The organism is Pragia fontium DSM 5563 = ATCC 49100 (genome assembly GCF_900112475.1).
Taxonomy (GTDB): domain Bacteria; phylum Pseudomonadota; class Gammaproteobacteria; order Enterobacterales; family Enterobacteriaceae; genus Pragia; species Pragia fontium.
In genome coordinates this window covers 1-56,873 of sequence record NZ_FOLW01000015.1, presented here as the reverse complement: position 1 = coordinate 56,873, position 56,873 = coordinate 1, and the positions used below count along the sequence as shown (strand labels likewise).

Annotated in this window: 47 protein-coding genes; 20 read left to right on the top strand and 27 right to left on the bottom strand. The window is 45.9% G+C overall.

Going from position 1 to position 56,873, the window contains the following annotated elements:
* Positions 1-317: 317 nt before the first annotated feature.
* From cas6f to oxyR, 10 genes are all read right to left on the bottom strand, one after another.
* A complete protein-coding gene (cas6f, locus tag BMZ28_RS15860) occupies positions 318-956 on the bottom strand; it encodes a type I-F CRISPR-associated endoribonuclease Cas6/Csy4 (protein WP_074824693.1) in 639 nt (212 codons plus the stop codon).
* Between the two features lie 9 nt (positions 957-965).
* Positions 966-2,009 carry a type I-F CRISPR-associated protein Csy3 gene (gene csy3, locus BMZ28_RS15855; RefSeq protein WP_074824690.1) on the bottom strand — a complete coding sequence of 348 codons (1,044 nt, stop codon included), beginning with the start codon at positions 2,007-2,009 and terminating at the stop codon, positions 966-968.
* An 11-nt stretch (positions 2,010-2,020) separates the two neighbouring features.
* Positions 2,021-2,914 (bottom strand): type I-F CRISPR-associated protein Csy2, encoded by an 894-nt coding sequence (gene csy2 / locus BMZ28_RS15850; protein ID WP_047782207.1) that lies wholly within the window; start codon positions 2,912-2,914, stop codon positions 2,021-2,023.
* A complete protein-coding gene (locus BMZ28_RS15845) occupies positions 2,911-4,188 on the bottom strand; it encodes a type I-F CRISPR-associated protein Csy1 (protein WP_083399707.1) in 1,278 nt (425 codons plus the stop codon). The genes csy2 and BMZ28_RS15845 overlap by 4 nt, the downstream gene beginning before the upstream one ends.
* A complete protein-coding gene (gene cas3f / locus BMZ28_RS15840) occupies positions 4,188-7,562 on the bottom strand; it encodes a type I-F CRISPR-associated helicase Cas3f (protein WP_074824687.1) in 3,375 nt (1,124 codons plus the stop codon). The genes BMZ28_RS15845 and cas3f overlap by 1 nt, the downstream gene beginning before the upstream one ends.
* Complete coding sequence (gene cas1f, locus BMZ28_RS15835) at positions 7,559-8,548, bottom strand: type I-F CRISPR-associated endonuclease Cas1f (RefSeq protein WP_074824680.1); 990 nt, start codon at positions 8,546-8,548, stop codon at positions 7,559-7,561. Before cas1f ends, cas3f begins: the two co-directional genes overlap by 4 nt.
* A gap of 119 nt (positions 8,549-8,667) precedes the next feature.
* Positions 8,668-9,504: a BrxR family transcriptional regulator gene (locus BMZ28_RS15830; RefSeq protein ID WP_486813316.1), complete on the bottom strand. Its 837-nt coding sequence runs from the start codon at positions 9,502-9,504 to the stop codon at positions 8,668-8,670.
* A gap of 210 nt (positions 9,505-9,714) precedes the next feature.
* Positions 9,715-10,089 carry a YijD family membrane protein gene (locus BMZ28_RS15825; RefSeq protein ID WP_047782212.1) on the bottom strand — a complete coding sequence of 125 codons (375 nt, stop codon included), beginning with the start codon at positions 10,087-10,089 and terminating at the stop codon, positions 9,715-9,717.
* Positions 10,090-10,107: 18 nt separating this feature from the next.
* Positions 10,108-10,743, bottom strand: a complete 636-nt coding sequence (gene fabR / locus BMZ28_RS15820) for an HTH-type transcriptional repressor FabR (protein WP_047782810.1) — start codon at positions 10,741-10,743, stop codon at positions 10,108-10,110.
* Positions 10,744-10,895: 152 nt separating this feature from the next.
* Positions 10,896-11,813, bottom strand: a complete 918-nt coding sequence (oxyR, locus tag BMZ28_RS15815; protein ID WP_047782213.1) for a DNA-binding transcriptional regulator OxyR — start codon at positions 11,811-11,813, stop codon at positions 10,896-10,898.
* A 159-nt stretch (positions 11,814-11,972) separates the two neighbouring features.
* Between oxyR and BMZ28_RS15810 the strand changes: the two genes are divergently transcribed.
* The 4 genes from BMZ28_RS15810 to BMZ28_RS15795 all read left to right on the top strand — a co-directional run bounded on the left by BMZ28_RS15810 (position 11,973) and on the right by BMZ28_RS15795 (position 15,978).
* Positions 11,973-12,704: a glutathione peroxidase gene (locus BMZ28_RS15810; RefSeq protein ID WP_074824677.1), complete on the top strand. Its 732-nt coding sequence runs from the start codon at positions 11,973-11,975 to the stop codon at positions 12,702-12,704.
* A 110-nt stretch (positions 12,705-12,814) separates the two neighbouring features.
* Positions 12,815-14,263: a dihydrolipoyl dehydrogenase gene (locus tag BMZ28_RS15805; protein WP_074824675.1), complete on the top strand. Its 1,449-nt coding sequence runs from the start codon at positions 12,815-12,817 to the stop codon at positions 14,261-14,263.
* A 178-nt stretch (positions 14,264-14,441) separates the two neighbouring features.
* Positions 14,442-15,050: a hypothetical protein gene (locus BMZ28_RS15800; RefSeq protein WP_074824674.1), complete on the top strand. Its 609-nt coding sequence runs from the start codon at positions 14,442-14,444 to the stop codon at positions 15,048-15,050.
* 358 nt (positions 15,051-15,408) lie between these two features.
* Positions 15,409-15,978: an Ail/Lom family outer membrane beta-barrel protein gene (locus tag BMZ28_RS15795; protein WP_047782217.1), complete on the top strand. Its 570-nt coding sequence runs from the start codon at positions 15,409-15,411 to the stop codon at positions 15,976-15,978.
* Positions 15,979-16,062: 84 nt separating this feature from the next.
* On the opposite strand, the gene argH is transcribed toward BMZ28_RS15795, so the two are convergent.
* From argH to argC, 4 genes are all read right to left on the bottom strand, one after another.
* Positions 16,063-17,439, bottom strand: coding sequence for an argininosuccinate lyase (gene argH, locus BMZ28_RS15790; RefSeq protein WP_074824673.1), 1,377 nt, complete (start codon positions 17,437-17,439; stop codon positions 16,063-16,065).
* Between the two features lie 216 nt (positions 17,440-17,655).
* Positions 17,656-18,873, bottom strand: a complete 1,218-nt coding sequence (locus tag BMZ28_RS15785; protein ID WP_074824671.1) for an argininosuccinate synthase — start codon at positions 18,871-18,873, stop codon at positions 17,656-17,658.
* Between the two features lie 88 nt (positions 18,874-18,961).
* On the bottom strand, positions 18,962-19,735 hold the full coding sequence (argB, locus tag BMZ28_RS15780; protein WP_047782220.1) for an acetylglutamate kinase: 774 nt from the start codon (positions 19,733-19,735) through the stop codon (positions 18,962-18,964).
* 12 nt (positions 19,736-19,747) lie between these two features.
* Entirely contained in the window at positions 19,748-20,752 is a 1,005-nt protein-coding gene (argC, locus tag BMZ28_RS15775) for an N-acetyl-gamma-glutamyl-phosphate reductase (protein ID WP_074824669.1), read from the bottom strand.
* 175 nt (positions 20,753-20,927) lie between these two features.
* Here argC and argE point away from each other — a divergent pair, with 175 nt between their 5' ends.
* Complete coding sequence (gene argE, locus BMZ28_RS15770) at positions 20,928-22,082, top strand: acetylornithine deacetylase (RefSeq protein WP_074824666.1); 1,155 nt, start codon at positions 20,928-20,930, stop codon at positions 22,080-22,082.
* A 242-nt stretch (positions 22,083-22,324) separates the two neighbouring features.
* Complete coding sequence (gene ppc / locus BMZ28_RS15765) at positions 22,325-24,961, top strand: phosphoenolpyruvate carboxylase (protein WP_074824664.1); 2,637 nt, start codon at positions 22,325-22,327, stop codon at positions 24,959-24,961.
* A 367-nt stretch (positions 24,962-25,328) separates the two neighbouring features.
* Here the strand turns inward: ppc and metF are convergent, their stop codons facing one another.
* From metF to metB, 3 genes are all read right to left on the bottom strand, one after another.
* Positions 25,329-26,216: a methylenetetrahydrofolate reductase gene (gene metF / locus BMZ28_RS15760; protein ID WP_047782224.1), complete on the bottom strand. Its 888-nt coding sequence runs from the start codon at positions 26,214-26,216 to the stop codon at positions 25,329-25,331.
* 216 nt (positions 26,217-26,432) lie between these two features.
* Complete coding sequence (locus BMZ28_RS15755) at positions 26,433-28,868, bottom strand: bifunctional aspartate kinase/homoserine dehydrogenase II (protein WP_047782225.1); 2,436 nt, start codon at positions 28,866-28,868, stop codon at positions 26,433-26,435.
* Between the two features lie 2 nt (positions 28,869-28,870).
* Complete coding sequence (gene metB / locus BMZ28_RS15750; RefSeq protein ID WP_074824661.1) at positions 28,871-30,031, bottom strand: cystathionine gamma-synthase; 1,161 nt, start codon at positions 30,029-30,031, stop codon at positions 28,871-28,873.
* A gap of 253 nt (positions 30,032-30,284) precedes the next feature.
* Between metB and metJ the strand changes: the two genes are divergently transcribed.
* A complete protein-coding gene (metJ, locus tag BMZ28_RS15745) occupies positions 30,285-30,602 on the top strand; it encodes a met regulon transcriptional regulator MetJ (protein WP_047782227.1) in 318 nt (105 codons plus the stop codon).
* Positions 30,603-30,708: 106 nt separating this feature from the next.
* On the opposite strand, the gene rpmE is transcribed toward metJ, so the two are convergent.
* Positions 30,709-30,924, bottom strand: a complete 216-nt coding sequence (gene rpmE, locus BMZ28_RS15740) for a 50S ribosomal protein L31 (protein WP_047782228.1) — start codon at positions 30,922-30,924, stop codon at positions 30,709-30,711.
* Positions 30,925-31,155: 231 nt separating this feature from the next.
* Here rpmE and priA point away from each other — a divergent pair, with 231 nt between their 5' ends.
* From priA to rraA, 7 genes are all read left to right on the top strand, one after another.
* Entirely contained in the window at positions 31,156-33,351 is a 2,196-nt protein-coding gene (gene priA, locus BMZ28_RS15735) for a primosomal protein N' (RefSeq protein WP_074824658.1), read from the top strand.
* 283 nt (positions 33,352-33,634) lie between these two features.
* Positions 33,635-34,651 (top strand): DNA-binding transcriptional regulator CytR, encoded by a 1,017-nt coding sequence (gene cytR / locus BMZ28_RS15730; RefSeq protein WP_268794294.1) that lies wholly within the window; start codon positions 33,635-33,637, stop codon positions 34,649-34,651.
* Between the two features lie 77 nt (positions 34,652-34,728).
* Positions 34,729-35,526 (top strand): cell division protein FtsN, encoded by a 798-nt coding sequence (gene ftsN, locus BMZ28_RS15725; protein ID WP_047782230.1) that lies wholly within the window; start codon positions 34,729-34,731, stop codon positions 35,524-35,526.
* Between the two features lie 193 nt (positions 35,527-35,719).
* Positions 35,720-36,250, top strand: a complete 531-nt coding sequence (gene hslV / locus BMZ28_RS15720) for an ATP-dependent protease subunit HslV (RefSeq protein ID WP_047782231.1) — start codon at positions 35,720-35,722, stop codon at positions 36,248-36,250.
* Positions 36,251-36,261: 11 nt separating this feature from the next.
* Positions 36,262-37,593 carry an ATP-dependent protease ATPase subunit HslU gene (gene hslU, locus BMZ28_RS15715; RefSeq protein WP_047782232.1) on the top strand — a complete coding sequence of 444 codons (1,332 nt, stop codon included), beginning with the start codon at positions 36,262-36,264 and terminating at the stop codon, positions 37,591-37,593.
* A gap of 193 nt (positions 37,594-37,786) precedes the next feature.
* Positions 37,787-38,704: a 1,4-dihydroxy-2-naphthoate polyprenyltransferase gene (locus tag BMZ28_RS15710; RefSeq protein WP_047782233.1), complete on the top strand. Its 918-nt coding sequence runs from the start codon at positions 37,787-37,789 to the stop codon at positions 38,702-38,704.
* A gap of 136 nt (positions 38,705-38,840) precedes the next feature.
* Complete coding sequence (gene rraA, locus BMZ28_RS15705; RefSeq protein WP_047782234.1) at positions 38,841-39,326, top strand: ribonuclease E activity regulator RraA; 486 nt, start codon at positions 38,841-38,843, stop codon at positions 39,324-39,326.
* A gap of 85 nt (positions 39,327-39,411) precedes the next feature.
* Here the strand turns inward: rraA and zapB are convergent, their stop codons facing one another.
* Positions 39,412-39,654 carry a cell division protein ZapB gene (gene zapB, locus BMZ28_RS15700; protein WP_047782235.1) on the bottom strand — a complete coding sequence of 81 codons (243 nt, stop codon included), beginning with the start codon at positions 39,652-39,654 and terminating at the stop codon, positions 39,412-39,414.
* A 486-nt stretch (positions 39,655-40,140) separates the two neighbouring features.
* Between zapB and BMZ28_RS15695 the strand changes: the two genes are divergently transcribed.
* The 3 genes from BMZ28_RS15695 (at position 40,141) to glpX (ending at position 43,687) form a co-directional block, all read left to right on the top strand.
* A complete protein-coding gene (locus BMZ28_RS15695; RefSeq protein ID WP_047782236.1) occupies positions 40,141-40,962 on the top strand; it encodes an MIP/aquaporin family protein in 822 nt (273 codons plus the stop codon).
* A 49-nt stretch (positions 40,963-41,011) separates the two neighbouring features.
* Positions 41,012-42,523 (top strand): glycerol kinase GlpK, encoded by a 1,512-nt coding sequence (glpK, locus tag BMZ28_RS15690; protein ID WP_047782237.1) that lies wholly within the window; start codon positions 41,012-41,014, stop codon positions 42,521-42,523.
* A 153-nt stretch (positions 42,524-42,676) separates the two neighbouring features.
* Complete coding sequence (glpX, locus tag BMZ28_RS15685; RefSeq protein WP_047782238.1) at positions 42,677-43,687, top strand: class II fructose-bisphosphatase; 1,011 nt, start codon at positions 42,677-42,679, stop codon at positions 43,685-43,687.
* Positions 43,688-43,758: 71 nt separating this feature from the next.
* On the opposite strand, the gene pyrE is transcribed toward glpX, so the two are convergent.
* The 3 genes from pyrE to BMZ28_RS15670 form a co-directional block, all read right to left on the bottom strand.
* Positions 43,759-44,400, bottom strand: coding sequence for an orotate phosphoribosyltransferase (gene pyrE / locus BMZ28_RS15680; protein WP_047782239.1), 642 nt, complete (start codon positions 44,398-44,400; stop codon positions 43,759-43,761).
* 69 nt (positions 44,401-44,469) lie between these two features.
* Entirely contained in the window at positions 44,470-45,186 is a 717-nt protein-coding gene (gene rph / locus BMZ28_RS15675; RefSeq protein ID WP_047782240.1) for a ribonuclease PH, read from the bottom strand.
* Positions 45,187-45,437: 251 nt separating this feature from the next.
* Positions 45,438-45,797 carry a hypothetical protein gene (locus BMZ28_RS15670; RefSeq protein WP_074824655.1) on the bottom strand — a complete coding sequence of 120 codons (360 nt, stop codon included), beginning with the start codon at positions 45,795-45,797 and terminating at the stop codon, positions 45,438-45,440.
* 398 nt (positions 45,798-46,195) lie between these two features.
* Between BMZ28_RS15670 and deoR the strand changes: the two genes are divergently transcribed.
* Positions 46,196-46,960, top strand: a complete 765-nt coding sequence (gene deoR, locus BMZ28_RS15665; protein ID WP_047782242.1) for a DNA-binding transcriptional repressor DeoR — start codon at positions 46,196-46,198, stop codon at positions 46,958-46,960.
* Between the two features lie 143 nt (positions 46,961-47,103).
* Here deoR and BMZ28_RS15660 read toward each other — a convergent pair whose 3' ends face one another.
* From BMZ28_RS15660 to BMZ28_RS15640, 5 genes are all read right to left on the bottom strand, one after another.
* On the bottom strand, positions 47,104-48,453 hold the full coding sequence (locus BMZ28_RS15660) for an OprD family outer membrane porin (protein ID WP_082119004.1): 1,350 nt from the start codon (positions 48,451-48,453) through the stop codon (positions 47,104-47,106).
* A gap of 222 nt (positions 48,454-48,675) precedes the next feature.
* On the bottom strand, positions 48,676-49,977 hold the full coding sequence (locus BMZ28_RS15655; protein WP_047782243.1) for a pyrimidine-nucleoside phosphorylase: 1,302 nt from the start codon (positions 49,975-49,977) through the stop codon (positions 48,676-48,678).
* Between the two features lie 55 nt (positions 49,978-50,032).
* Positions 50,033-51,217: a phosphopentomutase gene (gene deoB / locus BMZ28_RS15650; protein WP_074824652.1), complete on the bottom strand. Its 1,185-nt coding sequence runs from the start codon at positions 51,215-51,217 to the stop codon at positions 50,033-50,035.
* Positions 51,218-51,228: 11 nt separating this feature from the next.
* The gene (locus BMZ28_RS15645) at positions 51,229-53,181 is read right to left on the bottom strand and encodes a bifunctional 2',3'-cyclic-nucleotide 2'-phosphodiesterase/3'-nucleotidase (protein ID WP_074824648.1); all 1,953 of its coding nucleotides are present in this window, start codon (positions 53,179-53,181) and stop codon (positions 51,229-51,231) included.
* Between the two features lie 79 nt (positions 53,182-53,260).
* Positions 53,261-54,439 (bottom strand): NupC/NupG family nucleoside CNT transporter, encoded by a 1,179-nt coding sequence (locus BMZ28_RS15640; RefSeq protein ID WP_047782246.1) that lies wholly within the window; start codon positions 54,437-54,439, stop codon positions 53,261-53,263.
* Positions 54,440-54,850: 411 nt separating this feature from the next.
* Here BMZ28_RS15640 and deoC point away from each other — a divergent pair, with 411 nt between their 5' ends.
* Together deoC and BMZ28_RS15630 are read left to right on the top strand one after the other, a co-directional pair.
* The gene (gene deoC / locus BMZ28_RS15635; protein WP_074824645.1) at positions 54,851-55,531 is read left to right on the top strand and encodes a deoxyribose-phosphate aldolase; all 681 of its coding nucleotides are present in this window, start codon (positions 54,851-54,853) and stop codon (positions 55,529-55,531) included.
* Positions 55,532-55,771: 240 nt separating this feature from the next.
* Entirely contained in the window at positions 55,772-56,635 is an 864-nt protein-coding gene (locus BMZ28_RS15630; RefSeq protein WP_074824642.1) for a YicC/YloC family endoribonuclease, read from the top strand.
* The last annotated feature ends 238 nt before the right edge of the window (positions 56,636-56,873 follow it).

The following is a 56,873-nucleotide window of genomic DNA, read 5'->3' as shown; positions in this document are numbered from 1 at the left end:
CGGGATACCAAGATTTCTAAGCTGCCTGTACGGCAGTGAACTAAAGCAGATACTTACTGTAGTGAATCCCTCTTTTCTAAGCTGCCTGTACGGCAGTGAACGGGAAACGCAGAAAGGATAAGGGAATATTATGTTTCTAAGCTGCCTGTACGGCAGTGAACAATAGAATAAATCAATAAAAATAAGTTACAACAAGCAGTTAGGATAAAAATCGCACTTTTACCTTGTTAAAAACCGCGCATTGCAACCCATTGTATTTAAATAATATTTTTAAAGAGCAAAAATAAAGGGTAAAAACTTACCCTTTATACCTGAGTTTAAAAGTGCGGCACGGTGGCAAATGCTGGCTTACCACTCGCCTTAGCACTCAAGCCATAACAATCAAACACCCCATCCAACGATGCACTTTGCGGATGCATCTCAATAAACAGCGGGAACTTGCTGTTTTTATCTGGCGAGCGCTGCTTGGTTTGCTGGCTATGCAAGTAAATAAACGGCAAGCGACATAGATCGGTCGGTTTACTTTTTTCAAGCTCAATTAAGCATTCTGCCAGCGATTTACCCGATTTAGCTGCCCACAATGCCGATTTTTGCTGCATATCGCGCTCAATCCGCTCTGGCGATTTCACCTGTTTACGCACAAAGCTCACGTAGGTGACATCACTGGGTACGGGTTTTATCCCTTTGATATGCACATAGTCTTTCAGGCGAGCCAGCCATTGGTTAATGGCTATTTTTTCCAGTGTCGCTTGCTCTTTAGCAAACAGCCGCAACTTACTGCCGAGTGGAAATTGCGCTTGGCGATAATCAGGAAAGCCAACCGCAACGGCAGACTGATTCGTATCCACTTTGTGCTCAACGAGGGCAATGTGTACTTGTTGAAAGACATTTTGCCAAAGAAAACCCAGCGAGATATCCGCATCCGGCAGTAAGGTAATTTCTTGGTAGTAGTTCATCACCGCCACCTACTTATCGCTTTCGCCAAATACCCCACCGCGCACTAGCACAGCCACCAAGTAATGTTCATCTTCTTCACGCGCTAAGGCTTCGCCACGCGCCCACTTGTCAAAGAAAGTGTAAAAATCCTGCTTGTCTTTCGGGGTACGGAACGCTTTACCTAAATTGGTGACCGCGCCATAAGGCTCAATAGCAATCGCTCCTGCACTTTGTTCTTCTGAAACGTATTCCGGGTACCAAGTATCAATCGAACGCAGCGCGTTACCGATTTTTTGTGAGTGCATCGCTGCATGTTCATTGACCGCATAGAGAATTTTACTTTTCTTGGTTTTACTATTGCCTTTATCCAGCACTAACTCTTCACTTGGATAGACTTCTTGCGCTTTACCGACTTTGGCATAGCAATCAATTTGTAGCATCAGGTGACCGGATTCACTGGCCAGCGCCTGAGCAATGCGATCCGCCAAGCTATTGATCTGTGCATCGTTATGCTCAAAGTGACGAGTGCTGAACTGTTTGGCATCAAACGTCCAAGTTTGCTCTGCCCCTTTGTTGAGCGCTTTGACTTGCACTTCAATTTCCTCAGCACCAACTCGGTTACGCCATAAGAAACGTGCATTCGCAAGGTTGGTGGCGTAACGTTTTGCCAGCTCCAGGCAGCCATGTTTGGCAATGTACTGCCCAACGGCGGCACTATAGCTCTGTTTAAACAGCGCATTATTGCAAGCCGAAGGCTGAGCTAAACCACCTAATACTTTTAGGGTGAAATGCAGTTTAAGAGTGTCTTGGTCTTGCCCTAACGCACAAGCATCAACACGTTGTAAATTTGGACTTTCAACTTTTGCATCGAGTTTTGCTGGGTCTTTTGTGAACTCCCCAACATCTTTCTTATTAAAACGATTGGAAATAGTGCCGCGTACCGATTTTTCTTGCAGTGCTAACGGCGTTGTTTGTTCTTTAGTCTCCCAGTTGGTACCAAATAGATAGCCATCCGATGGAACTAATTTTTTTTCAAATGCTAATACAGATGCGGTGTCGTTATTTTTAGCCATGAGGTTGTTCCTTATTGATGTTCGTTGATAGCGTTAACTTGCTGACAAAGGTAAAGATCGTTTTCTAAATCGTTGTGGTAGTGCCAAAGCATGTCGTCGAGATGCTGAATTTTGTGCGCCATGACAAATTCACCGAGTGTAACTACGCTTTCGGCAAAGCGGTGCGGCACAGAAGGATCGCGCTGATTTTTCGCCTCACCTAATGGCGAAATGCCCTGAAAACCAGTTGCGATCGGTACAATCCAGCCACTGGCTTTACGCTGGCTGCGCCAGATAACGCTTCCATCTTCAAGCTGCTCACAACGGTGGTTAACGGTGAGATAACTGAGAAGCGCATCTAATGCATCAGAACCTTGCGCCATCGCCTCAGTCATTAAATCGCGTCGTTCGATCAGCACATAACCGGGCATTAACTTGCGCAGCAATGCTCTGGTTTCTTGTGGGTTATCAATATCGACGGATTGATTAAGTGGTCGATGCATGCTCAGTACATCGCCCCCCGCTACTTTCATGGTGGCGATCACCGCTTGCAACTGCTCGGCAAAGTCCGCGTGCTGTACTTGATCCTCATTACCACCCCACTCAATCACTAATGAGACGTCTAAGTGACAGCGTGCTTCTTCTATAAATGCCGAGCGTGAGCCATCTTTGTCGAGTGGGTTCCCAGTACCAATAATCGAATGGACAAAATCCCCCTCACCTTTGTGAGTTTGTACATCACACCGATGGCTGACGACCGCTGCGCTGTGCAGCATTAACTCTGGCAAGCCTGCTTGGTTCAATTTGCGTTCTAAAGCATGGACAAAGCCTAACCATGCAGTCATGGCCGGAAAGCCAATGGTAAAAGAGCTCGACAGGGCATTGGCGTTGTGAATATTAATATGCGGCAAAATCAGCACATTCATCGTAAGTTCTCCTTATTGCTGGAAACAACTTTCTCGATTGCCAGTAGTTCTTGGTCGGCCAGCAAGACAGGATTGGCAATAACTTTGCTGCGGCTGTAATGGAGGATTAAGCTGCGTGCAATTTGCCGAGTGATTTTATCGAGCCACTCATCCTCTTGCTCTCGCTGCTGCTCAAACTCAGGGTAAAGCCAGATTTTTTGCTCTTGCAGTAATTCGTCTGGCAGTTCACCCTGATACTCGGCTAGAAACAGACGTACTTGCCACATTTTTTCAATCACCAGATCAACGTATTGCTGAATACGGTAGTCGCGCCCCTCACGAATATGGATATTGTTGTAATCGGTAATAAACAGACGATGTAGTGATTCCAACACCTCTTTGGATTGCCAAGCAGTAAAACTCTCTTTGAAAAAATCAGTTTTCGGTAGCCGGATATCTCTGGGTTTTAGATCTGGCGGAATGGAAGCGAGTAAATGCGCTTTCCCCGCATTTTGGTTGTTAAGTACGCTGATGTTTTGAGGCTTTGTACCACCGAACCCAATGGTGGTTAGACCGAATATTTCTTGGTAACCCGTCGGATGAAAGTGATTAGATTTTTTGCACTCTCTTACCTTTTTCACTTCTTCGCCAAATCGAAGTGCATCAAGCCGCTTACGCAGTTCAAAAAGATGGCCTGAATGCGTCAATAACGACAGTAAATGATATTCACCATCGGCTATCGGAAAATAAACCTGCTTAATCTTCGAGCTTGAAACAGAGTCTTGATCGGTATTGATCATTTTTAAAAAACCGTCGCGTAGAGTCTGGTAATCACAGGTTGGCACATTCAGTAACTGGCGCGCTAACTCACTCTCTTGCTCAATATGCACGAGTAAAGAACGTTGATCGCTCATCGCCAAACTCAGGAACTTGTACACATCTAAAGCCGCAGCGTTTCCGAGTGCATCTGGTTCCACGCTCACATTGCCGGAGTGAAGAAAGCCATCGGTTCGCGGTTTATTCTTGGCAATAATCGAGGAAACATAACCATTTTTATTTTTCCGAGCACTTGGATGGCTGAATGTACAGGGATGTGAGGCAACTGAGATTTGCCCGGCCCTTCTTGCTGCATCGGGGAGCCAATTGACTAACAAAAAGTTTTGCTCACATTCCTGTTGTTTTTCGTACACTTCTGATGCTTGCATTGCTGCACTAATGTTCTTCTTAAGCCAAGCCTCTTTGCGCTCAGCAAAAAAGGTGGCTATTGCTGGATCTAACACGCTAATCTCCTCCATTATTTCACCTTAACCAACCCTAGCTGGTCGTTGTAGCTATATTGCTGATTGCCTTCACGGTAGATAAAACTGATTTCTCCGTATCGCACTGACGTAGCAAACTCCTGCTCGGCACTTGAACTGTATTGTCCAATCAGCTCGCAGTAATCACGTTGTAACCAGAGTTTCTGCTGTTGCTCAGGCGCAAGCGGCTGATGCTGAATATTCAAAACTCGCTCAATCGGGCATAAACCGCCCTGCTCTTCTCGCAAACAAAACTCAATGCTGCGCGTTTTTTTGACTAAGTAGATCTGCACGGTTGGCTCACTTTTTCGAAAACGTTTGAAGTATTGCGGCAATGCAGTAAGCCACCAGTAGCCATGAAGATGACCGTGTAAATGCTCACTCCAATAAGGATGAGGCTGTCTGTCACGGCGGTTGCGGCTGTATCTCTCCTGACGGCTGGCAGTGGTTACCTCTGGTTTGCCAATCTGATCGGTACCGAGTGTTTTTGCAGTAGCAAAATGCTCTAAATCCGCCAATTTTTTTTGTGGCTCTAAAGTCGTTCGCTTTTGAATGCGGGCAATGGCATTGACCGATTGCAGTAGCGTTTTTTCATCGACCAACTGTGTTAAATCATGAGTGACTAGCTGGGTCGTTCGGTCCGTTTCATAGCCTGGGTGGTTAAATACACGCTCTTCCCCCCCTTTAAAGCCTTTGACGTTGTACTGCAATAACCCAATGTTGGGCGCAATAATTTCCCCGTCACGATGCCTGCGCACACGACCTGCCATTTGGATAATAGAACGGTAAGAAGATGGCTCAATCACAGCCCAATCAAAGTCATGATCACGCCCCACCTCTTCCACAGGCGTAGCCACCAGAATAAAAATCAGATTTTTCGCACCACAAGTATCCAAATGGCCGCGAATCGTAGGATGGGCAAAGGCAGCCGGTAATTCCCCCGCTTTTTCTTTGCGCTTGAGAACCTCGTCAAGATGCTTTTCTTGCTCATGGCGCAGCAGCAACACTTGCTGACTGTGATAAGCCATACAACGAACTTCCGTATCTTCTGGCCAGTCAGAACTGAGTAAATGCTTGGTTAATTCCACGCAGGGCTGAATGTTGGCCACCCGCACCACACCAAAAGAAACCTGCGTTTGGCTTTCGGGATCTAAGGTGAAATAGTGCTGGTGCTTATCCAAAACTGCTTGTTTTACCGTTTCAAAATACTGCTTCTCAAGTGGTAAACCTGGCTGTTTGAGGCAGGGAATAATCTCGGCTTTGCGTTTAGCGGTTTGCTGCTTAAGCTTCTCGACTCGCTTAATAATAAAGCCTTGTTGAAAGGCTTGGTAGGCGTCTAAGTTTTCATCGCTGCTGCCCACCAACTCGGTATGCGCAGTAAATTCATCGACATAAACACAATTAATGCTGGTGGTTCGGTCACGGCTAGCCGCAAAAACCGCCCAGCCTTGGCGATAAGCATTATACAAACCGAGCGCCAAATCCGGCGGAATGGTTGCAGAGGAAATCATCACTTTTCGCCCTAACATGCCGGCTAAGTGGACTAAGCGACCAATCGCAATCAGATCGTCTTCCGTAAAGTCATCGATTTCATCAATCACCAAGTCCGACGACATTAAGCGTAAACAAGGCAAAATATAACGCCCACCCCGTTTGGTTTCGGTGGCCGCCATAATATGATCAATGGTACAAGCCAATACCGGTGCATACAGCAGCTTGCGATCTTTTTCCTTGGTTAAAACTGTGGTGAGCTCTTCTTTGGGTAATTCACCTTGCCAGTGGAGTTCATCTGTCTCTTCTTGCAAACTTTCCATCGACTCGGAGCCAAGCTCCGCTTGATTCAGTTCAATTTCCTCTTTATCAACTTGCTTGCCCGACTGGTGCAACTCATAAATCGCTTTAGAGCCAATTAACACCGCAATATCGCTGTCTTGCAATTTAAGCCGCTGCTTATATTCATCGCCGGTTTGCAAGGTAAGAGTACGTAGACCAAGCGCGAGAATAAAACGCAGACTTTCACCATCCTCCGAGAGCGCTTGCATGATTTTGGCGTTAGCCATGGTTTTTCCGCAGCCGGTGCTCGCCATGTTCACCACAAAATAGCCTTGGCTTTTATCTTCGGTATGCTCGCGCCACTCGATAATTTTGCGCACCGCTTTGTCTTGCCAACGGAACGCTTTGGGTGTGCAGGCCTTCGGTGCTAGCTCGGTGAGTTCGGTCGCTTTAAGTGGCTCAGATTCAAAAAACGGCAGCAATTTCACTGTATTCACGGTCACTTTGGCGACATTGACTAAATGCTCATCCAGCTTTTGTTTGAGTGCTTTGGTACTGGGATCGGTGTTAGCGTATAACTCGCTGGAACTGTGCCACTGTGGATCATTGGCTTGTGAAGAGTAATAGTGATCGCCAAGCATCAAGCACAGCCGAGCATGGTGCAAAATCACGCGCCAGCTGCCATCATTCATCGCCTGCTCTAACAAAGGTAGATGATGCAATAAATCTTTCGCACGATGCTTAAGCTCAGCAAGCCAAGTTTGGGCGTTAGAAAGTAGTCCCAACGGAAATTCAAAGCATTTGGGAAGCAGCGAGTTGTACTCGTCGAAGCGGTTTTCATAACCCCAAGATGGAGTTATTTTAGCCAGTAAATCGGCAAGCGAGGCATTACTATTCTCTCGTTGAGCCTTACAGAGTTCTTGCTCTTTAGGCAAAGGCAGCCTGTGATGAGAAACAATCAGCCAAGCTATCAGCGCTGCTGCGGAAGGTAACTCGGCAAGCGCTTTCTCTCTTAATAAAGAGTTGGAGTTAAAGCTCGGCTCATCAATGCCTTGATTAATCAGCGAGTTCAACCAAGCTCGATCGTGATTTTCGTTAGTGTGGTTCGTAACAAACTGATGAAACAGCAGACAAGATACCCATTCATGGCGCAATGGATCACCTTTATACTTGGTTTTAATTTCTGGGTTTAATTTTGCCTGAAACAGTAAAGAAGATTTACCCCAATCGTGTAGCAAAGCAGCCATGGCGGCGAGGGCTTTAATCAGTGGCAAATATTTCCAGTCACTTTCATATTCGCTGTTGAGCAAATCTTTCTCGGTGCTATTCACCGGTACCACACCCTCCGCATTAAATTTCTTTTTGTTACCCACCACCCATAAAAACTGGCTGCGGGAGCGAGAGCGGATCCAGTGGCAACTAACGGCGGTGCTGCGGCTGGCGGTTTGACGCAGCATTTTTTTCACCGTTAACAATCCTTCTTCGGTGATCAGGGTTTGCCAAGTGTTATCGCCAATCCGATTGGCGAAAGCATCCAACACCCGACGGGTTTTCTTCAATGCGTTTTTCTCACATTGAGATATGAAAGTGACCATCATAACGGTCGATCCTCGCTCTCTTCTTCGCTTTGGCCTTGTAGCGCGACGCGTTTCACTGTGTCAAACATAAAGTCAAGTGCTTTATGTTCAATAAAGGCTTGCAGGATTTGCTGGCGGAACTCTTGTTCGCTGGCATTTTCTTTAGCACAAACAAAGGCCCACGGCAGCACGATAGCGTCTTTGATTAAGTCGGCCACATCAAACACCAAAGCACCGCGCCGGGTTTTACCGTGCATCACCGCCAAACCGTGCGGAATGCCCAATACCCATAAACAACTGGCGGCAAGGCCATAAGCTAAGTAGTTACCGTGGTTTAAAAAGCCGTTGGCTTTGTCAGTGCATTTTTTGTCGGGTTGATGCTGGCGAGAAAAGCCCTCTTTGCCTGTGTTGTTGGCCGCGTATTTGTATAAGGCTTTGGTCAGTTGTGCTTCTGTGAGTAGTAAATCGGATTGTTTGCTGGCTGCATCGGTGCGTTGGTGAAAGGTATCAAGTGATTGTTTGATGACCTCATCCTGAACATTGAACTTTTCCAGGGCGAGCTCACGGTCCGAGCTCCACACTTGTTGTAAGTACTCTATCCGCGCGTTTTGAAATTGTTTCGCGGCGGCTAAGCGTTTTTCATCATCAAACCAAAAAGAGAGCCAGCCTTGCAGGTATTCGGTCGGGCGATATTCGCTTTGCGGCGTGAACCATTCTACTTCGGTCGCCATGTGCAGTGGTGTTCCACCACCGCCACAAAAACCCACCAGCACACCCGCCTGTGAGAGCATGCGCATCGCCGCTTGAGTGATTGAGGTGCCATTACCCATCATAAGAACCGTGGTGTTAGCAATCGGGATATTGAAGTAGAGGTTTTCTTTGTCTGCTTCGGTTAAATACAGTACGCGGCCATCTTTTTGCATCACACGGCAATACTCGAGATAGTACATATTGGCGCGCTTTGAATGCAGGATCACTTTGAGATCTGAGGGGGATAAATCGTCCATTGCTTACTCCATTCCTGGCGGTGCGGTTATGCATCTACTTTATGTGCTTGTGTACAAAGCTCAATCCTGCACATTTATTCAGGTAAAATAACTTTACCTGAACGCGGTTTATCTTCGCATTAACGATCAAATAACCATGGTTTGACGTCACGTGGGTTGAGCAAAATCAGTTGCTGGGCTTCTGGGGTGCCTTCGAGATATTGGGTCTTGACTTGCATCTCTTTCAGTAGGTAATCAACTAAAGCAGCACGGGTGGTAATGTGCAGTTGCCCGTTATCCATTTGGTAGTCATGGACGATCACTTCCCTTTGCGCCTCATTCAAACGAGGATCGGGGGCAAAGATCAAATCCACCTGTGTATTCCAAACCTGATCATCGTCCTTGGTGTGCTCGGAAGCATCGAGCAATTCAGCTTCTCCACGACAACGGCTCAGCACCAAATCTCGGTAGTCCTGCGATTTTTCGCAGTAACCACGCATATGCCAACGTAAGCCCGTTTTGATAAAGGAGTGAGGGTGAAAAATTCGCCCTTGCCACTCGGGATTAGACAGTGAGACATACCCCAGTTCGACGCGTTTCTGCTGGCGAATAGCATCGGTTAAAACGGCAATGACTTGTGGAGAAACATAGCGCTGTGGGACGGAGCACTGCTCCCCCAATACAGAATTGAGTGCTGGCTGAGGCGCATAGAATTGACCTGTGCTCAACCATTGTAAGTAATGCTCTAGTGAGTGTTTTGGTGCTTGATATATATATTGAGCGCTAAATTGATATGGCCCTGAGGCCATTTTATTTAACCGTTCAGGATAACGCTCTTGGTAAGCTCGAATATCCTGATAAGCCTGTTGGCGAGTAATGACAAACTGATCGACGAGATCCTTGTTGCGGATATACCCTTGCCAAAGAGCAAGCATCTCTAGGAAAAGGTGTCGCTCTTGAAGGGTGTGAATGGTCAAATTCAATCCGCCTATCGATTAAAAATACGCCTAGATTAGCATAATCAATAAGATTGGTTCGTGATTGTGTCTACAATCCACTGCTCTCAAGAATGAATCTTTTTTGGGTATGGAATGACATGTAATTATCCCATATAAAAAGCCCCAATATTATTGGGGCTAATGACATTTTAATTATCTGACTATTGTTATTATTTTAGATCAACAACCTTAATCTGTTTGGCTGGCGACTTTGTGACGGGCAGTAATATTCAGCTTATAACCAATCCAGAACACCAGTGCGACACAAATCACGGTTAACAGGAAATTAGACCCCATCCCGGCATACTCTGCACGAATAACTGCACTGTACAGAAAGATCCCCAACAAGAAACAGGATGCCGCTAACATTGGCGTCCCTGCTGGCATTGGATGAGTAACATAACGCTGATGCAAACAATAAATAGAAAAACCCAGTGCGATTAATGGAAATATCGAAAACGCAATCACTGAGTCAAACAATGCATTAAACGATCCATTAACAGATAAACCGGCGATAAACGCCAATAACAGTATTCCATATTCTTTATTTACTTGTTCTGTCATTGATATTCCTCCTTTTATCTAGAGTGAAATGGGCACTACACCCTTCTCCTGTTCACGACGATACCAATAATATACGCCTTTGGAAATCATCCGTAGCTGTAAGACTAAACGTTCTTCCAACTGTTTACGTTGGGCTGCGTCAATATCCAGCGCTTCCGCACCGGCACTGAATACAATGGTTACCATGGCTTCAGCTTGCGCCTCAGAAAAGCTACGTGGCATCTGATTTGCCAGTTCGAGATAATCCGCCAGTTCCGCAATAAAGTGCTGAATCTCCCGAGCAACCGCGGCGCGAAATGCAGCGGAAGTACCTGAACGCTCCCGTAATAGCAGCCGAAACGCGTTGGGATTATCACCAATAAATTCCATAAATGTGGAGACGGAAGTACGAATAACACTCCCACCTTTGGCGATTCTCTGGCGAGCCTGACGCATCAGTTGACGTAGCATCAGACCACTTTCATCCACCATAGTTAAACCCAGCTCGTCAACATCACGAAAATGACGATAGAAAGAGGTAGGGGCAATACCCGCCTCACGAGCCACTTCTCTTAAGCTTAAGCTAGCAAAACTCCGCTCAGCACTTAACTGGCTGAAGGCCGCCTCTATCAATGAACGACGGGTACGCTCTTTCTGTTGGGCTCTGACGCCTATCACATCTTAATCCTTACCTATCAATCCACTGACCGAATATACATGACCAGCATTTAGAATGATTAATCATAAACTGCTTTAAAATTTGCTGACCAAGAAACAAATCAAGAACGTTTGCTTTAACCAATGTTTATCCGCTAACGGACGATAGATTAACTCGTTCTCTTTTGCTCAGAATCAATCACGCCCGGCATATGTCCGGCAATAGTGTCAGCTAGTTGCTCATAACGCGCTCGCAATGGTGACCCCGGACGATAAACTAAACCAATGGTTCTTTTTGGCTCTGGCTTATAGCAAGGCAGATAATAGATCCCATCCCGTTCACGTTCCGGTGGCGCAGCCAGTAAAGGCAGCAATGTAATACCGCTGGCAGCAGCAACCATGTTGCGTAACGTTTCCAGGCTGGTTGCCCGAAAATGCGAATCCTCATCAGCACCGGCCTGAAAACAGAAACCTAATGCCTGATCGCGTAAACAGTGGCCGTCTTCCAACATCAGCAACTTCTCACCGGCGAGTTCAGACATCATAATTTTGTCTCGGCCTGCCCAAGGGTGATCGGAATAAATCGCTAAACGCATTGGCTCATCATAAAGTGGAATTTCAATAAAAGACTCGGTCTCTTTTACCAGTGCCAAGATGGCACAATCCAGCTTTCCGCTGTCCAACTGCGCGAGTAGATCTTTCGTCTGAGCTTCATGAAGATACATTTCCAACTTAGGAAACTCTTGATGCAGCATAGGAATAATGTGGGGCAATAAATAGGGAGCAACCGTGGGAATCAAGCCAATATGCAATGGCCCAGACATGGTTTCACCCTGCTGGCTAGCCATCTCTTTTAATACTTTCACTTCTCGTAATACGGTTTTGGCCTGATCAACCAGCAGCATACCCGCCTGAGTGAACAAAACCTTACGGCTGGTTCGCTCAAGTAACATAACGCCTAATTCGTCTTCCAGTTTACGAATCTGTCCACTTAACGTTGGCTGGCTCACATGACACGAGTCCGCTGCACGTCGGAAGTGACAGTGTTCAGAGAGTGCAACAAGGTACTCCAAATCGCGAATATTCATAGCTCAATCCTTTAATTTAAGATAGTTCGTGTCAATAGATAAGATAGCGACTAACGATTATACCTATTAATCGGCTCAATGGATAATCATCAACAACAAAAATATGACGCTAGCAGTAAAAATTAGCACGCACACACAAATTGCATAAGAGGTTAAAACATGTTCAGTACTCAAGAAGGCCAGAAAGTACCTAATACCGTTTTCCATACCCGTCAGGGAGATCAGTGGATTGATATCAGTACTGAAGAATTATTCGCTAACAAAACCGTGATTGTGTTCTCCCTACCGGGCGCATTCACTCCGACCTGTTCTTCCAGCCATCTGCCTCGTTACAACGAGCTGGCGCCGGTATTCAAACAATACGGTGTTGATAGTGTGTTATGCGTTTCCGTCAACGATACCTTCGTGATGAATGCCTGGAAATCAGAACAACACGCCGAAAACATTACCTTTATTCCTGACGGTAATGGTGAGTTCACCAAAGGCATGAATATGTTGGTTGAGAAAGCCGATTTAGGATTTGGCCCTCGCTCATGGCGCTATTCCATGCTGATACGTAATGGCGTGATTGAAAAAATGTTTGTTGAGCCAAACAAGCCAGGCGACCCGTTTGAAGTCTCTGATGCCGACACCATGCTGAAATATTTGGCACCGGACTGCAAACTACAAGAATCGATTTCCCTGATGACTAAACCTGGCTGTCCATACTGTGCTAAAGCCAAACAAATGCTGCAAGAGCGTGGCCTACAGTATGAAGAGATCATTTTAGGCACCGATGCAACCACTGTTAGCCTGCGTGCGATTACTGGCCGTTCAACGGTTCCACAAATCTATATCGGCGGACAGCATATTGGCGGCAGCGATGATTTAGAAAAATATTTCGCCGCCTAATAAGACCAACAGAACGTATTTTGATTTTTTAAGCCACCATAATTTTAAAGTTAGCCAATGGTAAGTTTTGGCGGACTCCGGTCCGCCTTTTTTTATTCAGGAGTCAAAGGATGAAAGTATTACAGGTTGATGTTGCCGTGATTGGCGGCGGCACCGCAGGATTAGGCGCTTACCGTGCAGCAAAACGATTAACGCCCAATGTGGTCATGATTGAAGGTGGCCCATATGGAACAACCTGTGCCAGAGTTGGCTGTATGCCTTCAAAGCTATTAATTGCTGCGGCTGAAGCAGTACACCATATAGACATGGCGCCTGGATTTGGTATTCACCCACAGGGTGAAACCAGGATTGACGGCCGCGAAGTAATGAGTCGAGTTAAGCGCGAACGCGATCGTTTTGTTGGCTTTGTTCTGGAAGGCGTCGGGGAAATTCCTCAGCAGGATAAAATTAGCGGCTACGCCCGGTTTATCGATGACAATATGCTACAGGTTGACGAGCACACACGAATTCAGGCAAAGCGTATTGTGATTGCCACTGGTTCACGCCCAAGCTGGCCGGCACCATGGAACTCTCTGGGCGATCGTTTAATCATTAATGATGATGTTTTCAACTGGGACGATCTGCCGAAGTCGGTAGCGGTATTTGGCCCTGGCGTTATTGGTTTAGAGCTGGGTCAGGCGCTGCACCGTTTAGGGGTTAAAGTCACGATGTTTGGTGTCGGTGGTGCCGTCGGCCCGCTGACGGATGGAGCTATTCGCCAATATGCCGCGAATACGCTAAATCAAGAGTTCTATCTCGATCCAGATGCCAAAGTCGAGCTAATGGAACGCAGAGACGATAGCGTGTTTATCCGCTATCAAGATAAAGGCGGTCATCCGCAAGAAATTACCGTTGATTACGTGTTGGCCGCCACAGGTCGCCGTCCTAACGTCGATAAAATTGGTCTGGAAAACACCTCTCTTGAACTTGATGATCGTGGTGTACCTATTGCCGATCGTCTTACGATGCAAACCAATCTCCCACATATTTTTATTGCCGGAGACGCCAGCAATCAACTGCCACTGCTTCATGAAGCCAGCGATCAGGCGCGCATTGCCGGCGAAAATGCGGGGTCATATCCTGAGATATCGCCCGGTTTACGTCGCAGCTCAATTTCCGTGGTGTTCTCCGATCCACAGATCGCCATGGTTGGCTCAACCTATCGGGAACTGAATCAAAAGTTCAGCGCCTGCGGCTGTTTTGAAATTGGCGAAGTCTCTTTTGAAAATCAGGGACGTTCACGAGTGATGCTACGCAATAAAGGCCTGCTGCACGTTTATGGGGAACAAGGTACCGGTCGTTTTCTTGGTGCCGAAATGATGGGGCCAAATGTTGAGCATATCGCTCATCTGTTAGCTTGGGCGCATCAACAGCAAATGACCATTCCTCAGATGCTGGATATGCCCTTCTATCACCCAGTGATTGAAGAGGGTTTAAGAACGGCATTACGCGATCTGAATGCTAAATTGAGACTGGGCAATGATGAAATAGAGCGCTGTCAGCGTTGTCCTGGGGATTAAAATACCCGTTGCATATCTAACATAATACTTAAAAGCAGCCTGATTTATTTCTGGCTGCTTTTTTCTTTAAAAGACGGTATAAACTAATCTGCTCGACTCTTCATTGGCATTCAACAACAGGCCTATACGGAAATTAACTGAATAAAAAATAGCGTGTCATTCATTAGAGGGAACTATTATGGCAGAAATGAAGTTTTTCCTACTCTCAGCCTTGGTGATTTTTGCCACATTTATGGGGTTTCATGCGCCCTTATTCTATGTTGTCTTTATGTTCATCTTATATCCAGTCTATATCTCGATCAGAACCGAAAGCCTAAGAAAAAGTGGAAAATTACTCATTGAGTCCAAAAAGAACCAGTGGATATTCTATATGCAGGGTATACCGGTTAAAGAAGCGATAAACAGCTTACATAATATACATGCCCCATCAGAAAACGAGCTGGGTTCAATATTTAATAGAATGCTTAACGCGAAATTACTCGTTCTGTTCACTCTGCTGGCGATTACTTGCCATAACTTTTATACCTACTTTATCCTTGGGCAGATACCTGTATTTTTTAATAATATATGGCTTATTATCGCAACTCTTCTGATCGGTCTTCTCTTTACCGTATTTATCGTCCAAAAAATACGCGGCTGTATAAAAACAAAACAACTTATAAACAAAAAAACATGGATTATTAGTTGCCATGAGAATCATGGTATTGACTACTATTCGGCTTATCACATAATCACGGAAAAGAATGAGGTTTCTTATTCGCCATTCTTGTCTACCATACTAAAGTAATACTTCTTTTAGTGAACAGGATATCAGTACTGGTTTTAAGTTATTTTACAAACTGTAATGGGTCCCACTTAAAAAGTAAGGTTAATTAAAAAATAGCAGTAGTATTTTCACCTATTACTAACATTCAAATCATTACTTATCGTTTATTTCTTCTGAATACATTGAAATAACACTCCTTAAACTATCTAAGTAAGAAGTCACAAATAAAATTCAATAATCAATATCCCAGATTAAATTATATCTGTGCAAATAAACAAAAATATAAATAATCATTTATTTAAACACGCTTACTCCCTATAATCCCCGCGCTGTATTTTTATAATTTATATTTAAAATTTAAATTAGGGATAATCTTTTAATGAAAAAAATTCTTCTGGCTTCTATTATTTCTTTAAGCGTATGTGGCATGGTTAATGCCGGAGAACATACGGTGACTTTAGGCTATGCGCAAAGTAAAGTTCAGGACTTTGATGATATTAACGGCGTTAACGTAAAATATCGCTATGAGTGGGATTCTCCTCTAAGCATTATTTCATCCTTCACTTATATGAAGGGCGATAAAGATATGAGCTATCGTGCATATAGAGATATTATAAAAACCAAGGCCGAAGTAAAATATTATTCCATCTCCGCTGGTCCAGCCTACCGTTTTAATGACTTCGTTAGTATCTATGGCTTAATGGGCGTCAATGTTAACGATGTGGACTATTCCAGCAAATGGTATAACGCTGACAGTAGCTCTTATTCTTATAGTGGCACGCTGCACAGTAGCCAAACTAAATCTACCTTGATGTATGGTGCAGGCTTACAGATTAACCCAGTGACTAATCTGGCAATTGATGTTGGTTACGAAGGGTCCCGAATGGATGTAGACGGTAAAAACTATTCAATCAACGGCTTCAACGTTGGCTTAGGCTACCGTTTCTAATTTCATATTAAGTCACCCTCAATAAAACCAAAGCCCATAAATAGATTCACTATTTATGGGCTTATTTATTTTCGTCGTGACAAATTAAATGTCCAGACGTACTTTTGCCGCATTAATCGCACTGGCAACCTGCTCAGGGTTCACGCCACCTTTAGCACAGCGCTTTTCCAGACAGGACTTCAGCGATAAAGCAGGATAAACATCTTGGTCAATCGCCGCATTAAACTGCTGTAGCTGAGCCAATGAAAGTTCTTCTAAAGCTTTACCCTGTTTAATCGCTTCTAATACCGCAGAACCAACAATATGGTGGGCTTCACGGAATGGAATACCTTTAGCCACCAAATAATCCGCCAATTCAGTGGCGTTGGCATATCCTTGCTGAGCCGCTTCCTGACAGCGAGGACGTTTTACCTGAATACCATCAAGCACCAGCACCGCCATATGCAGGCAGTCTAGCCAAGTATCAAGCGCATCAAAAATGCCCTCTTTGTCTTCCTGCATATCTTTATTGTACGCCAGAGGTAAGCCTTTAAGGGTCATTAACATACCGCTAAGCGCCCCCTGAACGCGGCCACATTTGCCACGAATTAATTCCAGCGCATCAGGGTTTTTCTTTTGCGGCATCAGGGATGAACCAGAAGTCACCCGATCGGAAAGTTCAACAAATCCAGACTCACCACTGTTAAAGAAGATCAGATCTTCAGCAAAGCGCGATAGATGCACCATACTAATGGATGCATCAGACAGCAATTCCAGCACGTGATCGCGATCGGATACGCTATCCAAACTGTTACGCGTTGCCGAACTAAAGCCTAACCAACCCGCCAGTTGATCCCGGTCAATTGGATAAGCGGTTCCTGCCAACGCACCGCAGCCCAACGGGCTGGTATCCATACGCTTTAACGCATCCTGTAAACGGCTTTCATCACGAGCCAACATTTCGGTATAGGCTAAACACCAGTGAGCAAACGTCACTGGCTGAGCGCGTTGTAGATGGGTATAGCCCGGCATAACTGCATCTTGATTCTGCTCGGCAGTGAGCACCAGCGCCTGCTGTAACTCTTTCACCGCATGCAGCAGTTGCTCCACTTCCATTTTGCACCATAACTTCAGGTCAGTAGCTACCTGATCGTTACGGCTACGGCCGGTATGCAGCTTTTTACCCAAATCACCGACTTTACCAATCAGCTTCTGTTCGACCCAACTATGGATATCTTCCGCATCACTGGCAACAATGGCTCCCGGTTCTGCACGCACTTCAATCAATAGCTGGTCTAACGCTTTTTCTAATTGTTGTTGTTCTTCAGCGCTTAACACACCCACGGTTACCAGTGCTTTAGACCATGCGACAGAACCAATAATATCTTGCTCCGCCAGACGATAATCAAAACGCAGTGAATCATTAAACTGCTTAAAACGCTGGTCTGCCGCTTGACTGAACCTGCCACCCCACAATGCCATACCCTTTACTCCTGAAAATCAGGGCAATAACAACCACCCTGGATTGATAACAACGAATGATATTAACTGGTTTCTGGACTCTACCTCGAAAAACAAAATAATGATGTTATCGGGTAAAATACATTGCGCTTAATAAAATAAGGGGCAATACCTTCATCGCCCCTCATGCTCTGTTAGCAAGAATAACGCCTTGAACTCAAAACGTTAAACGGTTTATCACTTCTTCAGTTCATTCAGCGCACGAATCCGACCTGAAAGTGAGAACAGACGGATAAAGCCACCTGCATGACTGTGATCGTAAACTTCATCTTCCCCGAATGTAGCAAACTCTTCGGAATACAGGCTACTAGATGATTGCTTCTGGATCGCCGTGGCCTGTCCTTTATACAGTTTCACCACCACCTCACCGTTAACATCTTCAGCCAGCGACTCTGCCGCAGCCTGAATGGATTTACGTAACGGAGCGAACCAACGACCATCATAAACCACATAGGACATTTCCAGCCCCAGTTGCTCACGCCACTTGAAGCTGTCACGATCGAGCACCAGCTGCTCAACGCCACGCAGCGCCGTTACCATAATGGTGCCCCCCGGCGTTTCATAACAGCCACGGGATTTAATCCCTACCAGACGGTTCTCAACAATATCAATACGGCCTACGCCATGTTTGGCACCCAATTCATTCAGGGCTTCCAGACATTGGAACGGACTCATGGCTTTGCCGTTCACCGCAGTGACTTTACCCTTTTCTACCTTAACCGTAACCAGTTCAGGCTGATCTGGTGCGTCTTCCGGCGAAACGGTCCATACCCAACAATCTTGGTTAGAGGCGTTCCACGGAGTTTCCAATACGCCACCTTCGGTGGAGATATGCCATGCGTTTTCATCACGACTGTAGATTTTTTCCAGCGAGGCCGTGGTCGGAATATTGCGCTCTTTCAGGTAATCTAGCAGGGCTTCCCGGGAACGTAAGTTCCACTCACGCCATGGTGCCACCACTTTCAGGTGCGGAGCCAAAGCCGCATAAGTGGTTTCAAAACGCACCTGATCGTTACCTTTACCCGTCGCACCATGACACACCGCATCCGCACCCAATTTCAGCGCCAGCTCAACCTGAGCCTTAGCAATGATTGGACGCGCCATGGAAGTACCCAGCAAATAGCTACCTTCATACAAAGCGCCGGTTTGCAGTACCGGATAAACATAGTCACGAATAAACTCTTCACGCAAATCGACCACATAGCACGAAGATGCGCCAGAGCTCAGCGCTTTTTGTTCTACGCCTTCAAGGTCAGAACGTTCCTGTCCAATATCGGCAACAAAAGCCACCACTTCACAGTCGCCGTAGTTCTCTTTTAGCCATGGAATAATGGCTGATGTATCCAGGCCGCCGGAGTAGGCTAATACAATTTTCTTAATACCGTTGTTATTCATCACGATTTCCTTGATTGCTAAGTCTTAATTCAGTTACTGAATAGTTGTTGAGAAAAAATATCTGCACATTTAATCAATCGATGGCCCGCTACGCTAATATGCGTGTCCCAACGGGCATCCCATTAAACAATGCGGGTAATTGGTCGGCATTACGCCAACTGGCAATATCAACCGGGCGCCCTAAAGCGCGGGCGGCATCCAAAGCCGCATTAACTTTCACGATCATGCCATCGGTAATAATGCCTTGCTCTATCAGCTTTTCGGCCTTTTCGGCACTCATTTCAGCGATACGCTGACCTTTACCGTCCAAAATACCGCTAACGTCAGAAAGCAGAACCAAATCCGCTCCCAGCGTTGCGGCTAATGCTGTCGCAGCCTGATCGGCATTCACGTTCATCAGCACACCTTCTGGTGTAATGCCAATGGAGCTAACAATCGGCAAATAGCCGCCTGCTAATAGGGTTTCAATCAGTTTTTTACTGCCCGCTTTAGCTTCGCCCACGTGGCCTAAATCATCAGACAGTTGTTTGACAGAGACCATATCACCGTCGGCCAAACACAGGCCAATCGCATCAATCTGGTATTTTTTAGCTGCCGCCATCAGGGTTTTGTTCGCCGTACCGGCCAAAGCGCCGGTGATGGTGCCAATCTGATCTTGCGGTGTGACACGTAGTCCATTGCGGCGAACTACTGGCAGCGCCAGCTTTTTCATTAGCTCATCCACCAAACAGCCACCGCCATGAACAATAATCAGGTCACGCTGATGCTTTTGCTTATAACCAGCAAGGGCAACAAACAGGCGTTCCATGGCTTCGTCACTGTCTAACAGAGCACCACCAAGTTTAATAATTAATGGATTCATCCTTTCTTCTCCCTAGAGCAAGGATTGGGTTTCATGGAAGCCACAGCGTATATTCATACACTGAACGGCCTGAGCTGCCGCGCCTTTCAATAAATTATCTTCAGCGGCCACCACGATAATGTGTTGTCCATCAACGGCAAAGCCAATATCACAGAATGGTTGTCCAATAACCGATTTTAGCGCCGGAAGCCCTTTTTCATAGACCCGAACCAGCGGTTTATTGTGATAAGCGTTGAAAAATGCAGTTTTAATATCGGCTTCAGTCACGCCCGGTTTTAAACGGCAAGTAATCGTCGCCAAAATACCGCGCGGGAAGTTGCCTAAATGCGGTGTAAAAATCACCGGTATACCAAGATGTGCGACAATCTCTGGTTGATGGCGATGGGTGAATACACCATAAGGCTGTAGGCTCACTTCGCAAAAACTGGTTGTCATACTGGCTTTACGCCCGGCACCGCTCACGCCACTCACCGCATTAATCACCGGCCACTGTTGCTGATCTAAACAACCAGCCTCAACCAGTGGTTTAAGGGCCAGCTGCGATGCTGTCGGATAGCAACCGGCTACCGCAACCAACTGAGCCTGTTTAATATTTTCACTTTGCCACTCAGCCAAGCCATACACTGCCTGCTTTAACAGATCCTGATGCTGATGGCTAAAGCCATAGTATTTGGTATAAAAATCAGCATCATCGACGCGGAAAGCGCCGGACAGGTCAAACACCACACAGCCTGCGGCCAAAAATTTCGGTGCCAGATCGTGGCTCACTTCATGAGCCGTGGCGAGAAAAACCACATCAATACCTTTAGCCGCCTCAGCAACGTCGGTTAACGGCTGAAGGGGTAAATCAACCAAACCTTTAAGCTGCGGATGCAAATCTGAAAAAGTCTTTCCTGCATCGGCGCTTTGTGCCGACACCATAAGACCGGCAATATTAATTTCAGGGTGACGCCGCAGATATACAGCCAATTCTGCTCCGGTATAACCACTTGCGCCAACAATCAGTGTTTCAAGCATACAAATAGACCTGTATTTAAATGCGTACAGAGTTTGGAAACGGCAGCACGCTACGGTAAGGTGGATGAATATTGCTTAAGGTACGAAATTCTGTTCCCTTACACAATCCTTTATTGTATTTTTATGCAAAATAAATGAATTTATATTGAATTAATCACTAAGCAGGTGCCGAATTGTGAATAAAACCCTACCGTCTTTTATTGAGCTATACAGTAAACTTATCGCTATCCCCAGTATCAGTGCTACGGATGCTGCACTGGATCAAAGTAATGAATCCCTGATTAATCTACTGGCGGAATGGTTCAGCACGCTGGGGTTTAAGGTTGAAGTCCAGCCCGTTCCTGAAACGCGGAATAAATTTAATCTGCTGGCCTCTCTGGGAGAAGGCCCCGGTGGATTACTTCTCACTGGCCACACCGATACCGTGCCCTTTGATGATGGCCGATGGACTCGCGATCCTTTTACCCTAACGGAACACGACAATAAGCTTTATGGATTAGGCACCGCCGATATGAAGGGCTTCTTTGCCTTTATTCTTGATGCATTAAGAGATATCGATAAAAGCAAACTGACTAAACCACTCTATATTCTGGCAACCGCTGACGAAGAAACCTCAATGGCCGGCGCTCGCTATTTCTCCGCCACCAGCCAACTAAAACCCGATTGTGCCATTATTGGTGAGCCAACCTCTCTTCAGCCGGTTCGTGCCCATAAAGGACATATTGCCGACGCTATCCGCATTACTGGTCAGTCGGGCCACTCCAGCGATCCGTCCCGAGGAGTTAACGCCATTGAACTGATGCATGATGCTATCGGTCACCTGATGGGACTGAGAGATTCGCTGAAACAGCGTTATCACCATGACGCTTTTGCCATTCCTTATCCAACGATGAACTTCGGTCACATTCACGGTGGGGATGCACCGAATCGGATTTGCGCCTGCTGTGAATTACATATGGATATTCGACCGTTACCCGGGCTAACCCTCAACGATCTGGATGAATTAGTACATGGTGCACTGGAACCACTTAGCTCACGCTGGCCGGGTCGAGTGGCCATTGAGCACCTGCATACGCCGATTCCTGGCTATGAATGTGCCGCAGATAACCCATTGGTCAAAGTGGTGGAAAAACTGGTTGGCGCTCAGGCTGAAGTCGTCAACTATTGTACCGAAGCCCCATTTTTACAGCAGATGTGTCCAACGCTGGTATTAGGGCCGGGTTCTATTGACCAAGCTCATCAGCCGGATGAATTTCTGGCAACTTCGTTTATCCAGCCAACCCGTCAACTTTTAACGCAAGTTATTCATCATTTTTGTGCCGTTGGATAACCACCGCTGAACCATCCATCGCCGCCCAAAACAGGTATTAATTGTTAGGGCGGTAAACACCACTATTAAATTCTGAAAGTAGAATTTGTTGTTGAAATCGCGGGTTTATAAGAATTGCTTAAAGGATTCAACAAAGTTGTGGCAATACTTAATTAGTGTGATACAACTCTAAATTTGGTACGCATAAAAATAACGATCGAAAACAACACAGCATCACGCTTAACTAACCAGGCAGGGGACATATGAACGAACAATATTCAGCAATGCGAAGTAATGTCAGCATGCTTGGCACGCTTCTCGGCGATACAATCAAAGATGCGTTAGGGGAAAATATCCTCGAACAGGTCGAGACCATTCGCAAATTATCCAAGTCATCCCGGGCAGGTAACGAAGCTAACCGTCAGGCTCTGCTCTCTACCTTACAAAATCTCTCCAACGATCAATTATTGCCGGTAGCCAGAGCGTTTAATCAGTTCCTTAACTTTGCCAATACGGCAGAGCAATACCACGGCATTTCATCTCGTGGTGAGGCAGCGAATAACCCAGCGGTATTCGCCAATCTTTTTCAGCGCCTGAGAGAGAAACACATTACCGATGATGCGGTGCGTGAAGCGGTTGCTCAACTATCTATTGAGCTAGTACTCACCGCACACCCGACGGAAATTGCCCGCCGCACCATGATTCATAAGCTGGTTGAAGTGAATAACTGTCTCAGCCAGTTGGATCACAACGATTTGGCCGATTATGAGCACGACAAGATTATGCGCCGTCTGCGCCAGTTGGTTGCTCAGTCATGGCATACCGATGAAATTCGTAAAAATCGCCCAACGCCAGTTGATGAAGCCAAATGGGGATTTGCTGTCGTAGAAAACAGCCTGTGGGAAGGTGTACCTGCCTTTATGCGAGAGTTTAACGATCAGTTGGCTGACGCGTTGGACTATAAGCTACCGGTCGATGCGGTTCCTGTGCGCTTTACTTCTTGGATGGGCGGCGATCGTGACGGCAACCCTAACGTTACCGCTAAAATTACCGAACACGTGATGATCTACGGTCGCTGGAAAGCCGCTGAATTGTTCCTGAAAGATATTCAGGTACTGGTATCAGAACTTTCAATGTCTGACTGTACTCCAGAATTACGCGCCATGGCCGGTGGCGATGAAGTGCTGGAACCTTATCGTGAGCTGATGAAAAAGCTACGCGCTCAACTGATCAGCACGCATGCTTATCTCGGCGCCCGTCTAAACGGCGAACGCGTTACCTGTCCGGAAGATATCCTGATTGATAATAGCCAGTTGTGGGAACCGTTGTATGCCTGCTATCAATCACTTCAGGCCTGCGGTATGAGCATTATTGCCAATGGTCAGTTACTGGATACGCTACGTCGCATCGGTTGCTTCGGCCTGCCACTGGTACGCATTGATATTCGTCAAGAAAGTACTCGCCACAGCGATGCCTTAGCCGAGTTAACCCAATATCTGGAAATCGGTAACTACGACGAGTGGTCCGAAAAAGAGAAACAGGCATTTCTGGTAAAAGAGCTACAGTCCAGAAGACCATTGTTCCCACGGGACTGGCAACCTAGCGCCGATACTCAGGAAATTCTGGATACCTGTAAAGTGATTGCCAAAGCACCTCAAGGGTCGATTGCCGCCTATGTTATCTCCATGGCGCGTACACCGTCTGATGTGCTGGCCGTTCATTTATTATTGAAAGAAGCCGGCTGTCATTTCGCACTACCGGTCTGCCCGCTGTTTGAAACGTTGGAAGACCTGAATAACGCCAACGATGTGATGACCCAACTGCTGAATATTGACTGGTACCGCAACTTTATCGGCGGTAAGCAGATGATTATGATCGGCTATTCCGACTCATCGAAAGATGCCGGTGTATTAGCCGCCTCATGGGCGCAATATTATGCTCAGGAAGCGTTAATCAAAACCTGTGAACAGGCGGGTGTAGATCTAACGTTGTTCCACGGTCGCGGCGGTACCATTGGTCGCGGAGGGGCTCCGGCTCACGATGCGTTACTTTCTCAGCCTCCAGGCTCACTGAAAGGTGGATTACGCGTTACCGAACAGGGTGAAATGATCCGCTTTAAATTCGGTCTGCCAGAAGTGACGCTTGCCAGCCTGGCAAGCTATGCCAGTGCAATTCTGGAAGCCAATTTACTGCCACCGCCGAATCCAAAACAGGAATGGCGCGATATCATGGATGACCTGTCAGCCTTCTCCTGCAAAGAGTATCGTGACATCGTGCGGGAATCGCCAGACTTTGTGCCTTATTTCCGTTCAGCAACGCCAGAGCTTGAGCTCAGCAAACTACCGCTCGGTTCACGCCCAGCCAAACGTAAACCAAACGGCGGCGTAGAAAGCCTGCGAGCGATCCCATGGATCTTCGCCTGGACGCAAAATCGCCTGATGTTACCCGCATGGCTTGGCGCAGGTGCGGCCCTGAAACACGCTATTGATAACGGTAAGCAGCAAGAACTGGCTGAAATGTGCCGTGATTGGCCGTTCTTCAATACCCGCATCAATATGCTGGAGATGGTGTACGCCAAAGCTGACCTGTGGCTGGCGGAGTATTATGACCAGCGTCTGGTAGAGCAACAACTGTGGCATCTGGGCCAGAAGCTACGCGCTCAGTTAGCAGAAGACATTAAAGTGGTACTGCAACTAGCGAATGACCAGCTACCAATGGAGAAATCCCCATGGATTGCCGAATCTATCGCTCTGCGTAATGTTTACACCGACCCGCTAAACGTTCTTCAGGCTGAGCTACTGCACCGTTCTCGCCAACAAGAGACCGCAGATCCGCGAGTTGAACAAGCGTTGATGGTAACGATTGCCGGGATAGCTGCGGGAATGAGGAATACCGGTTAGTTTTTGCAAGGTAGCTCCATCCCTGTTAATCAAAAAATGCCGCAATATGCGGCATTTTTATTGATAACAAACCCTAAATAACCAAACGTAAACGGAAGGAGAGGGTTCTGTTGGGGTCGTAGCAGCTTTAGCTGCCGAAGCGCCCCTAAGAAGCGTAGGCCTGACGCCCGTTGAACTCAAAAACATCCCCTCTCGTCCGTGAGAGGAAGTAAATATTCCAACCTTCTTTTTACGGACGAAACATTCACTGAAATCAAATTAAATGACTTTATCTACACTCTCAATGCCGCATATTGCGGCATTTTTTACTTTAATCCTTTCCCTTTAAACAGGTTCTATCATATGAAAAACGAAATTCAATCTAAACTTACGCCGGTCTAACACCCAGCGTATGGCATATCGCATAGCTTAATTCAGCGCGATTCAAAGTATAGAAATGGAAATCTTTCACCCCTTCACGGCACAGGATTTTGACCATATCCATTGCAATAGAAGCGCCGACCAATTTACGAGTTTCTATATCATCTTCCAAACCAGAGAACATTTGCGTCATCCACTGTGGAACGCGCACATTGGTCATCTTGGCAAAACGCTCCAACTGCTTAAAGTTGGATACCGGTAAAATACCCGGCACAATCTCAACATCAATACCTGTAGCTACACAGCGATCGCGGAAGCGTAAATAGCTTTCTACATCAAAGAAAAATTGGGTAATGGCTCGGTTGGCCCCCGCATCTACTTTCTTCTTCAGGTTGATTAAATCAGCCTGTGCGCTTTTTGCCTCTGGATGAACTTCTGGGTAAGCCGCCACAGAAATATCAAAATCTCCCACGCTTTTCAGCAGAGCTACCAGATCAGAAGCATACATATCAGGCTTGCCACCACCCGCGGGTAAATCACCACGTAAAGCAACGATATGACGAATACCGCTATTCCAATAATCTTTAGCAATATCCAATAGCTGGTCAGAGCTGGCATCAATACAGGTCAGGTGCGGAGCCGCATCCAAACCGGTTTTGTCCTTAATCCCTTTAATAATGCTATGAGTTCTGTCACGCTCACCAGAATTTGCACCGTAGGTAACAGACACAAACTTTGGCTTAAGGGTTTTTAAACGATCGATAGATTGCCAAAGGGTTTGCTCCATTTCTGTGGTGCTTGGCGGGAAAAACTCAAAAGAAACGTTAATCTGCCCGCTGACTTCCGCCAAACTCTGATTCAGTGCTTCCCGCTGATTAGCATGAAAAAAACTCATATCCTGTCCATCCCGTTAGTATTGGCTTTTGCCTGATATTCTTATGCGCCGTTTCGTTTAATATACTTCTGAACGTTTAGACGTCTAAACATCTAAATAAGATGGCTTAACTTGCTCATTCTGTCAACCGCAAAATAACAATAAATCAGAATAAATAAAAAACGCCCGAGATCATATTGATCTCAGGCGTTACGGAAAAATCATATCGTAATGATTTTAAAGTAGTTTAGCTAGCCTGTTCAGATCCGACTGGATAGCACCGGCGGTCACATCCCGCCCGGCTCCCGGCCCACGAATAATCAGGGGGTTATCTCGATACCAGCGACTCTCAATGGCAAACAGGTTATCGCACGGCAATAGAGCAGACAGAGGATGGTCGTCACTTACCGCTTCAACACCAACCCGCGCCTTACCATTAGCATCGTAACGAGCAACGTAGCGCAGAACCAGCCCCATCTCTTTCGCCGCTTCTAAACGTTCCAACATTTGCTGATTCAGGGTCTGAGCGTTTTCAAAGAAGTTGTCAACAGAGCCATGCTCCGCTCCCTCTGCGACCAGCGACTCCACCCTAACCTGATCAGGTTCAATGTCATAGCCCGCTTCACGCGCCAAAATCACCAGTTTACGCATCACGTCCTGACCGGATAAATCAACCCGAGGATCCGGCTCGGTTAAGCCCTGTTGCCAGGCTTGTTCCACCAGCTCAGAAAACGGTATCGAACCATCAAACTGCAAAAATAGCCACGATAGCGTGCCGGAGAAAATTCCGCTTAACGACAGAATAGTATCACCGCTGTCACGCAGGTCGCGTACCGTATGATTGATGGGCAATCCCGCCCCAACAGTAGCGTTATACAACCAATGGCGTCCGGTTTTAACAAAGGCATCACGAATCTGACGGTATTCATTCCCTGACGATGCACCGGCCAATTTGTTGGCGCTAATTACATGAAAACCATAACTGGCAAAATTCAGATAATTACTGGCCAGTTCCTGACTGGCGGTAATATCCAGAATCACCAGATCATCAAAGGGATGATCGCGCATCCAACTGACTAACACATTATCATCCAGCGTTTGCGATTCATCATCAAAGAAGGCGAGCACTCTGCTGGCATCCAACCCCTGATAATCAAGCACGCATCGGCGGCTATCCACCACACCAGCCAGAACAAACTCGAATCCGGTACGGGCGGAAATATTTTTTTGCTCGCGGGCAAACAACTCCAGCCAGCGAGATCCAATATTCCCCTTACCGTATAGCACCAGCCCAACGCATTTCTCTGCTCTGAACAAACTGGCGTGTAATCCCTGAATCAAATGCTCTGTTGGCCCCAGACGCAGCACCGCAACTAAACTGATCCCATCATCCGCATGCCAGATAAACTCCACCGGCTGATCTTTTAGCAACTGATAGAAGCGATGGCTATGCAGCGGATTCTTACATACACCAGCACCCACCAATGCCACCAACGCCAATCCCTCACGTAGCTGCAATCGACCAGGCAGTCTGGCATCGCTCAAAATCTGCAATACACTATTAACGACTTCAGAGGTATAACAAAGCTGGAGTAGGTTACGGTCTGAATGCACACCGGTTGCCAACGGTTTAACCTGAACCCGGTTAAGAATGCGTATAACTTCTTTTTGAATCTGGGCAAAGTCGTGCTGTGGTTCAACATGCAGCTCAATCAAACAAACATCATCATGGCTAGTGACGATTCTGGCTCCGGTACCCGATGCCAGCACCCGCTCAATACGAGTAGAACCTTGCTCTGGCTGATAACTACAGCGGAGCTGGAGCTCAATATCACTACCGGAAACCGGCTGTAACGTTCGGGTATGAAGAACCGGCGCCGCTAAACGCGCTAATTCACTAGCCTCATCCAAACGCAGTAAAGGTAGCAAACAAGCATCCTTCACTTTACGTGGATCGGCACTATACACCCCGGCAACGTCGCTCCAGATAGTGACTTTCACTACGCCCGCCAAAGCACCGATCTGGGTAGCCGAATAGTCGCTGCCATTTCGTCCCAATAGAACGGTTTCACCCGCTTCATTGCGTGAGATAAAACCGGTAACTACCAGACGCTTACCCGGCTGTTGAGCCAGAATTTGTTGCAATAATGGGTAGGATCGCCCCTCATCTACCTGAGGCTGCGCCGAACGTTCTGCGCGTAAAAAATGACGGGCATCCAGCCATTCAGCACTCATACCTTGCTGATTTAGTACCGCTGACATTAACCGAGCTGACCATATTTCACCATGACCGACCACTTCGGCATAAACGGCATCGTTAACTTCGCCATCCAACAGTGCCGCCAGACGCTCAAGATCGCTAATGAATAAGGTAATAAGCTGAGATGCCTGTAATTCCGGCAACAGACTATTAATCAATTCGCTCTGATAGCGACGCAGCTCTTGTTGGACCTGATGAGCAGAAATGCGGTCTGATTGACTTAGCTGAAGCCATTTAATTAATTGATTGGTGGTATTACCTGCGGCAGATACCACCATCATGTCGCCTTCGTGGCTATACTCTGCCATTATCCCTGCTACTCGCAGATAACATTTACTATCTGCCAGACTGCTTCCGCCAAACTTATGCAACTGGCGGTTTGCAGGAAGCCCGGAGGCTCCTAATGTACTCATACCTACCCCTTCGCTGACGCCTGGAAAGCCTGTTCCAGATCGGCAATTAAATCTTCACTGTCTTCAATCCCTACAGAAATCCGTAACAGGCTATCCGATATACCTGCAGCTATGCGTGCCTCTGCCGCCATTCCCGCATGTGTCATAGTTGCCGCATGGGAAATCAAACTTTCGACGCCGCCTAATGACTCTGCTAGTGTAAATAAATCCAGAGCGCTAAGGAATCGTCTCATGGCCGCTTCATCACCATTAAATTCAAAACTGAGCATTGCGCCAAAACCGGACTGCTGCCGGCAGGCAATCTCATGACCCTGATTCCCCGGCAGAGAAGGATGATACAACTTTTTCACCAGCGGTTGCTGTTGTAAGTAGTCTACAATAGCCAAGGCACTTTGCTGTTGTTGTTTCATCCGCGGACTAAGCGTGCGCAGGCCTCGCAACAACAAATAACTGTCAAATGCAGCAGCGGTGACACCAATATTATTGGCCCACCACGCAAAATCGACACCCAATGCTTCCTCTTTTGCAATCACCACACCAGCCACTACATCGGAATGGCCGTTGAGATATTTAGTGCAAGAATGCACAACAATATCTGCGCCAAGAGCGATTGGCTGTTGTAGTAACGGGCTGAGGAACGTGTTATCCACCACGGCTAACGCGCCAACCTGATGGGCAGCTCGGCAAATTTTGGCAATATCCACTACCCGTAATAGCGGATTACTTGGCGATTCAATCAAGACCAATTTAGGATTTTTGGCTAATGCCGCTTCCAGCGCTTTCTCATCCCCTTGATCGACAAACAGCACGTTATAGGCACCGCGGCGCGCCTGACTGTCGAAAAGGCGATAGCTACCGCCGTAGCAATCGTGAGGGGCAACCAGTAAATCCCCGGGTTTTAATAACATGGTACAAATCAGGTGAATAGCCGAAGTGCCACTGCTGGTCAGCACAGCACGGCTTCCGCCTTCCAGTTCAGCCAATGCAGCCTGTGCCACATCACGGGTTGGATTACCGCGACGAGAATAATCATGCGCACGCGGCTGATTAAAATCGGCAAAGTTATAGGTGCTGGAAAGGTGGATCGAAGGAACTACACAGCCATATTGTTCGTCTGAGTTAAGTCCGCCACGTACTGCAATGGTTGCCTGTTTACGCTTCACCTGAATTACCTCAATAGATAGAAAACCATAAAATATAGCAGATAAGATAATACCTAACCAATACGGACGTCAATACTTCTAGACATCTAAACTTCTTGCCGTGTAGATTGAGGAAAACTGAAATATCCGTTAAAATTGTCATGATATATCTTTTTTCGTGTATTCATGCGCCATACCAACGCGTGAATAGGTAAGTTGGTTCAGATTGAGCTAACTTTAAAATTTCAGCTTTCTATATAATTTAAGGTGCCCCATGGCTGAGTGGAACGGCGAATATGTCAGCCCCTATGCTGAACATGGTAAAAAAAGTGAGCAGGTAAAAAAAATTACGGTATCAATCCCATTAAAGGTACTGAAAATTTTGACTGATGAGCGTACTCGCCGTCAGATTAATAATCTGCGACATGCCACTAACAGTGAATTACTTTGTGAAGCGTTCCTGCATGCATTTACCGGGCAGCCATTGCCGAACGATGAAGATTTGCGTAAAGAGCGTAGCGATGAAATTCCGGAAGCGGCAAAGATACTGATGCGCGAGAAAGGTATCGATCCGGACACTTGGGAATACTAAATCCGATACGGTTAGCCGGTATTCGAGAACAAACTTGGGTTACTGAAGACGGATCACTAGATACAAAAAAGGCGCCATCGGCGCCTTTTTCTTAAGCTCTGTAAAATTACTTAGAGCCGCCAACCATGTTGAAACGCTTGTTGAAGCGGTCTACACGGCCACCGGTAGCAACATCACGTTGTTTACCAGTATAGAACGGGTGACATTCGCTGCACACGTCCAGGTTTAAATCGTGACCCACAGTTGAGTGAGTTTTGATAACATTACCGCAAGAACAAGTAGCAGTAATTTCTTTGTATTCTGGGTGGATACCTTGTCTCATATTAGCCTCTCTATGTCGCGTCGCTATACGGTCACTATTGCCGAACACCACGCGAAGTAAAAAATGGTTGAGTGGTTTGATTCATGTTTTGAACCAAAGGTGGCGTATTATACAGATGCCATATAATCAACGCAAGCACCGTCACCTATTCAGCAGTTAAGGCTGCTTGTGTTATGCTGCTGCGCTTCTATTCCATTTTGATTACGCTGCCGGATTTGGATTATCACAATAATGAGCGTTGTTAACGTTGCTTTACCTGTACCACTGGATCGCTGCTTCGACTATCTGCTGCCTGAAGGCGAGCAAGCTGTCGTCGGTGCCAGAGTGAGTGTACCTTTTGGCAAACGACAGGCTATTGGCATTATTGTTGGTACCAGCGAACAAAGCGATTTCCCGCTATCTCAACTAAAAAAAATTAATGATCTGCTCGATCGGGAATCGTTGTTTACCCCATCCTTATGGAAAACCCTGCTGTGGGCGGCAAGTTACTACCAGTTTCCGCTGGGCGAAGTCCTGTTCCATGCCTTACCGGTATTATTACGTCAGGGAAAACCCGCTCAGGAACCCCCTATCTGGCAATGGCACATCACCGATGAAGGTAAAGCAGCCGATCTGTCAGTATTAAAGCGCGCACCAAAACAGCAGCAAGCCTTGGCTGCACTACGCCAGGCCAATATCTATCGTTACCAAATTAATGAGCTGGAACTCAATGAAGCAGCCTTTCAGGCACTCAAAACCAAAGGACTAGCTGAGTTACAGCCTCAGTATCCTTCTCCGATTGTTTGGCAGGAAAGTTTTGCGATCAATGGCGAACGATTAAAGCTAAATACCGAGCAGGCTACGGCTATTGGGGCTATCCGTAGCGATGATCAAAAGTTTGGTGTTTGGCTGCTGGAAGGCATTACTGGTTCAGGCAAAACCGAAGTTTATCTTAGCGTACTGGAAAATATCTTGTCTGAAGGACGCCAGGCTCTGGTTTTGGTACCCGAAATCGGCTTAACTCCGCAAACTATTGCCCGCTTCCGTGAGCGTTTTAACGCTCCAGTTGATGTTGTTCACTCCGGGCTAAACGACAGTGAGCGTTTAGCAGTATGGTTACGTGCCCGCCGTGGCGAAACAGCTATTGTTATTGGTACTCGTTCCGCCCTGTTTACGCCATTTAAGCATCTCGGCATTATCATTATCGATGAAGAACATGACAGCTCCTATAAGCAACAAGAAGGCTGGCGTTATCATGCCCGGGATTTAGCTATCCTTCATGCCCGACAAGAAAATATTCCTATTGTCTTGGGTTCGGCAACCCCGGCCATTGAAAGCTTATATAACGCCCAAAGCGGTAAATATCATCACCTAAGACTTACTTTCCGTGCTGGCCATGCGCAACCAGCTAGCCAATATATTTTAGATCTTAAAGGCCAGCCATTAACCGCAGGACTTGCGCCATCTCTACTTAAGCGTATGCGTACCCATTTACAGGCGAACAACCAGGTTATTCTGTTTTTAAACCGCCGTGGATATGCGCCAGCACTTCTATGCCATGAATGTGGCTGGATTGCCGAATGTCAGCGCTGTGAACGCTACTATACCCTGCACCAAAATCAACGAATGTTGCGCTGCCATCATTGCGACAGCCAACGACCGATTCCTTATCAGTGTCCAAAATGCGGTTCTACCCATTTAGTACCGGTTGGTGTGGGAACTGAACAGTTGGATCACGAACTGGCGCAGCTGTTTCCTGATACGCCAATTACCCGCGTCGATCGGGATACCACCAGCCGTAAAGGTGCACTAGAACAGCATTTATCCGATATCCATCAAGGAGGTGCCCGTATTCTGATAGGCACGCAAATGCTGGCTAAAGGTCATCACTTCCCTGATGTCACCTTGGTGGGATTAATTGATGTTGATGGCGCTCTTTTTTCTGCGGATTTCCGCGCCGCCGAGCGTTTTGCCCAGCTTTATACTCAGGTTTCTGGCCGAGCTGGTCGAGCCGGGAAAAAAGGAGAGGTCTTACTACAGACCCATCATCCTGAACATCCATTGCTACAAACCTTATTACATCAAGGCTATGATGCTTTTGCCAAACAGGCGATTGAAGAACGTAAAAGTGTATTTCTACCCCCTTTCACCTATCACGCCATTTTCCGTTCGGAAGATCATGATAATCAACAAGCTCCGATGTTCCTGCAGCAGCTGCGCGAACAGTTAGAAAATATTAGAGCACAGGATTCATCTTTATGGATTCTCGGACCGGTCCCGGCATTGCAAGCTAAACGCAGCGGTCGTTTCCGTTGGCAATTGCTCCTTCAGCATCCGTCTCGAGGCCGTTTACAACAGATATTACATTCAATCAGAGCTCAAATTGCGGTTATTCCCCAAGCGAAGAAAGTGAAATGGACGCTGGATGTCGATCCGATTGAAGGTTAATAACACTATATTTGAGAAGCGGCTCTAAAAAGCTACGTAACGTTATATTAATCAGCTCGGTAATAACATAAAACGGTTATCGCACAGCGTATTGCCCCTGATTATTTATTCATTACCAAGCTCAAAGATGACTGCCCCATGTTCAGCACAATCCATTGATAATCAATGAATAATAAGTCTGACTATCTTAAAAAAGCAGAAAAAACAAAGAATAAATAAAAGAAGGGAAGCCTTAATTTGTCTCTATCGATTTGAGATAAACTATTTTTGCAGGAGTCTCATCTTGAAACAGAATAATACAGCGGCACAAGTAACGATGAAAGATGTAGCCAATGTCGCTGGCGTCTCCACGGCAACCGTGTCCAGAGCGTTGATGATGCCAGAAAAAGTCGCCCATCAAACGCGGGAGAAAGTGGATAACGCCATTCAACAAACCGGGTATATTCCTTATCTTCCCAGTAGAAATCACAAAAACAACCAATCAAAAATATTATTGGTTATGTCGTTGGATATCACCGACCCTTTTTTGACCGATGTTATTCAGGGGATTCAGCAAACCGCTGCAGAGTATGGCTATATGGTTCTGCTGTTGGGTAATCAACAACAATCAATTGAACAAGCTTCGCTCTCCCCTCTGTTAAATCAGGTCGATGGCATTATCCTGTTAGGCGCTAACTCTCCGCTGGATATACATCATCATGAATCTCTGCCACCTATGGTCATGGCCAATGAATATTTGCCTGAACTGAAATTACCCACCATCCATATTGATAATCTGACCGCCGCCTTTAATGCGGTAAACTATTTACAGCAAATTGGTCATCGTCGCATCGCCTGTATTTCTGGCCCCGCACATCTGCACCTCAGCCACTACCGCCTCCAAGGATATATTCAGGCGATTCAGCGTAGCGGTATTGCATTGGAAAAGCGCTATATGTTGTCCGGATCTCTCACGTTTGAAACCGGATCGACTGCATTGACACAATTAATGTCTCTTCCTCAACCACCTAGTGCTATATTTTGTCATAGCGATATTATGGCCATCGGGGTCATACATCAGGCTAAAAAGATTGGCATCAAAATACCTGAAGAGCTGTCAATTGTTGGCTTTGACGATATCGCTCTGGCACAATATGCCGACCCACCGTTAACTACGGTGGCACAACCCCGGTATAATATTGGTCACCAGGCAGTGTTAATGCTGCTGGAACTATTGCAAGGATGCCCGGTAAAAAGTAACTCGGTATTACTCGACAGCGAACTTATTGTTCGGGAAAGTACGGCTAAACCTCATAGCTAGCTAAAGTACGTCATATTACGTACTATAATGGCTCTCTTTTAATCAGTTTTTTCAAATAACATTGTAGTGAAGTCATAGTGGCACAACGAGATTATGTAAGCCGTAGTCGTTCGGGGACGCGGAGCAAAAACAGCAGCAGAAAGAAAAAAGGCTCATCCGGTGCGGTTTCCAAGCTGATGATCGTGCTTGCGGTCGCCGTTTTAGTGGTATTTGCTGGCGGTCTCTATTTTATTACCCAGCATAAACCAGACATCTCTCCAGATACTCCTAACCAGTCAACTAAGCCAGGTAATGGGCTACCTCCTAAACCTGAGGAACGCTGGAGCTATATTAAAGAGCTGGAAAACCGTCAGGTCACCAATTCGCCAAACTCCATTGGTCAGCCAGCCAATAATTCTCAGATTCCGTTGACGGCCGAACAGAAAAAAATTCTGGAGCAAATCCAGTCAGATATGCAACAGGCGCCTACGCAACTCTCAGGCGTAGACGCTAGCGGCCGTCCATCTACAGCACGAGATGGCGGTGCTAAACCTGCATTAAATAATACAGCACCGGCGACGGCGACCAACACCCAGCAAACACAAACCACTCAGCCGAAAAAAACACCACCGCCGGCAGCAACTAGCCAAACCGCAGCTCAGGCACAAAACCAACGATGGATTATTCAGTGTGGCTCATTTCGCACAGTTGAACAGGCAGAGTCGGTCAAAGTTGGTCTGGCCTTTTCAGGTATTGGAAGCCGTATCAGTTCGAGTGGCGGTTGGAACCGGGTTGTTCTCGGCCCCTATTCGAATAAAGATGAAGCAGACAAAACTTTACAACGCCTGAAAAATTCTGGTAACAGCGGCTGTATTCCTGTTGCATCAGGAAAGTAATTCATTGATTTAATAGACTTACTCTATCCGTTTCGGTGACCTTATCGTCACCGAAAATTCTTTAAGCCCGGCTAATTTATGCAGATTGTTTATTGGCCAAGGGTTGAAATCTACTTATCTTTCCCCATCTACATATTTATTATGCCTCGTACTTGTGTGAGGTCGTTTTCTATTAGCTAACGAGGTGTTGCTCGTGACAACAATTGTAAGCGTTCGCCGTAATGGTCATGTAGTCATAGGTGGTGATGGTCAGGTAACTCTGGGTAACACCGTAATGAAAGGTAATGCCCGCAAAGTTCGTCGCCTGTATAACGATCGTGTTATCGCGGGTTTTGCCGGTGGTACCGCTGATGCCTTTACGTTATTTGAGCGTTTTGAGCGCAAATTAGAAATGCATCAGGGTCATCTAACCAAAGCTGCCGTTGAGTTGGCAAAAGACTGGCGTACTGACCGGATGTTACGCAAATTAGAAGCTCTGTTGGCCGTCGCAGATGAAACTGCATCGTTAATCATCACCGGTAATGGTGACGTCGTACAACCTGAAAACGATCTGATTGCGATTGGTTCAGGTGGTCCCTATGCACAATCCGCAGCCAGAGCATTGCTTGAAAATACCGATATGAATGCCCGCGATATCGTCGAGAAGTCTCTCTCTATCGCCGGAGATATCTGTATTTATACGAACCGATTCCAAACCATCGAAGAATTAAAGTCTAAAGAATAAGGACCGAAACGATGTCTGAAATGACTCCTCGCGAAATCGTCAGTGAACTTGATAGTTATATTATCGGTCAGCATAAAGCCAAGCGCGCCGTTGCAATAGCATTACGTAACCGCTGGCGTCGTATGCAACTTGATGAAGTGCTGCGCCACGAAGTTACCCCAAAAAATATCCTGATGATCGGTCCTACTGGCGTCGGAAAAACCGAAATTGCCCGTCGTCTGGCAAAATTAGCCAATGCGCCGTTTATTAAAGTCGAAGCGACCAAATTCACTGAAGTCGGCTATGTTGGTAAAGAAGTTGACTCTATTATTCGTGATTTAACCGATGCGTCGATCAAAATGGTGCGTCAGCAGTCGGTTGAAAAAATGCGTTTCCGTGCGGAAGAACTGGCTGAAGAACGTATTCTTGATGCACTGATTCCACCAGCACGCGATAACTGGGGACAATCAGAAAGCACAACGGATAATTCCGCGGCCCGTCAGGCATTCCGTAAAAAACTACGGGAAGGTCAACTGGACGATAAAGAGATCGAAATCGAACTGGCTGCAATGTCGATGGGCGTAGAAATTATGGCGCCTCCAGGCATGGAAGAGATGACCAATCAACTGCAGTCAATGTTCCAGAATCTTGGCGGACAAAAACAAAAGCCGCGTAAGATGAAAATCAAAGAAGCCTTTAAACAGTTAATCGAAGAAGAGGCCAGCAAGTTAATCAATCCTGAAGAGCTAAAACAACAGGCTATTGATGCCGTTGAACAACACGGTATTGTATTTATTGATGAGATCGACAAAATCTGTAAACGCGGCGAAGTGTCTGGGCCTGACGTTTCCCGTGAAGGCGTTCAGCGCGACTTACTGCCATTAGTGGAAGGCTGTACGGTATCAACCAAGCACGGTATGGTAAAAACTGACCATATCCTATTTATTGCTTCTGGTGCATTCCAGACCGCCAGCCCATCCGATCTGATTCCAGAATTACAAGGTCGTTTACCTATTCGCGTTGAGCTGCAGGCTTTAACCACCGAAGACTTTGAAAGAATTTTGACCGAACCAAGCGCATCATTAACCGAGCAATATAAAGCGTTAATGGCAACAGAAGGCGTTAGCATTGACTTCACAACTGATGGCATCCGCAGAATTGCTGAAGCTGCATGGCAGGTCAATGAGCGTACTGAAAACATTGGAGCTCGTCGCTTACATACCGTGTTAGAACGCTTAATGGAAGACATTTCCTATGATGCCAGCGAAAGCGCCGGAACGGCCATCAACATTGACGCTGACTATGTCCGCAGCCATCTTGATGAACTGGTTGATGATGAAGACCTAAGCCGTTTCATTCTGTAACGTTTTTTACTGTACTACTTATTTTGCTGTATTTACGGGAGGTATCAACCTCCCGTAAACTTATCTCTCCGGTATTTACCCTGTTTTGGTGCAGAATCAAAGCAAACTCTCGTTAACTTCTCTATAATACTCGTATAATCAGCGGTTAGCCGTTTATCCACATTAAATTTTATTTTTTGATTAAAGCTAAAACATGAGCCAAACCCACTCAACAAGTAAAGCCACGGCCTGGATTGAAAGTCTGCGTCCCCGTACGTTACCCCTGGCGCTGGCGTCTATCGTCACGGGCTCAGCATTAGCTGCCTGGATGAACCATTTCCAATTAGATATCGCATTGATGGCGTTGTTAACCGCCGCACTACTGCAAATACTATCGAATTTGGCCAACGATTATGGTGATGCCGTCAAAGGTAGCGACACCGAAACCCGTATTGGCCCCAACCGAGGTATGCAGAAAGGCTTAATCAATCAGGCACAAATGAAGCGAGCTTTGATTGTCGTTATTGCTTTGACGGTGATCTCCGGCATTACGTTAATTACCATTGCCTGTAAAAAACCTGAAGATATTATTGGTTTTATGGGTTTAGGCCTTTTGGCTATCGTTGCCTCAATTACTTATACCGTCGGCCGTAAACCGTACGGTTACATGGGATTAGGTGATATTTCAGTTCTGATTTTCTTTGGCTGGCTTAGTGTAGCTGGTACCTATTATCTGCAAGCCGGTACGTTAGACAGCGTCGTGATGCTACCCGCAACCGCTTGTGGTCTACTGGCCACTGCAGTACTCAATATCAATAACCTGCGTGACATTGATAACGACAGAATGAACGGCAAAAACACGCTTGCTGTCCGTCTTGGGCCAATATGGGCTCGCCGTTATCATTTCCTGTTGCTGGCGGGGGCGCTACTCTGCTTAATTCTCTTTACCTTATTTGATCTGCGTAGTTGGAGCGGTTGGCTTTTCATTCTTGCCGTGCCGCTACTATACCGTCATGCCATGTATGTGCTACACCAACCAACGGCCGTTGCCATGCGTCCAATGTTAGAGCAAATGGTCAAAGGCGCATTACTGACTAATATCCTGTTTGCTATCGGTGTCATACTGAGTTAATTATTCACTAATTTTCATCCCAAGCGGCTTTAGATTGCCGCTATATCAGGCGTGAAACCGAGGATAGCTTTGCTATCCTCGTAAAATTCAGGATATACTGATCATTCATGGCGATACACTGACAGGCGACGATCTTATGAAATATGATACTTCCGAGTTGTGCGACATCTATCATGAAGAAGTCAACGTTGTGGAACCTCTGTTCTCTAACTTTGGCGGACGCCCCTCTTTCGGTGGTCAAATCACCACGGTCAAATGCTTCGAAGATAATGGCTTACTCTATGAACTATTAGAAGAAAATGGTCAGGGTCGGGTCTTATTGGTTGACGGCGGTGGTTCGGTACGCCGAGCATTGGTCGATGCAGAGTTAGCGCGTTTGGCTGTTCAGAACGAATGGGAAGGTGTGGTGATCTACGGCGCTGTTCGTCAGGTCGATGAGCTGGAAGAGCTGGATATCGGTATTCAAGCCTTAGCATCAATTCCCGTTGGTGCTGACTCGCAAAACATTGGCGAAAGCGATATTCGTGTCAATTTCGGCGGAGTCACCTTCTTCTCAGGCGACCACTTGTATGCTGATAACACCGGAATTATCCTGTCGGAAGAAGCACTGGATATCGAGTAATACGGTATCTCACCGATAAAAATACTCACAAAAAACGCCGTCTTTGCACGGCGTTTTTTATTGCTGAATAATCAACAAAATTGGATCAGTTAACATCGTCCATTTTACCTAACAGCAAACGTAAACGCTCCTGCCAGGCTTGCTGTTCTTGTTTCAGTTGAGCGTTTTCGTTCACTAATGATTCACGTCCATTGGATGCCGTTTCAATTTCACGAACTAAAGAGTTATTTTTTTCTTTCAGCTCTTCAATTTCCATTTGTAATAATGTGATGGTATCAATGGCCTGTTGGACCTTAGCTTCCAGTTTTTCAAATACTTCAAATGACATTATATTGTCCTCATATAGACATAACCGCAAAGCGGAAAATCAAAAATTATCACAGCCGCTAGCGGCAAGACGCGCTCATCCCGTTTAGTGGATCGCCAAAATCAACAGAATGATTGTATTAACCTGACCTGATGCTGTCCAGCCATAGACCCATATAAAGCGCGAATGTTCAGAAATTTTGTTAATAAAACTGAAAACCATCCGTCAAAGCCAGCTAACCGATTATACCGCGGTCTACACGCATTGAGAAATATGCTTCTGAAGGTTCAGCAAAATTTGCCAGAAATCTGAGCCAGGCATCAATTTTCGAACTCAAAACAACAATTCTTTGACCGATAACACAGATTAACACTTTCGTTATTTTTCGAAATGGCGCGATAACGCTAAAATAAAGCTATTCCCTCTATCTCTCTAATAGAGGCTATAAACAGGTAATCAGCTTAACGCCATTTACCTCTCTCTTCTTCCTTTTACAGGATTATATTTATGAGCCAAACCGACGGCCCTTCTTTAAAGGGGCAATGTATTGCTGAGTTTCTTGGTACTGGTTTATTTCTTTTTTTTGGTATTGGCTGTGTAGCGGCATTGAAAGTGGCGGGAGCAAGCCTCGGACAATGGGAAATTAGTATTATCTGGGGTCTGGCGGTTGCACTGGGCGTTTACTTAACTGCCGGTGTATCCGGGGCTCATCTTAACCCGGCCGTCACCATTGCTCTCTGGTTATTCGCCTGTTTTGACCGCAAGAAAGTAGTTCCTTTTATTATTGCGCAAGTCGCTGGCGCATTCTGTGGGGCTGCGTTGGTATATGGCCTGTACTTCAGCTTGTTCTACGAAGTAGAAACAGCTCAGCACATTGTCAGAGGTAGCGTAGACAGTCTGTCATTAGCTGGCGTGTTCTCCACTTACCCCAACCCGGCAATTAATGTATTTCAGGCATTTTGTGTGGAATTCGTCATCTCGGCTATTCTGCTCTGTTTGATTCTGGCCTTAACCGATGACGGCAACGGTGTACCGCGCGGTTCTTTAGCACCATTATTAATTGGTATTCTGGTTGCGGTTATCGGTGCATCTATGGGACCACTAACCGGATTCGCCATGAACCCGGCGCGTGATTTCGGACCAAAACTGTTTGCCTATTTTGCTGGCTGGGGCAATATTGCTATGACCGGAGGCAGAGATATTCCTTACTTTATTGTCCCTATTTTAGGACCTATTCTCGGCGGCTGTCTGGGTGCATGGGGCTATCGTAAATTTATTGGCGGCAATTTGCCTTGCCATACCTGCGCTATCGACGACAACAAAAAATAATGGCTGCCGTTAACTTACTTACCACACGTCAATTCACGGAGTTACCGCAATGACGACTGAACAGAAATATATTGTAGCCCTCGATCAGGGGACGACCAGTTCACGAGCCGTGGTTTTGGACCACGATGCTAACATCATCGGTGTATCGCAGCGTGAATTTACCCAAATTTATCCCCATGCTGGTTGGGTAGAACATGACCCGATGGAAATTTGGGCCACCCAAAGCGCGGTATTAGTTGAAGTACTGGCACAAACTGGCATCAGCTCAGATGAAGTCGCTGCAATAGGTATCACCAACCAGCGTGAAACCACTATCGTCTGGGATAAAGCAACCGGTAAACCAATCTATAACGCTATCGTATGGCAATGCCGCAGAACCGCCAGCATTTGTGAGCAGTTGAAAAAAGAAGGCATGACAGACTATATCCGTGAAAATACGGGTTTGGTTGTTGACCCCTACTTCTCTGGTACCAAAGTGAAGTGGATTCTGGATAACGTCGAAGGCGCTCGTGAGCGCGCAAAACGCGGTGAATTACTGTTTGGTACCGTCGATACTTGGCTGGTATGGAATATGACGCAGGGGCGCATCCACGTTACCGATTACACCAATGCCTCCCGTACGATGCTGTTCAATATCAAAACGCTGGAATGGGATCAACGCATGCTGGAAGCGTTGGATATTCCTCGGGAAATGCTGCCGGAAGTTCGTCCGTCTTCGGAAATTTATGGCAAAACCAATATTGGTGGTAAAGGCGGTACGCGTATTCCTATTTCTGGTATGGCCGGAGACCAACAGGCAGCACTATTCGGTCATTTATGCGTCCAACCAGGTATGGCGAAGAACACCTATGGTACCGGTTGTTTCCTACTGATGAACACCGGCAAAGAAGTCGTGAAGTCCGACCATGGCCTGTTAACCACCATCGCCTGTGGCCCACGTGGTGAAGTGAACTATGCATTGGAAGGTGCGGTGTTTATCGGTGGTGCGTCTATCCAGTGGCTACGCGATGAACTAAAACTGTTTAACGATGCTATGGACTCCGAATATTTCGCTACTAAAGTCAAAGACAGCAACGGCGTATATGTGGTACCAGCCTTTACCGGTTTAGGCGCACCATATTGGGATCCTTATGCTCGTGGCGCCATTCTCGGTCTAACCCGCGGCGTGAACTCTAACCACATCATCCGCGCAACGCTGGAATCTATCGCTTATCAAACCAGAGACGTTTTGGATGCGATGCAGGCCGATGCAGGCACACGCCTTAAAGCTTTACGCGTTGACGGCGGTGCCGTATCCAATAACTTCCTGATGCAGTTCCAATCAGACATTCTGGGTACCTCTGTAGAACGCCCGGCAGTACGCGAAGTGACCGCATTAGGTGCAGCTTACTTGGCCGGTTTAGCCGTTGGGTTCTGGAGCGATCTGGAAGAAGTGAAAAGCAAAGCAGATATCGAGCGAGTATTTAAACCCGGTATCGAAACCACCGAGCGTAACTACCGTTATAAAGGCTGGCAGAAAGCCGTGGCTCGTGCCCGTGACTGGGAAGAGCACGACGCGTAATAAAACGCTCTCGATAACAAAAGGCCCGCTTGCGGGCCTTTTGTTTGTTGATAATTCGCTTATCACCCTCTTTTTACCCGAGTTAACTGTGATAAGATCCCATCAATATTTTTCCATTCATCATCCATTCTTCACTACAGACGGACCCAACAAATGAAACGTGAATTAGCGATTGAGTTTTCCCGTGTCACTGAGGCCGCTGCACTGGCCGGTTACCGCTATTTAGGCCGCGGCGATAAAAATAAAGCCGACGGTGCGGCAGTAGAAGCCATGCGAATTGTACTAAATCAGGTCAATATCGACGGCGAAATCGTGATTGGTGAAGGTGAGATCGACGAAGCCCCAATGCTTTATATCGGGGAAAAAGTGGGAACTGGTCATGGTGATGCGGTCGATATCGCAGTTGATCCCATCGAAGGTACCCGTATGACCGCGATGGGTCAGGCTAATGCTTTATCAGTATTGGCCGTAGCAGAAAAAGGTGCCTTCCTGCATGCGCCTGATATGTACATGGAAAAACTGGTTGTTGGCCCTGGCGCCAAAGATACCATTGACTTAAATTTGCCCCTGCGTGAAAACCTGATTCGTATTGCCGCTAAATTAGAGAAACCCCTGGAGTCTTTAACTGTGATCACGCTGGCTAAGCCGCGTCACGATGGGGTTATTGCTGAGATGCAGCAGCTAGGCGTCAAAGTATTCGCCATTCCTGACGGTGATGTTGCTGCCTCTATCTTGACCTGCATGCCAGACAGTGAAGTCGATGTGATGTACGGGATCGGTGGTGCACCAGAAGGCGTTATCTCTGCTGCCGTCATTCGAGCACTAGACGGCGATATGCAGTCCCGTTTACTGGCTCGTCATCAGGTAAAAGGGGACAGTGAAGAGAATCGCCGCATCGGTGAACAAGAGCTGGAGCGTTGCCGCCAAATGGGCATTGAGGCAGGAAAGGTACTTAAGTTGGGCGATATGGCGCGTAACGATAATATTATTTTTTCAGCCACCGGTATCACTAAAGGCGATCTGTTGAATGGTATTCAGCGCAAAGGGAATATGGCCACAACTGAAACCCTCATGATCCGCGGTAAATCCCGTACCATTCGGCGAATTCAGTCAATTCATTATCTGGATCGCAAAGATCCTGCCCTGTGTGACATTCTGCTTTAAGACTTTTTCATCATGCCATGCTGCCTTCATTCAGGGCAGCATGGTACTTTATCTAAACCTATTTCAGGCGATTAAACGCCAAACTCACTACGATAAGCTTGGATGGCCGCCAGTTGTTCCACCATCTCTGGCTTCTCCGTCAGATACTCTACTAAATCATCCAGCGTAACAATAGTAATCACCTCACATTGGTAATCACGCTTTACTTCCTGAATGGCTGACAGTTCACCACGGCCACGCTCTTGACGATCGAGAGAAATCAATACTCCGCTCAATGTTGCGTCATGCTGACGAATCACTTCCATTGATTCACGAATAGCAGTACCGGCAGTAATCACATCATCAACCAGCATAACGCGGCCGGTCAGAGGGCTCCCCACCAAACTGCCGCCTTCACCGTGATCTTTGGTTTCTTTACGATTAAAACAGTAAGGAATATCAATATCATGATGTTCAGACAGAGCAACCGCCGTAGTAGTGGCAATCGGAATACCTTTGTAGGCTGGCCCAAACAGTAAATCAAACGCTATACCGGAATCTACCAGTGCTGCCGCATAAAAACGCCCGAGCAACGCCAAATCACGTCCAGTATTAAAGAGACCCGCATTAAAAAAGTATGGACTAACTCGACCGGATTTCAGGTGGAATTCGCCAAACTTTAATACCTGTTTATTCAGTGCGAACTCAATAAACTGGCGTTGATAGGGTTTCATAAACGGCCTCTCCTTAACTGAATAACAATAATTAAATCATAAAAAAGCGACGTTTCCGTCGCTTTTCAACTACTGTGCCAATACGGCTATTTGAGCCTGAATAATGGTATCTATTCCCTGACGAGCCAGAGCCAATAACTCTAACAACTCTTCATGAGTAAACGGCTCACCTTCTGCCGTACCCTGTACTTCAATCATGCGACCGTCATCGGTCATCACCACATTCATATCGGTTTCAGCAGCAGAATCTTCCACATACTCCAAATCGCAAAGGGCCTCGCCACCCACAATGCCCACGGATACCGCAGCGACCATACATTTCATTGGGTTCTTCTTCAACTTACCTTTGGCAACCAACGAGTTTAGCGCGTCAGCCAATGCTACGCAGGCTCCGCTAATCGATGCGGTACGCGTGCCACCATCCGCCTGTAACACATCACAATCCAATGTAATAGTGAACTCACCTAACAAGGTTAGATCAACCGCGGCACGCAGTGAACGAGCGATCAGACGCTGAATCTCCAGCGTGCGTCCCCCTTGCTTGCCTTTTGCCGCTTCACGTGGATTACGAGTATGGGTTGAACGTGGTAGCATGCCGTATTCAGCAGTGATCCATCCCTGACCTTGCCCTTTCAGAAAACGCGGTACACCTTCTTCAATTGTCGCCGTACACAGCACTTTAGTTTCACCAAACTCTACCAAAACGGAACCTTCCGCATGTTTGGTATAATGGCGAGTAAAGGTAATAGGGCGTACTTGTTGAGCACTTCGACCTTCTGGACGCATGCAATAATCTCCACGGGTGTATTTATTGGTGGCTCAGGAAGTGTTCCACAATATAATTATTAAAAATATTGAGGAACGCCCCCTGCTTCTGTGACCGCGCATTATACTGACTTCGTAGCGCTATGCCTATCATGGACAGTAAACTTTACCGCAGCTAAGAGACTTTTATCTGACTGGCAAAGAATAAATACATTCTTATCGATAAAAGTAAGCCCACCACAGGGTGGGCCATAAAAATAGAGAAATATCGATTAGTTAACTGCAGGAGCTGCGGCAACAGACTCGGTGGATTCAGGATTACCAAAATTAAAAATGAATCTTTTATATTGGTTTTGGAAAGCAAGTTTTGCCTCTTTACCCGTCATTTTTCCATCGATTACCTGCTGCTTATACTTATTAGCCGTTGCCATAATATTGATAGCTCCACTACCTTGGCTCACTTTATGGTCCGCAGCTAATAATGCGTTCATACAGTCAACGTAACCAACATAAGCATTCGCCTCAGGGTTCTGAGCATCGCACTGTTTATGATATTTAGTCATAATTGAATATTTGGAAGCACACCCTGCCATAGCCAACACCACCAGGACTAAAATCGACATTTTTTTCATAACTATTCCTTTATATTTTAATTAGATAGTACTTTTTATATCCTGAAACATTAATACCTGCAATAATGTTTTACCAGCGAGTCAATATTGAATCTGTTACTGAATCAACCAAAATAGTAGCTAATTCAAACGGGTAATAAACCATAGTTTGTTACAGGTCACTGGTCGACGCTTCTTCAACAGCATAATATTTTCTTTAGAAAAATAAAATCCGATGATGCTCAAAAAATAGCTATAATCACCAGCTAAACCGTGTGCCAAAATCGCTACCGACTTATCTGGACATCAAGCAGTATTATTATAATAATGAACCAGTTGTCAGGAAGAATGCATCTTATGCTTAATTTTCATGGCGCTCAATAACATTATATCAATTCACTTTTATGCAGGATCATTCAATGGATACCCCGCGTGGAGAGCGCTTACAAAAGCTAATTCAAACATTAAAAGAAGGCGATAAAATTCATTTACGCGATGCCGCACAATCATTAGGCGTTTCGGAAATGACTATTCGCCGCGATTTAAATGACAATCCCTATTCTCTTATCGTGCTCGGTGGCTATATTGTTATCGATCCTAAAAACAATAACGTTAATCACTATTTTCTCAGCGAGCAGAAATCTAAAAATATTGATGAGAAAAGATATATCGGAAAACTGGCAGCCCAACAGATTGAAGAGAATGACACGGTGTTCTTTGACTCCGGTACTACTCTGCCGTTTATTATTGAAAACATTCCTGATGAACTGAGGTTTACCGGGGTGTGTTATTCTCTGAATACCTTTCTATCACTCAAGAATAAGCCCAACTGCACCGTTATTTTATGCGGTGGTGAATTCAAAACCAGTTCCTATATTTTCACACCGGTTGGTGCAAATAATGAGTTGGATTTTATCCGCCCCAATAAAGCTTTTATTTCTGCGGCAGGTGTGTCCCTGGAACATGGCGTAACCAGCTTTATTCTGGATGAAGTCAGAATGAAAATGCAGGCCATGTCAGCCTCAAAACAGAAAATACTTATCGCCGATGCCTATAAGTTCGATAAAACCAAGCCAGGACGTTTCGGCACACTCAATCAATTTGATAAAATCATCACCGATCAGCAACCAGACAAGAGTTATCTCGATTACTGTTATCAACACGATATCGGTGTGATTTATTAAGCCATAAAAAAGGGCGGTTATTCCGCCCTTCAACTTGATGATAACGCGACTAATAATTTTCCGGCCGTAACAATAGAGGCTTGTTATTGTTACAACTGGACAAAGGGCGGCATAACCGCCCTTTTTTATTTCAACAATAATTATTAGAAAATCTTAAACTTATAATCAATCTGTAATTCAATAGAGTGATTCTGCGCCAGTAACGCTTTATCTTGCGATTCATTCAAGATTGGCTTGTTACGCTTACTTTGGAAGTTCCAAGATGGTCCACCAGAAAGCTGAACGCTCAGGTTTTTCAACTTACCATCTACTGGAGCCCAACGGGTATAAAGCAGGGTTTCGCCGCGATCAATGCTAACGCCTTTATACTTCATGCCCCAGCCGTAGTTAGTGACTGCACCCACTTCAATTTCAGGCGTAACAGCATAGCCAGGCGTCCAGGCAATCATTTTCTCTTTATGCCCAACGTAGTCATTACCCCAGCTATCCGCCATGGAGTTAAACGTTCCCCGGCTGTTTTTCGCTAAGTGCCACTCAAAACGACCCAGCCCATCATCCAACTTCGCTACCGTATATGAAGCACCCACTTTATGCTTCCAACGATCGGCTTGCCACTGAGCCATTAGCGCATAGTGATAAGCGTTTTTATTAAAGGTTTTATGTGAAGTGGACATTTCAGTCCAGTTATCCAATCCCTGATTCAGATAGAATAATGAAGTCACACGGAGCTTATTACCCGCCATTGTTGACGGTTTCCATTCCAGCTCAAGGCCCTGACGACGCATATAGTCATGGCTTTCTCCCCAGAAATATAGCGCGCTATAATCCTGAAGCTGATATTTCACATCGGCAGTAGAAATATTACTGATCTGACGCTTCCTATCTGCACTGCGGAAGTGAACTTTTTCAGGTGAATCACGATCGGTATAACGCGTGACATAAGCCCCTCTTAATCTCAATGGGCCAGTACCTGCTTCAGCACTCCAGCCCAAATAGGAGCTAGGAATAGCACGAGTAGAAATATTCAACGCACCCCATTTACGCAGTTCTTTCCAACCGCTGTACAAATGGAAGTAAGTATCATCATCGCCCAGACGGAACTTACCGTAGATCTGTCCCATCTTGTTAAAGCCTTTCGCTTCACCATTATCGTTATAAAGTACGCTACGGCCATAGAACTCATCACTGTTCGCCAGCTTTAACACACTGTAATAAGAAGCATCAACACCGATCATATCGGCTAAATAACCCGAACGATAGTCAAGGGTGAATCCCTGACCCCATGCGGTTTGTACAGAACGCTCACCGTAGTCAGAAGTATTTAAATTTTTAAATACGTTACGCAGTGAAAAATCCAGCTGACTATTGTTGACAAAATCGGCTAAAAACTCAGGCGTTGTATCATTTTTCTGCGACTCAGCATAAGCGGATAAAGGCAGCAATGCGCTAGTCAATAAAGCAACAGAAAGCTTATGTAAGGTATTTATTCTCATTAATGCAATCCCTGTTCATGCCCAAAAAATAGGCGAACAAATACGCCAAATTTTGGTAATTATTTGATGGAAAGTTTTTATTATTTAATGATGCTATAAAGCGTAAATTTAATTTTTAATAATTAGTCAGGTATATATTCCTTAATTAATATTCATTGATGGCTGATGAAAATACCTTATGTCTATATATTAATATCGACATAAGGTATGAATAACTTAAATTTATTCAGTAATAATTGTGTGAATTAATGTTGGCACTTCAGCACGATCGGAAATAGTGATGTTATTATAAATTTTATCAATAACAGCAGCTACATCCGGACGGTTTGCATAAACCGTTACCAACGACTCGCCAGCTTCAACTTTGTCGCCCACTTTCTTGCGCAGCATTAAACCAACGGATAAATCGATAGTATCTTCTTTGGTTGCTCGTCCTGCACCTAACAGCATGGCAGCAACACCTAATTCATCAGCGACGATATTTGAAACTACACCACTGGTTTTAGCTGGAACTTCAATCAAATGAGCGGCCTGAGGCAGTGCATTAGGATCGTCAATTACAGCACCATTACCACCCTGACTTTCCAGGAAGGTACGGAATTTCTCTAAAGCCTTACCGTTAGCAATCACTTCTTCTAGTAAAACGCGTGCGCCTTCCAGCGTATCTGCTTTACCCGCTAAAACGACCATCTGACAGCCTAGAGCCATAACTAACTCAGTTAAATCTTCCGGGCCCTGACCGCGCAGAGTATCAATCGCTTCTTGAACTTCCAGAGAGTTACCAATTGCATAACCTAGCGGTTGGGACATATCTGAAATAACCGCCATGGTTTTACGACCAACGTTATTACCGATACGTACCATCGCTTTCGCTAGCTCGATAGCATCTTCATTGGTTTTCATAAACGCGCCAGCACCGGTTTTAACATCCAGAACGATGGCATCAGCACCTGCGGCAATTTTCTTACTCATGATAGAGCCAGCGATTAACGGAATAGAGTTCACCGTTCCGGTAACATCACGCAGCGCGTATAACTTTTTATCTGCAGGCGTTAAGTTGCCGGTTTGACCAATAACAGCAACTTTGTTGCGGTTCACTAGATCAATAAACTGCTCTTTGGTGATTTCAACGTGGAAACCTTCTACCGCTTCCAGCTTATCGATGGTTCCGCCGGTATGGCCTAAACCACGACCAGACATTTTCGCCACAGGAATATCTAAAGCAGCGACCAATGGAGCCAGAACTAAAGTTGTGGTATCACCAACGCCACCGGTAGAGTGTTTGTCCACTTTAACGCCATCAATCTCAGACAGGTCAATCACTTCACCAGAGTTAACCATTGCCATCGTCAGATCGGCACGTTCACGGTCATTCATATCCTGAAAGTAAATAGCCATTGCTAACGCGCTAGCCTGATAATCAGGAATGGAGCTATCAGTATAACCATTGATGAAGAAATTAATTTCTTCAGTGGTTAATTCCTTCCCATCGCGCTTTTTCGCAATTAGATCAACCATTCTCATTATGCAAATCCTCTTATCATTCTGGAACTTTTAGACTTAATTGCCTAAAAGTTAATTAAATTAATTTGTTCAGAAAGCTGTCACCGTAATTCGGTTTTTCCAGTCCAAAATTCTCTGCAATGGTGGCGCCCAAATCGGCAAATGCCTGACGAATCGCCAGATCGCCACCTTGCTTAAAGCGTTTTGAATAGGCCAGTAGCGGAACAAACTCTCTAGTATGATCGGTACCTTCTGCCGTCGGATCGTTACCATGATCGGCAGTAATAATCAGCAGATCGTCCTGCCCCATACCAGCAAATACCGCCGGTAAACGAGCATCAAACTCTTCCAACGCCTGGGCATAACCCTGAACGTCACGACGATGGCCGTATAGCGCATCAAAATCGACCAGATTCAGGAAACTGATGCCATGAAAAGGTTCGCTTAGCAGGCTAATAAACTTATCCATACCGTCCATATTGCCGCTGGTACGAATGCTGCGGGTGATACCTTCGCCGTCAAAAATGTCGCTGATTTTCCCCAATGCAACTACATCGTTGCCGGCAGATTTCAGCGCATCCAATACGGTTGGCGTAAACGGCTTCAGCGCATAGTCATGACGATTGGTGGTACGGGTAAAGTTTTCACGGCAATCCCCAACGTAAGGACGGGCAATTATCCGCCCAATACGATATGGCTCATCACGTGTAATTTCACGGCAGTATTCACAAATACGATATAGCTCTTCCAGCGGAATCACTGCTTCATTGGCAGCGATTTGCAAAACAGAATCCGCAGAGGTGTATACAATCAAATCACCACTGGCCAGCTGCTGTTCACCCAGCTCATCAAGAACATCAGTGCCGCTGGCAGGTTTATTACCGATCACTTTACGACCGGAAAAAGCTTCGATTTTCTCAATCAGTTCGGCTGGAAAGCCATCCGGGAACACGCTAAATGGCTGATCAACATAGATCCCCATCATTTCCCAATGACCGGTCAATGTATCCTTGCTAGCAGAAATTTCCTGCATTTTACCGTAATAACCGGACGGCTGTTCCGCTTTGGAAACTCCCTTCAAGGGCCGGATATTCGCCAGCCCCAGTCCTGCCATATTGGGAACATTCAATTGGCTGACCGACTCGGCAATATGGCCAAGCGTATCAGCACCCACGTCACCAAATTGCGCAGCGTCCGGTGCTGCTCCAATACCTACGGAGTCAATCACAACGACATGTATACGCTTGAATGGAGTTAACATAGCTACCTCTTTTATTTCTTTTGCAAATCAATCTTATAAACCGCGAAACCAATATCATCATGACCAACAAAAGTCATTGGATACTGAGCATGGTCTTTAATAAAGGCCGCCGCAGTTTCACTTGGTGAAGTTTCGACACGGATATCCAGCTGTTGTGGAGCAGCAATAGGCGCAATACTCCAACCATATTTAGTCGCTGGCGTCAGTACACCGTGTTTCTTAGTCTCGCTGCTAATATAGTTGGCAACCACTGAGCGAACTTCATCTGGCGCTGAGAAGGCAACATTCTTCTCTCCGGTACCCGAGAATGTACCACTATATGCACGATAATTATTTACCGCCGCCAGGAATTTCTGCTTAGCATCAAGCGGCTTACCTTCATAGGTCAGGTTAGTAATACGATGTGAATTCGGGTTAACCAAATTACAGTCACGGTCATAACGCGCTGGTTTAGTCACATCGATCTGATAGCTAACGCCATCAAACATATCAAAATTATAGGTTCTGAAACCGTCCCAGTTGAATAAGTGCTGTGGTTTAGCGCTATTCACATCAATCTGGTTATACATGCCGGCAGAACACTCCAGCCATTCACGCACATCCTGACCGGTGATTTTCACCGCGGCCAGAGTATTGGAATACTGGTAAATATCCGCAGCATTACGGAAGGTTAACTCACCTTTATTAATATTAACGAAGGCAGCTGGATCGTTCTTACGTCCACCGGCTTTAAACGGTGCAGCGGCAGAAATCACTTTATAGCCATCCAGGTCTGGATCGCCCTGAATATAATGTTCAACGTAAGCTTTTTGCGCATCGCGTACGATCTGAATCAATGGATCGTCTTGAACCAATGCCAGATAGCTATTCACATTGGTGTCAATTTTACCGATTGGCTTATTAACAAAGTCACGTGTTGCCTGATGATCATGCTTAATAATATCTACCAGCTTATCTTCAGCCTTAATAACCTGCTTGCCTTCTTTATCAAATACCGGACGCGCCTTCGCAGTACCAGAAGTGATCTTCCACTTATTGGTTTCACCTTCAAGCACCAAATCGATCACACCCAGATGATCGCCCCAGTGACCTGGCATGACGGCTGGAATACCGTTTAAGGTTCCCTTTTCAATATCTGCGCCTTTAACGTCAGCAAAATCTTTACCTGGGAAAATACCGTGAGCGTGACCAAACGCGATAGCATCAATCCCTTCAACTTCACTGAGGTAATAAACAGAGTTTTCTGCCAATACTTTATAAGGGTCGGTTGATAAACCAGAGTGGGCAATAGCCACTACCACATCAGCCCCTTGCTTACGCATTTCAGGCACTAACTGTTTTGCTGTTTCAGTAATATCTTTAGTAACGACTTTACCGTTCAGGTTGGATTTATCCCACAAGGTAACCTGTGGAGGAACAAAACCGATATAACCAACGCGTACCGTATGCTCTTTGCCATCACGGTCTTTTACCGGCGTATCAACGATCAGATACTGTTTAAAATACGGCTTACCGGTTTCAGCATCAAAAATGTTGGCGTTGATATAAGGGAAGCGAGCGCCGCTTAATGCGCGCTTCAGATAATCCAATCCATAGTTAAACTCATGGTTACCTAAACTACCTACGGTATAGTCAAGGTTATTCATCACCTTATAAACCGGGTGAATTTCGCCTTTCTTCAGACCACTGGCAGCTGCATAATCTGCCATTGGGCTGCCCTGAATCAGATCGCCATTATCAACCAGTACACTGTTGGTCGCTTCTTTACGGGCTTGTTCAATCAATTTCGCCGTTCTGACCAAACCGTATTTATCGGTCATTTTGTCTTTATAGTAGTCATAATCCATCATGTTACCGTGCACATCGGTGGTTTCCATGATGCGCAAGTCAACAGTGGCGGCGTTAACGGTGCCAGCAATCAGCACCGCTAAAAACGAGAGAGGTAAGGAAGGTCGTAATAACATAGTTTCCTCCAGTTCTGATCAAAATCAGTTTGGTTAAATAGTGTGAATTATCTTATTAATATCAATTTATTACCGTGAATTAGTACAGTAGTCCCACCACGGTCGCACTTAAAAAACTCACCAACGATGCACCGTATAGCAGTTTCAGACCAAATCTCGCGGCTGTATTTCCCTGACGACTATCCAGCGCTTTAATTGCGCCAACAATAATGCCGATAGAAGAGAAGTTAGCGAAAGAGACTAAAAAGACTGAAATAACCGCAATAGAGTGCTCAGAAAACTTGAACTCACTGTTCATCAGAAGATGCATGGCAACAAATTCGTTACTGACAATTTTAGTGGCCATGATTCCACCCGCTTGCACCGCTTCTTCCCATGGAATACCCACCAGAAAAGCTAAAGGAGCAAAGATATAGCCAAGAATCTCTTGAAATGAGATACCAAGAACCGCAGTAAAAATTGAGTTCGCCATAGTGATCAAGGCAATAAAGCCAATCAGCATCGCAGCAACAATGACTGCAACTTTAAATCCGTCCAGAATGTATTCACTGAGCATTTCAAAAAAGCTTTGGCGTTCTTCCTGAATGGTCAGAATATCTTCTTCCGGCTGCACCTGATATGGATTGATAATAGAGGCGATAATAAATCCGCCCAGCAGGTTCAATACCATTGCCGTTACCACATAACGCGGGTCGAGCAGTTGCATGTAAGCCCCGACGATGGCCATCGAAATGGTCGACATCGCCGAAGTACACAGGGTGTACAGTCGATGTTCGGGCAGCAGACCGAGCTGCTTTTTAATAGAGATAAAGACTTCTGACTGACCCAAAATAGCTGAAGCCACAGCGTTATAGGATTCGAGCTTACCCATACCGTTAATTTTGCTGAGTCCCAGGCCGATATATTTCACGATAAAGCCGAGAATATGCCAATGTTGCAATATACCGATTAACGCTGAGATAAAGACGATAGGCAGCAAAACGGAAACGAAGAAAGACATCTCGCCTTGATTAACCAGATTACCGAAAGCAAAGTTAACCCCTTCCTGAGCATAAGAAAGCAGATAACCAAATCCTTTCGCAAAGGTCATGATAATGGTGTTGCCGACGTTAGTTTTCAGCAACAGCATGGCCATAATAAATTGGGTAGCCAACATAACAAAGATCGGACGTAAACGAATCTCTTTACGTTTCTTACTAACCAGAGCGGCAAGGCCACATATGATAATGATACTAAGCACGCCTATAATGTATTTCATGCCTCTCTCCAAACCCTTTGAATTATATTTTTCTTTCCGTTCATACCATAAAATGTACTGAACATTGGTCCCGATGTGATTTTACTAACATTCAGGGTGTTCTCATTGTTATACCATTAACAATGTTAGAATGTTAACATCAAAAACCAATCTATGTTATTTGTGTGACACCAGTCACGCAACTTAAAACCCGCCAAATGGATTAATTAGATTATCTTGTAAAATTACCCTTGCTTTTTAATGTTAAAATTATAACATGGCTCACACGGCATAAAACCCGGGAAATGGATTAATTAGGTTATTTTGCAAAGTTACACTTGCTTTTTAATGTTAAAATTATAACATTGATGACAATTGTTAAAGTTTTATCGCGACACAATCGTTAAGCTACTTAAATCTCAGAGGGTATATATGAATCAGCAACAAATTGATTACGCAAACTATATTGACCATACATTATTAAATATGGACGCTACCGAAGCACAAATCACCAAGCTGTGCGAAGAGGCCATAACCCATCATTTTTATGCCGTTTGCGTAAACTCAGGTTATGTTCCACTAGCAGCGAAATGTCTGAAAGACACGAATGTTACAGTTTGTTCTGTGATTGGCTTCCCATTAGGCGCTGGTTTAACTTCATCTAAAGTATTTGAAGCACAGGCTGCAATCGAAGCTGGCGCTCAAGAGATCGATATGGTTATCAACGTCGGCTGGCTGAAAAGCGGCAAGTTTGACGAAGTAAAACATGATATCCAGATGGTACAAAACGCTTGTGGTAACGTTCCACTGAAAGTGATTCTGGAAACTTGCCTGCTGACTGATGAAGAAATCGTTCAGGTTTGCCACATGTGTAAAGAAATCGGTACTGCCTTTGTGAAAACCTCTACAGGCTTCAGCAAATCTGGCGCTTCTGTACATGCAACCAAACTAATGCGTGAAAGCGTTGGGTCAGTAATGGGCGTTAAGTCTTCCGGTGGCGTGCGTGACAGAGAAACAGCAAAAGCCATGATTGAAGTTGGCGCGACCCGTATCGGCACCAGCTCTGGCGTATTTATTGTTGGCGCTGACAGCCAAGATAAATCCAGCTACTAATTCTAAAGTATGCTAATAAAACTGCATTCCAATATAATATTGGGGTGCAGTTCTTTTTTATCCCTCACTGAAAACAAAACATCCTCCCTCTAAGCACTCGCTAACGATATGATTGTCAAAATAATGAGAGATTGATCCGCAATAAGTAACGATTAATCGATATAAAGCGCGCTGACGCCTTGGTGGATTAGCCCTCCGATAGGTATAATCTATTTTTATTTTATCAACGGGTACCTGATTATGATCCGCAGTATGACCGCTTATGCTCGCCACGAAACCAAAGGCGAATGGGGTAGCGCAACTTGGGAACTCCGTTCCGTAAACCAGCGTTATCTGGAAACTTATATCCGCCTTCCGGAGCAATTTCGTAGCCTCGAGCCCGTGATTCGCGAACGTTTACGTACCCGTCTGACCCGCGGAAAAATCGAATGCAACCTGCGTTTTGATCCCGATCCTTCAGCCCAAACTGAACTCATGCTGAATAAAGAATTAGCTGCGCAGCTGGTTCAGGCAGCTAACTGGGTCAAAATGCAAAGTGATGAAGGGGAAATCGATCCGGTCGATATCCTGCGCTGGCCTGGCGTAATGTCAGCCAAGAGCCAGGATTTAGACGCCATCAGCAGTGAATTGATGGCCTCTCTGGAAATTGCCTTAACCGACTTTATCGACGCTCGCGAACGCGAAGGTGCAGCATTAAAAGCACTGATTGAACAGCGCCTGGCTGGCGTCAGCACTGAAGTACAAAAGGTTCGCGCCCATATGCCAGAAGTTCTGGTCTGGCAACGCGAGCGCCTGCTCAGCAAGCTAGAAGAAGCCCAAGTCCAGTTGGATAACAACCGTCTGGAACAAGAGCTGGTGATGCTTGCCCAACGTGTCGATGTTGCTGAAGAGCTGGACCGTCTGGAAGCCCATGTAAAAGAAACCTACGTCATCCTGAAAAAACCGGAAGCCGTTGGCCGCCGTCTGGACTTTATGATGCAGGAATTCAATCGCGAGTCGAACACATTGGCTTCTAAGTCAATTAACTCGGAAGTGACGACATCAGCCATTGAGCTGAAGGTGCTGATTGAGCAAATGCGTGAGCAGATTCAGAATATTGAGTAAAGTTGCTTAGTGTTACTCTCAATAACAAAGCTCGCTTAAATGGCGGGCTTTTTTAATGCTATTAAATCTATGTTCTTGTCAGAGTCACGCTTTGAGTTACTGATGGCCCTTTACCAACAGAAACAACAGACGTAAAAAAACCTGCTATTAAAGCAGGTTTTCTTGAAATTGGTCGGCGAGAGAGGATTCACTCGTATCATCCTGATACTCGCCCTTCGGGTGTCACTTCGTGACATGC

What these genes read in the sequence shown, in the direction of transcription:
- cas6f (WP_074824693.1), bottom strand. Translation starts at nt 956, where the DNA reads ATGAACTACTACCAAGAAATTACCTTACTGCCGGATGCGGATATCTCG.
- csy3 (WP_074824690.1), bottom strand. Translation starts at nt 2,009, where the DNA reads ATGGCTAAAAATAACGACACCGCATCTGTATTAGCATTTGAAAAAAAA.
- csy2 (WP_047782207.1), bottom strand. Translation starts at nt 2,914, where the DNA reads ATGAATGTGCTGATTTTGCCGCATATTAATATTCACAACGCCAATGCC.
- BMZ28_RS15845 (WP_083399707.1), bottom strand. Translation starts at nt 4,188, where the DNA reads ATGGAGGAGATTAGCGTGTTAGATCCAGCAATAGCCACCTTTTTTGCT.
- cas3f (WP_074824687.1), bottom strand. Translation starts at nt 7,562, where the DNA reads ATGATGGTCACTTTCATATCTCAATGTGAGAAAAACGCATTGAAGAAA.
- cas1f (WP_074824680.1), bottom strand. Translation starts at nt 8,548, where the DNA reads ATGGACGATTTATCCCCCTCAGATCTCAAAGTGATCCTGCATTCAAAG.
- BMZ28_RS15825 (WP_047782212.1), bottom strand. Translation starts at nt 10,089, where the DNA reads ATGACAGAACAAGTAAATAAAGAATATGGAATACTGTTATTGGCGTTT.
- oxyR (WP_047782213.1), bottom strand. Translation starts at nt 11,813, where the DNA reads ATGAATATTCGCGATTTGGAGTACCTTGTTGCACTCTCTGAACACTGT.
- BMZ28_RS15810 (WP_074824677.1), top strand. Translation starts at nt 11,973, where the DNA reads ATGTTCAGTACTCAAGAAGGCCAGAAAGTACCTAATACCGTTTTCCAT.
- BMZ28_RS15805 (WP_074824675.1), top strand. Translation starts at nt 12,815, where the DNA reads ATGAAAGTATTACAGGTTGATGTTGCCGTGATTGGCGGCGGCACCGCA.
- BMZ28_RS15800 (WP_074824674.1), top strand. Translation starts at nt 14,442, where the DNA reads ATGGCAGAAATGAAGTTTTTCCTACTCTCAGCCTTGGTGATTTTTGCC.
- BMZ28_RS15795 (WP_047782217.1), top strand. Translation starts at nt 15,409, where the DNA reads ATGAAAAAAATTCTTCTGGCTTCTATTATTTCTTTAAGCGTATGTGGC.
- argH (WP_074824673.1), bottom strand. Translation starts at nt 17,439, where the DNA reads ATGGCATTGTGGGGTGGCAGGTTCAGTCAAGCGGCAGACCAGCGTTTT.
- BMZ28_RS15785 (WP_074824671.1), bottom strand. Translation starts at nt 18,873, where the DNA reads ATGAATAACAACGGTATTAAGAAAATTGTATTAGCCTACTCCGGCGGC.
- argB (WP_047782220.1), bottom strand. Translation starts at nt 19,735, where the DNA reads ATGAATCCATTAATTATTAAACTTGGTGGTGCTCTGTTAGACAGTGAC.
- argC (WP_074824669.1), bottom strand. Translation starts at nt 20,752, where the DNA reads ATGCTTGAAACACTGATTGTTGGCGCAAGTGGTTATACCGGAGCAGAA.
- ppc (WP_074824664.1), top strand. Translation starts at nt 22,325, where the DNA reads ATGAACGAACAATATTCAGCAATGCGAAGTAATGTCAGCATGCTTGGC.
- metF (WP_047782224.1), bottom strand. Translation starts at nt 26,216, where the DNA reads ATGAGTTTTTTTCATGCTAATCAGCGGGAAGCACTGAATCAGAGTTTG.
- BMZ28_RS15755 (WP_047782225.1), bottom strand. Translation starts at nt 28,868, where the DNA reads ATGAGTACATTAGGAGCCTCCGGGCTTCCTGCAAACCGCCAGTTGCAT.
- metJ (WP_047782227.1), top strand. Translation starts at nt 30,285, where the DNA reads ATGGCTGAGTGGAACGGCGAATATGTCAGCCCCTATGCTGAACATGGT.
- rpmE (WP_047782228.1), bottom strand. Translation starts at nt 30,924, where the DNA reads ATGAGACAAGGTATCCACCCAGAATACAAAGAAATTACTGCTACTTGT.
- priA (WP_074824658.1), top strand. Translation starts at nt 31,156, where the DNA reads ATGAGCGTTGTTAACGTTGCTTTACCTGTACCACTGGATCGCTGCTTC.
- hslU (WP_047782232.1), top strand. Translation starts at nt 36,262, where the DNA reads ATGTCTGAAATGACTCCTCGCGAAATCGTCAGTGAACTTGATAGTTAT.
- BMZ28_RS15710 (WP_047782233.1), top strand. Translation starts at nt 37,787, where the DNA reads ATGAGCCAAACCCACTCAACAAGTAAAGCCACGGCCTGGATTGAAAGT.
- rraA (WP_047782234.1), top strand. Translation starts at nt 38,841, where the DNA reads ATGAAATATGATACTTCCGAGTTGTGCGACATCTATCATGAAGAAGTC.
- zapB (WP_047782235.1), bottom strand. Translation starts at nt 39,654, where the DNA reads ATGTCATTTGAAGTATTTGAAAAACTGGAAGCTAAGGTCCAACAGGCC.
- BMZ28_RS15695 (WP_047782236.1), top strand. Translation starts at nt 40,141, where the DNA reads ATGAGCCAAACCGACGGCCCTTCTTTAAAGGGGCAATGTATTGCTGAG.
- glpK (WP_047782237.1), top strand. Translation starts at nt 41,012, where the DNA reads ATGACGACTGAACAGAAATATATTGTAGCCCTCGATCAGGGGACGACC.
- glpX (WP_047782238.1), top strand. Translation starts at nt 42,677, where the DNA reads ATGAAACGTGAATTAGCGATTGAGTTTTCCCGTGTCACTGAGGCCGCT.
- pyrE (WP_047782239.1), bottom strand. Translation starts at nt 44,400, where the DNA reads ATGAAACCCTATCAACGCCAGTTTATTGAGTTCGCACTGAATAAACAG.
- rph (WP_047782240.1), bottom strand. Translation starts at nt 45,186, where the DNA reads ATGCGTCCAGAAGGTCGAAGTGCTCAACAAGTACGCCCTATTACCTTT.
- BMZ28_RS15670 (WP_074824655.1), bottom strand. Translation starts at nt 45,797, where the DNA reads ATGAAAAAAATGTCGATTTTAGTCCTGGTGGTGTTGGCTATGGCAGGG.
- deoR (WP_047782242.1), top strand. Translation starts at nt 46,196, where the DNA reads ATGGATACCCCGCGTGGAGAGCGCTTACAAAAGCTAATTCAAACATTA.
- BMZ28_RS15660 (WP_082119004.1), bottom strand. Translation starts at nt 48,453, where the DNA reads ATGAGAATAAATACCTTACATAAGCTTTCTGTTGCTTTATTGACTAGC.
- BMZ28_RS15655 (WP_047782243.1), bottom strand. Translation starts at nt 49,977, where the DNA reads ATGAGAATGGTTGATCTAATTGCGAAAAAGCGCGATGGGAAGGAATTA.
- deoB (WP_074824652.1), bottom strand. Translation starts at nt 51,217, where the DNA reads ATGTTAACTCCATTCAAGCGTATACATGTCGTTGTGATTGACTCCGTA.
- BMZ28_RS15645 (WP_074824648.1), bottom strand. Translation starts at nt 53,181, where the DNA reads ATGTTATTACGACCTTCCTTACCTCTCTCGTTTTTAGCGGTGCTGATT.
- BMZ28_RS15640 (WP_047782246.1), bottom strand. Translation starts at nt 54,439, where the DNA reads ATGAAATACATTATAGGCGTGCTTAGTATCATTATCATATGTGGCCTT.
- deoC (WP_074824645.1), top strand. Translation starts at nt 54,851, where the DNA reads ATGAATCAGCAACAAATTGATTACGCAAACTATATTGACCATACATTA.
- BMZ28_RS15630 (WP_074824642.1), top strand. Translation starts at nt 55,772, where the DNA reads ATGATCCGCAGTATGACCGCTTATGCTCGCCACGAAACCAAAGGCGAA.